The sequence below is a fragment of the Mesorhizobium sp. B2-4-18 genome (genome assembly GCF_006441385.1).
Lineage (GTDB): Bacteria > Pseudomonadota > Alphaproteobacteria > Rhizobiales > Rhizobiaceae > Mesorhizobium > Mesorhizobium australicum.
Window position 1 is genome coordinate 1 of the sequence record NZ_VFUW01000005.1, and the last position, 55492, is coordinate 55492.

Genomic DNA, 55492 nt, shown 5'->3' on the forward strand with positions numbered 1-55492 from the left:
GCGACGGATGGCGACCTGGACAAGGCCTCGGCGACGTCGGCGAGCGGTCTGACCTTGAACTTCTACGACGACGGGCCGTCGGTGACGGCGGTTGCGAACGCGACTGCGATCCTTTCCGTCGACGAGACGGCAGGCTCGCAGGTGGGCGACCACGACTTTGCCGGTGCTGTGTCGCAGAGCGGTTCGGTGAGCATCGCGGGTCTGTTCAACCCGGCGGTGTATGGCGCGGACGGGAACGGCGGGACGACGTATGCGCTGACGCATGCGGACGGGACGGCGTTCGGAACGACCGCGGGAACGGGAACAGCAACGGGGCTTCATGCGACGTCGGCGCCGGGGACGGAGATTTATCTGTTCCTGAACGGGACGACGATCGAGGGCCATGTCGGCAACGACCCGGCGGGAGCGCTGGCGTTCACGGTGGCGCTCAGCGGCACGAACGCGACGCTGACGCAGGTGCTGGCGCTGGATCATCCGAACGCGGCGAACCCGAACGACCTGCTGGCGCTGTCGGACAAGGTGTATGTGACGGCGACGGCGACGGATGGCGACCTGGACAAGGCCTCGGCGACGTCGGCGAGCGGTCTGACCTTGAACTTCTACGACGACGGGCCCCAGTTTGGAATTGTGACCAACGCCCACATGTCAAACGAAGTCGGGCATTTGCAGGGAGTTTTGCAGTACGCTACGGGAGCAGATGGCCTCGGATCGCTGACGATTTCGAGCATCGCGGGCTTGCCGACAGGCTGGACAACTAGTGCTGCTGGGGGCTCCTCGGTCAACATCCTCGCGCCGGACGGAACGCAGATCTTTACCGTTCAACTCCATCTCGATGGCACCTACGATATTATCCAATCGGCTGTACGACCTGGAACAACGTCGACGATCGACCTGGCTTCTAGCATCGCAAACTCGCCGATCGGAAACTATGACTTCGGTGCCGTGAAGCTGACTGCCTTGGCGGACGATACAGGATCATCGGCTACGGCCAACTTCAATGCATATACGGATAGTTCGGAGCCCGGTGGCCACGCGTTCGGACTTGGAAATCCCACCTTCGGCATTAACGACAGTTTCAAGTTGGAGTTTCTCAGTCCTCTGTCCAATTTCAGCCTGAAGATTGCCGACGTGGACAATAAAGGCATTATAAACGTCACACTATCGGATGGCATAACAACCGTTACGATACCGAAGACTATCGATTCAACGACAACTTATCTTACTATCACGCAAAGCGACCTGACGGCCAACGGTTTGACAGGTATTACATCTGCGATACTGACGGGAGTTGATCAGCCGACTAATGCCAACGATATCAAAGTGTCGTTCTCGACGTTTTCCTACTCGGAATCCCACCCCGCTGGCGACATGCATTTCACAGTCAACGTTAGCGGCAAAGATGGCGACAATGATTCCGTCACTACTAGCTTTGACGTCAACTCGGTTGGCGGAGCTACATCCACCGATCACTTCGTTGGCACAGCAGCGAACGATGTTTTCCACGGTGGGAGCGGTACCGACCAATTTGATGGTGCTGGCGGGATACTGAACATCGTAGACTACACCGGCAGCGTCGGAGCAGTCTCGATCCATCTCACTGACAACGGGTCTGCATCGGGTGCACCGGTAGACCTAAGCAACCCGCTCGCAGGCAATATCGGCGGCGGCGACGCGATTGGAGACACCCTTACCAACATCCAAGGGTTGATCGGGGGCAGTGGCGACGACCATCTGTTCGGCAACTCCGGAAACAATTATCTCGCTGGCGGGGCGGGCAACGACACCCTCAATGGTGGCGGTGGCGATGACACGCTTGTCGGCGGCGCAGGCAATGACATCCTCATCGGCGGAACGGGCCTGGACACGATGACCGGCGGCACAGGAGCCGACACGTTCAAACTCGACAGCCTGGACATCAAGGATCTGATCACCGACTACCACGGTGCCGGTTCTGGTGGCGAGGGCGACAAGATCGATCTCACCGCGCTGTTCGACACGCCTGTGAACGGCGATATCAGTAACTACGTGCGTTATGATAGCGCGACGAGTACACTGAGCGTCAACACCAGTGGCTCGGGCAACAACTTCGTCGACGTTGCCGTGCTACAGAACGCACCTGCCGCAGGCACGATCAACATCCTTTACGACGACACGACACACACGCAGCACAATGTCACGATTTAACGCTTCTGCGCGCTCGTGCTCCCATGCTATGCATTAGCGGGACATGAAATGGCAATTTGGAGAGGGGCTTACATGAGAATTCGTTCAAGGTTGCTGATTTCGGCCACGGCGCTGCTGTTGGCGGGATCGACCGGCTTTGCCGCCGACATCATCGAGGGACCTGTGGCCGACTATTGCCGCACCGTTGGAACCTCCAACCTCGTGCTGACCGACAACACGGTCGACCTCACGAAACAGGTCGTCAAGCTGATGGACGAGTCGGTCGCCGTCGCCAACAGCCCGGAATGGATCCATTCATCCCGGCCGGTCTTCGTCTGGGCATCGGAAGCCAAGGTCGCCTGCGGCATGGCTTACGGCTACCTGAAGACGAATTACAAGGACGAAGACACGCTCAATAAATGCGAGTGTTTTCACGACCGCATGGTCGAGTACATGAACTGACCGCAAGAGCGAAAGCGCGCAGGCAGAACATGGAATCTGACCGGCCGGTCCACGGCCCGCGGACATGGGCGGTCGCTTGCGCGCTGGCGCTATCGCTGCTCGGCTGCCAATCCAAAGGCTCGGTGTCGGACGCGCTCGACCCCGCTGCCATCCAGGTCGCCGACCAGCCGGCTGCTGTTGTTGCCGTGGCAAACGCAAGCAAGGCGACGCAGTCCCTCGGCACGGGACCCACGAAAGTCGCCATGCTGCTGCCGCTGTCCGCTTCCGGATCCGCGGGCGAAAACGGCAAAAAGATGCTCGACGCCGCCAAGCTCGCCATGACGGACCTCGGTAATCCCCTGCTGACGCTTACCGTCGAGGACACAAGGGGAGACGCGGCTTACTCCCAGCAACTGGCGGTAAAGGCCATAACTTCGGGAGCGAAAGTGGTCATCGGTCCGACCGAACTGCCGGCGGCGCAGCATGTCGCGAAACTGTCGGGCTCGAACCGGCCGGTGGTTCTGGCTCTCGCGGACAATTTTGCCGGCGGCCCGGGCGTCTATGCGGTATGCCTTGGCGAGGCGGACAGCGCCGCGGCGGGCGCCGGCGCAATCGCGGCCAAGGGCGGCAAGAAATTCGTCCTGCTGGTGCCAGCGGGCGCGGGTGCCGATATTGCCGAAAAACACGTCGCCAACAGCCTCAGCGTGTACGGCGCCGCACTTGCGATCACCATCCCCTACACGAGCGCCGACAGCGCGGCAAAGGCGGTCGCGGACATGGGCTCGCTGGTTGACGCCCCCGACGCCGTGATCGTCGCCAGCGGCGACAGCAATCCATCGCCAATCCTGATCGCCCTCAAGGCAAAAGGCATCCCTGGAAAATCAACCTCCGTGGTTGGCACGAACCGCTGGCTGGAGCACGCGACCAGTCCGCTTTTCGAAGGCGCCTATATCGCCACGCTCGACCAACATGAAACAGGCCCCATTTCGGATCGTTTCAAGGCAAGCTTCAATTACCAGGCCGACGTCAATGTCGCTTATGCCTATGATATGGTCGCGCTGACCGCGGGCATCGCAAGCGCTGCCGGACCCAACGGTTTCAGTAGGCAGGTTTTCGAGAACCCGAATGGCTTTCGCGGATCGACCGGCTTGTTCAGGTTCCGCGCGGATGGATCCAGCGAACGCTCGATGCCGTTTTACCGGATAGAAAAAGGTGCGCTCAAACTGGTTGCCAAATCGACGTCCAGCTTCTAGCGAATTGGGCGCGGGCGGCCCGATGGGAGATCGGGGGCGCGTTCGCATCATGATCGCGCTCGCAGGCATCGAGCTTCTCATCGGCATCCTGCTGCTGGTCAAGGCAGCGACCCTGTTCCCCGTCGAACGAAGCCTCACCGACCCAGCACCTGACGTCGGCGATGACGTCGCGCGACATCCGGCTCGATCGATCGTCAACTCAGCCCGCAAGATTGCCGAGGATCTCATCGCACCGCCGCAGATCGAGGGATCGGAGATGGAGCGGGTGGAACCTCGTTTGCCGCTTGGCGACCTCGGCCTCGCATCACGCCCCAAGTCATGGATGCCCAGGGATTGGCGGGAAACATTGCTTTACGATCCAGTGGCCACGTCGTCGGCTGGTTTCGGCTCCATGGGGCGGAAACTGTTCATCAGTGGAACCCAGGGCGTCCAGACCGACAGGGTCTGCCTGTTTCACGAGAGCGCGTGGCCATGCGGACAGCGGGCCTACGCGGCTTTCAACAACTGGATGCGCGGGCGAGCGCTGAACTGCTTCGTGCCTCCGGTGGTCGACCGCTTCCCTGTCGCGGCGACATGCAGGCTGGGCAAACAGGATGTCGGCGCCTGGCTGGTATCGAATGGCTGGGCGCTGGCCTTGCCGAGCGGCATCTATGGCAAGGCCGAAGCAACAGCCAGGGCGGCGGAGATGGGAATCTTCGGCCCGCCATAGGCGACAGCACCGGATTCGCCACAAAGGGCAGCATCCTCCGTTCAGAAGCTTGGCGATCTAACCCGACGTGTCAAATTGTATTGTTCTTCGAAACCGAAATCGTAACTTGCCGGTCTTATGCTTGGCGATCGAACGGAGATCGACGATGAGCAATGCAGCAGCTGATGTCCCGGTCCATCATGAATGGAAGACCATTGCCTGGCTGGCATTTCTTGGAACCGTCGGCAGCCTGTGCGTGTCCCTCGTCCTGAATTATCTGCTGTTGTTCAGCGAGGCGCTGACGCCTTTCGGGCGCGGCATGATCACGGCAACACTTTTGCCTGTGGTGATCTGCCTGCCGCTGTTTGTGTTCATAGGCCTGAAACTGGCCGAGATCCGTCGCTATCGGCGGGAACTCAACCGGGCCGCGACCTTCGATACGCTGACCGGTTGCCTGAACGGGAGGGTCTTCACGTCGCTGATCGAGAGACGGGCGATCAGGTCTTCCCCACAAGGCGAGCGATCGGGCGCGTTCCTGGTCATTCATCCTGAACACCTGAACGCCATCAACTTGCGCTTCGGCCTGAACTGGGGCGACGAGGCCTTGCGCCTGATCGCTTCAACCATCCGGTCTTGCGTGCGCTCGCAAGACGTCGTCGGCCGCATAGGTGCCTCCATGTTCGGTGTGTTCCTTCCCGGAACGAGCGAGGCCGAAGCCAGGACGGTTGGCGAGCGTATCCGTGCCACTGTCTCGCAGGTCTATTTCGCCCCTCAGGGAGCCGAGGAGATCCTGGCCGTGTCCGTCGGGGGCGTGGTTTTCGAGCAGGACCTGGACTTCGAGGACATGTTCCGGCCTGCCGAAGAGAGCTTGTCGGGCAAAAGCGGTTTTGGACTGTCGCGTATTCAACGCGCTTCAATCTGACGAGCCGTCACCATTCTATCGCCAATAGGCGGAAGGCGTGCCGGCAAATGGGCGGGCACGCCTTGGGATCCCCTCGTGATCGCGAGACGGGCTCGTTGCTTTTCGAAGCCGGCTTATGCAATCGTGGCCATGGACGCCAGCCTGCCGCTTACACCCGGCATGCCACCTGACCAAGATCTCCGGACCCGACCTCGATGGCTGGTGTATCGACGGAACAGAATGAAATTTTACTCAGCCGCCGAGCGGATTGCCTTTATCGCCACGCTCATTGCGGTCCTGGTGCTCGCGTTGCTGCCGATATCTCGCCTCGACGAATTCGGCATCGATATCGGCTTCCACTACGACAAGGCCAACCATGCGAGCGCCTTCGCGATCCTAGCGTTTCTGGGAAGTCTGGGCTGGCCCGGCCGCAAGACGAGGCTGATCATCTTCCTCGCCCTGGTTGGAGCCGCGATCGAAATCCTCCAGGGCACGTCGCTGATAGAGCGTGATCTCGACGTGTTCGACTGGATCGCCGATTGCGTCGGCATGGCTTGCGGACTTCTGGCGGCAATCTGCGCGAACTGGATTTCGCGACGCGTGCATTGAGATAGCCAAATCAGCAAGTTGGCGCTGAAGGTGAAGGTCTACCGCGAACTGCGCCATCGCGAGCGGGATCGTCGTGTGCCTGTGCTGAACATGGGCCCGCTCTATTTCCTCTGGGCCTCGGCCAAACACCAGTCCCACGGACACGATCAGAAAACCTAAGCGGTCCGCCGATGGCTGCCGGACGCTTCAACTCGCGATGGCGGTCGGACGCGTCAACTCGCCTCGCGCATCGCCTCTGCCGCCTGCAAATCGACAGAGACAAGCTGGCTGACGCCCTGCTCGGCCATGGTCACGCCGAACAGCCGGTCCATGCGGGCCATGGTGATGGGATTGTGGGTGATGATGACGAAACGCGTCTCGGTGGTCTTGGCCATCTCGTCCATGAGATTGCAGAAGCGCTCGACATTGTGATCGTCGAGCGGCGCATCGACTTCGTCGAGCACGCAGATCGGTGCCGGGTTGGTCAGGAAGACAGCGAAGATCAGCGACATCGCAGTCAGCGCCTGCTCGCCGCCCGACAGCAGCGTCATGGTCTGCGGCTTCTTGCCGGGCGGTCGGGCAAGAATCTCCAGGCCCGCCTCCAGCGGATCCTCGGATTCGATCAGCTGCAATTCCGCCGTGCCGCCACCGAACAGATGCGAGAACAGTCGCTGAAAGTGGCTGTTGACGACATCGAAGGCGGCCAGCAGCCGTTCGCGGCCTTCACGATTGAGGCTCTGGATCGCTTGCCTGAGTTTGCGGATCGCTTCGATAATGTCCTCTCGCTCGGAAACGATCGCCTCCAGGCGCTCGGAAAGCTCCCTCTGCTCTTCCTCGGCGCGCAGATTGACGGCGCCGAGCCGCTCGCGCTCGACCTTCAGCCGATCCAACTGGCGTTCGATCTCGGGCATTTCGGGCATCGGGTCGTCGGCTTCCAGGCCGGTGTGGCGAATGACCAGATGCGGCGGCGTGTTCAACGTTTCCTGGATGCGCGCCTCGACCTCCAGCCGGCGTTCGTCGGCCGCCGTCAGCCGTTCCTCGGCACGGGCGCGGGTTTCGCGCGCTTCGGCCAGCGACTGGATGGCTGATGTGGCCGCCTTGTCCAGTTCGGCCTGCCTGTTCTCCGCCTCCTGCAACCGGTCGGCTGCCGCCTTGCGCAAGGTTTCGGCCTCGGTGAGCTGCGACAGCAGCGCACGCCGCTTGGCGTCGATCTCGTCGGGCGCATCGGCCAGCCGTTCGCGCTCGGCTTCGGCCTCTGCCTTGCGTTCGGCAAGCGACGCGATCTGCGTCGAGGCGTTTTCGGCGCGTACCAGCCAATTGCTGCGTTCGGCACCGATGGCATCAAGCCGGCGTGTGCGTGCCTCGGCTTCTCGCCGCAAGCCCTCGTGGACGGCGCGCGCGTCTGCAAGCGCGGCGCGGTCGCGCGAGACATTGGCCGAGGACTGTTCGAGCTGCAATTGCAGGTCGCCGAGGTCGGGCGCATCCTGCAGCAGCATCTCGGCCTCGACGAAAGCCGCTGACGTCTCCTCATGGCTGTCGACGATGCGGGCGCGCGCCTCGTCCAGCGCGGCACGCCGGCTCGATAGTTCACCGCCGGCCTTTTCCGCCTCGGCCAGCGCATTGCGGGCGGCGTCCAGCCGGTGCTGGGCCTCACGTCCCGCCTGGCGCGTGTTGCGTTCGGCTTCGCTTGCCTGGCGGAGCGCCTGCTCGGCCTGCGCTAGCGCTTCCTCGGCCTGGCGCAGCACAAGCGTGGCCTGCACCGCTTCGGCATCGAGTTCCGCAAGCCGGTTCTTCTGTGCCAGCCTTTGTGCCGCGGCGGTCGGCGCATCGGCGCTGGCGGTCAGGCCGTCCCAGCGCCACAGCGCACCCTGGCGGCTGACCAGGCGCTGGCCTGGAGCCAGAAGCCCCTGCAACCGGCGGCCGTCAGCGGCCTCGACGATACCGATCTGCGCAAGACGTCGGGCTAGTTGCGCCGGCGCGCGAACCACGCTGGCAAGGCTCTTGATCCCTTCCGGAAGCGCGGCATCGCCGGGCTGGATTTCGCTTTCGCCCCAATGCGCCGGTGCACTGCGGTCGAGCGGCACGTCGAGGTCTTCGCCAAGGGCGGCCCCCAGTGCCGTCTCGAAGCCGCGCTCGACGCTGATCTGCTCCAGCACCGAAGGGAAGAGATCGCCGCTGGCCGCGTTCAGGATCTTGGCCAGCGTGCGCGCTTCGGTCTCGATCCGCGCCAGCTCCGCCTTGGCGTCCTGAAGCGGCGGGCGGGCAGCGCTTTCAGCGCCACGGCCGTCGATGACCGACTGTTCAGCCTGCTCCACCGCTGCCTCGGACTCCTCCAGCAACGCCATCGCCTGCTCGACCAGTACCTGCTTCTCGGCCGGATCCGGCAAGCCGGCGACCTTGGAGAGGATGTCCGACAATTCGCGGTCGACGTCGGCGAGTTGGCGGGCGAAGCGGTCGCGACGCTCCGCGGTTTCGCGCAAAGTCCGTTCGATCTGATGGCGCGAGGCGGCGGCCTCGGCACGCTCGGCGGTCAGCGCGGCAAGTTTGGCTTCGCTTTGCGCAAGCGTCGAAGCGGCCTGTTCGAATACAGCGCGGGTGGTGGCCTCGCGCTCGGCGGCACCGGCGTTTTCGGAGTTCAGCGTGGCCTCTTCCGCACGCAGGCGCTCGAGAACGTCGGCATTGTCGCGCACCATCCGCTCTTCGCGGGCAATGTCGCCGTCGAGCTGCTGCAGCCGACGTTCGAGTTCGGCCTGCCGGTTGCGGATACGGCCAGCTTCTTCCTCGATCTGCGACCTGGCGATCGACAGGCGCTGGAAAGCCGCGGCAGCCGCGGCTTCCGCGTCGCGCAGGTCAGGCAGGCGATGGGCGGAGATGCCTTGCTCCTTGGCCGCGTTCATCTGCGTGGCGGCGCGGTCGCCGACGAGCGCCGTTGCCGTGGCCAGCGCCGAACGCGCCTCGCCTTCCTGTGTCTTGGCCAGCGTCCAGCGCAGGTGCAAGAGCGTTGCTTCGGCCTTGCGGATGTCGGCCGACAGGTTCTTGAAGCGGGAAGCCTGGCGCGCCTGGCGCTTGAGGCTTTCGATCTGGCTTTCCAGTTCGCCCACGACATCGTCCAGGCGTTCGAGGTTCTGCTCGGCCGCCTTAAGCCGCAATTCCGCCTCGTGGCGACGGGTGTGCAGGCCGGAAATGCCGGCCGCTTCTTCGAGCAGGGCGCGACGGGCCTGCGGCTTGGCCTGGATCAGTTCGCCGATACGGCCTTGCCCGACCATCGAGGGCGAGCGCGCGCCGGTCGACTGGTCGGCGAACAGAAGCTGCACGTCCTTGGCGCGCGCTTCCTTGCCGTTGATGCGGTAGAGCGAGCCGGCCTCGCGCTCGATGCGGCGCGACACCTGTAGTTCGTCGGCATCGTTGAAGGCGGATGGAGCCGAGCGGTCGCTGTTGTCCAGGAAAAGCGTGACTTCGGCGGTGTTGCGGGCGGGGCGGGTTCCCGAGCCGGAAAAGATGACGTCGTCCATGCCGGACGCGCGCATGTTCTTGTAGGAGCTTTCGCCCATCACCCAGCGCAGCGCCTCGACCAGGTTCGACTTGCCGCAGCCGTTCGGCCCGACAATGCCGGTCAGGCCGCGTTCGATGACGAACTCGCCGGGTTCGACGAAGGACTTGAAACCAAGAAGGCGGAGGCGCGAAAACTTCATTCGCGCGCCTCATACACCGGTTCGGCAAGAGTGTACCGAGGTTTTGCGATAGGACGCAGAGCGCGCGAACGGATAGAGAGGCAAGCAGCGCCGGAGCGCTGCCGCTTCAGCACTGAGCCGATGTCAGAGCAGAGGGTCGATGATGGCCGACATTTCCTCAATCGACATCGCCCCTTTGTAGGTCTTACCGTTGATGAAGAAGGTCGGCGTCGAGTCGACCTTGAATTCATTGGCGCCACGCTTCTGAACCGATCTCACATCGTCCAGAAGTTTCTGGTCCGTCAAGCAGGCCTCGAAGGACTCCTGTGTAAAACCGGCAAGCTTGGAAATTTGCAGCAGCGCTTCCTTGGTGTTCGACACGCCGACCCAGTTCGCCTGCTGCCTGAACAGCACGTCGACCATCGGGAAATAGTTATCCTTGGCGCAACGCGCCAGCATGAAACCGGCTTCGGCGCTCGGATCGAATGGGAATTCGCGCAGGATGTAGCGCGCCTTGCCGGTATCGATGTACTTGGTCTTCAAATCCGGAAAGGTGGTCTCGGCGAAATGCGCGCAGTGCGGGCAGGTCATCGAGGCGTATTCGACGATGGTGACCTTGGCGTCATCCTTGCCGAGCTGCTTGTCGGGCAGCGCGCCCGGCTTCATCAGTTCGGTCATGTCGACGGTGCCCTGCGCTTCCGGTACCTGGACCGCGGCGGGCGTGGCCGGCTTTGCGGGCGTTGCCGGATTCGCGGGTTTGACATCCGCGGCCTTCGCCTCTTCGCCGGAATCACTGCAGGCGGCGAGCAGGGCCACCGCCGGGATGGCGGCCAGCGATGTCAGGACGTTTCTGCGAGAGAAGCTTTGGCCAAACGGGGGACGGCTCATACGAATCACCTGATAAGGGTTGGATTTTGCAATGCAAAGGCACAAAAAGGCGAGAGTTGGCGCGAATTAAGGCATCCCTGTCCCCAATCCAATCGTGAAACCTGACAAGGGCGATCACGAATGCGCGAGATTAACGACAAACCTATGACCGTTTCCAATCAGAACCAAGGGGATCGTCTCCGTTTGGGCCGACCGGGGCAACTGTAACCGTTCCACTTCGCCCTTGGCCAGACGGCCTCGGAATAGTCCCCGGGGTCATTGCAGCCGTCTAGGCTTTCCTTGCGCCCAGAATGGTCGTCCCCAGCCGTTCCAGCGAGGCGCGCAGCCCGTCATCCTCTATAAGCCCGACAGTATCGGACAATTTCGCCTTTTCGGCCGCGCTCAACGCCCTGAGGGTGGGTTTGGGCCGGGCTCTTCCCGAGCTTATCGGCTTCTGCACGATCCTGATGCGGCCTATCGCCCTGAAACCCAGGAAGGCGTTCACCCGGTTGATGATCTCGCCGGTCTCGTGCTGCAGATGAAGCGCGGCCATGCCTTCGCAGGCGATGACCAGTACGGCCGGCTCGAACGGATCATCCTCGTGCAGGCGGCGCGGCCACTGGATCTTTTCGGGCCGCGAGTGGATGGCCAAGCGCGGTCCGGCAATCTCTTCCCACGACTGGACGAGACCGATCGAGATGCCTGCCCGCTTGCGCAGCACCGGGTCGAGGATGTCGGTGGCGAGATCGCTCACCGGAACGGGATTGCCGAAGCGCCTTTTCCCTGCCATGTGCGTTCTCCAGCCACGACCCAGCAGATATCGGCCAGGCCAACGCAAGATCAATGGCACCAGCAGACCAGACCCGCAAGGCCCAGACCAGCAAGGTCATCTCGGATGATACGGCGTCGCGCCTGCTCGCCTGGTATGACGCGCATCATCGCGAATTGCCGTGGCGCGTGACGCCGCGCGAGCACGCACGCGGTGTGCGGCCCGATCCCTACCGTATCTGGCTGTCGGAGGTGATGCTGCAGCAGACCACCGTGGAAGCGGTGAAATCGTACTTCCTCGCCTTTGTCGAGAAATGGCCCGATGTCGAAGCGCTGGCCGCGGCGCCGACGGAGGATGTGATGAAAGCCTGGGCGGGGCTCGGTTATTACTCCCGCGCCCGCAACCTCAAGGCCTGCGCCGATCTGGTGGCGGCACGCGGCGGGCGGTTTCCGGACACCGAGATCGGACTTCGAGAATTGCCGGGGATCGGCGCCTATACATCGGCGGCAATAACGGCCATCGCCTTCGACCGCCACGCCGCCGTCGTCGACGGCAATGTCGAACGCGTCATCTCACGGCTGTTTTCGATCACGACGCCGCTCAGCGAAGCCAAGGCCGAGATACGGGTCCATGTCGAGTGCATGGTGCCGGCGACAAGGCCCGGCGACTTCGCCCAGGCGATGATGGATCTCGGCGCCACGATATGCACGCCGCGCCGGCCGCGCTGCATGCTGTGCCCGCTGCGCGAGGACTGCAGCGCCGTTGTTTCAGGAGATCCCGAAAATTTCCCGGTGCGGCTGCCAAAGGCCGACAAGCCGCTGCGGCGGGGGGCTGCTTTCGTTGCCATGCGTGACGACGGTGCCATTCTTTTGCGCAAGCGGCCAGAGAAAGGGCTGCTCGGCGGCATGACGGAAGTGCCGACCACCGCCTGGACGGCGCGGATGGACGGAGCCACCACAGAGGCGGCAGCGCCCTTTGCCGGCGACTGGCGGCGCGCCGGAACAATCACGCATGTGTTCACCCATTTCGCGCTCGAGCTCGAAGTCTTTCGTGCCCACATCAAAGGTGATGCCCTGGCAGGGTATTTCTGGTCGCCCGCCCATGAGATTTCAGGCGAGGCGCTGCCCACCGTCATGAAAAAGGCAATCGAGGCTGCGATACCCGGCGCGACGAAAAAACCTCGCCATTGAGTGCAAAGAGGCCCCATGACTGAAATCCGCCACATCGTTTTCGACATCGGCAAGGTGCTGATCCATTACGATCCGAACATTCCCTTCAGCCGCCTCATTCCCGACGACGAAGAGAGAAAGTGGTTCTTCGACAATATCTGCACGCATGACTGGAACATAGAGCAGGATCGCGGCCGGACGTGGGAAGAGGCCGAAGCGCTGCTGATCGCGGAGCACCCCGAGCACGCCGAAAACATCCGCAATTTCCGTCGCCACTGGCACGAGATGGTGCCGCATGCCTATGACGACAGTGTCACCATCATGCTCGGCCTGATCGACAGCGGCCACGATGTGACGATGCTGACCAACTTTGCTTCCGACACGCTGGCCGAAGCGCGCGAACGCTTCGATTTCCTCGATCGTCCGCGCGGCGTCACCATCTCGGGCGAGATCGGCAAGATCAAACCGGATCGTGGCATCTACGACCATCACGTGGCCGCGTTCGGCCTCGAGCCATCGGCGACGCTGTTCATCGACGACAGCCAGAAAAATGTCGACGGCGCCAAGGCCGCCGGCTGGCAAGCGGTGCTGTTCACCGATGCCAGCACGCTTAAAGCAGACCTTGAGCGATTGGGGATCAGGACGTGATCTCCATCGCTTACGACGATCCGTTGAGCATTTGAATCAATAAATATGAGGCAGGCGGCAGAGCTCAGCCCCCTGCCCGTTCCATGCCAAGCCGGGCGATGCGGCGCAGTTCGTCGATGGGGGTAAGCCCGCCGCTGCGCTCATAATGCCAGAAGGTCCAGCCGTTGCAGGCGTCCAATCCCTGCACCTCGGCGCCGATCTTGTGGATCGAGCCGGCGCTGTCGCCGATCGCGACGGTCCCATCGGCGCGAACCTTGGCGGCCCAGCGCTTCTTGGCGTCATAGAGCGTGGCGCCGGGCGTCATCAGCCCGGTGTCGATCAGGCTGACGAAGGCGACGCGCGGCTCCGCGCGCTTGCCGGTGAGCACGGTGAGATCCGCTTCGTCGAGTGGCCGCACCGCGTCGATGCGCTCATTGGCGGCGTCGATATAGGCCTGCTCGCGCTCGATGCCGACGAAGTGACGGCCGAGGCGCTTGGCAACCGCGCCTGTCGTACCGGAGCCGAAGAACGGGTCGAGCACGACGTCACCCGGCTTGGTCGAAGCCATCATGATACGGGCAAGCAGCGCCTCGGGCTTTTGGGTCGGATGCAGCTTGTCGCCATTCTCATTCTTCAGGCGCTCGCCGCCGGTGCAGATCGGGAACAGCCAGTCGGAGCGCATCTGGATATCGTCGTTCGACGCCTTCAGCGCTTCGTAGTTGAAGGTATAGCCCTTGCCCTTCTGGTCACGCGAAGCCCAGATCATCGTCTCATGCGCGTTCTGGAAGCGGCGGCCGCGAAAATTCGGCATCGGATTGGTCTTGCGCCAGACCACGTCGTTGAGAATCCAGAAGCCGAGATCCTGCATCTTGGCCCCGACGCGGAAGATGTTGTGGTAGGAGCCAATGACCCAGATGGTGCCGTTGGGCTTCAGCACGCGGCGTGCCGCCAGCAGCCAGGCGCGGGTGAAAGCGTCATAGGCTTCGAAGCTCTCGAACTGGTCCCAGTCGTCGTCGACCGCATCGACCTTGGACTGGTCGGGACGGTGCAGGTCGCCGTCGAGCTGCAGATTGTAGGGCGGATCGGCAAAGATGACGTCGATCGACTTTTCCGGCAGGCGGTCGAGCGCCGCGACGCAGTCGCCTTTCAGGATCGTGTCCAGCCATTCGGATTGCTGGGGAGCGTGGGAGAGCTCGTCGAGAAGACGCACGGCTGACATTTTTACACCCAAGGCACGCGTTACTGTTTACTGCCCGTTATGGTTACCGATCAGCGTAAATATTCGGTGAAGCTTTATCGATGCCGTGGAGGAGTTTGCGAAGCCGTGTCCATTGGTGTATGCCGCGCCGCTTGAGCCCTGAGCGGCCATTCCTCCACCCTCCATCGTCCGGATCACCATGCCCCAGCCAGACCTTGTCATCTTCGATTGCGACGGCGTGCTCGTCGATTCCGAAATCATCGCCGCGCGGGTCGAAGCTGAACTGATAACCCTGGCCGGATACGAAATCTCGGCGGAGGAGATTGCCGAGACCTATGCCGGCCTGACCTTCAAGGACATACTGATACGAATCGAGGAGAAGTCCAAAATCCCGTTCCAGGTGTCGCTGATCGACCGCGCCGAGGAACTGGTCGACCGCAAACTGCGCAGCGACGTGCGCGCCATCGAAGGCGTGCGCGAAGCGGTCGCCTCGGTCACGTCGCAACGCTGCGTCTGCTCCAACTCACGTTCGGAGCGGATCGAGTTCATGCTGGAGAAGGTGCATCTGTTGCCGTTCTTCGCCGGGCGCATCTTCTCGGCGATGGAAACGCCGACCGGAAAGACCAAGCCGGCTCCAGACGTGTTCCTGCATGCCGCCGAAAAGCTCGGCGTCAACCCGGCGAACACCTTCGTCATCGAGGATTCCGTGCACGGCGTCACCGGCGCCAAGGCCGCCGGCATGCGCGTGATCGGCTTTACGGGCGCCAGCCACAGCTATCCCGGCCATGCCGACGCCTTGACAGAGGCCGGTGCCGAGACGGTGATCCGCCGCTGGGCGGAACTGAAGAGTGTCATTGCCGCTCTGTCGGAGTGGTCGGCGGATGCCTGAGATGCGTGCGTCCGGCTGGAGGCACGCCAGGCCGACAGCCGCCTAGTTCGTCGCGGCCGTCTTCTTCCTGTGGGTCTTCTTCCTCGGCTTGTCGGTCGTCGCCTTCGGCGCGGTTTCGTCGTAACCGGCATAGGCTTGATAGTCCTGCGCCGTCGGCGCCGGTACGACGACATTGGAATCGGTGAAGACAAACTGGGTGGCGACCGAGGGATCGGTCACCTGAACCTGATACTGGTGGATCTGCGAATAAAGCACGTCGGTGCCGTGCATGACCGCGGTGCGGATCGGCATGGTGATGGTGCCTGGCGTGAATTTCGGCCCTGGCACGATCTTGCCGGCAACCGCGATCTTCATCGTCAGTTGTCCGTCGGCACGGCTGCAATCGCGGGTCACGTCGCTGATCGACGCCTGATAAATGATCCTCGCCGAATCGTCGGGCGGCGTAGCAGCAGCGGCGTCAGCGGCGGCCTGGGCCGCGGCATCCGCAGCGGCATCGCCGGTCTTTTTGAGCTTCGGCTTGGGCTTCTGCACCTCGTTGACATAGGTATTGAAGAAGGCCGTGCCGTCGCGCACCGTCACCCTTGGGCAATAGGCGTTCAGCTGGCTGGCCAGCACCTTGGGGTCCTGCGGCGGGGGTGGCGCCGTCGGATCCTTCTTGCCGAAACCGAGGTTCAGGATGCCATTGTCGCCTGATTGGCAGCCCGCGGCGGCAAGCATAAAGCCGGTGAGCGCAAGACCCGCCAAAAAGCGACCACTTGATATACGAAACGCCATGAAACTGCACTTCCCTCTCGCAAAGCTGGTGACGTATATCAACCGCGCGGCAAAAATGCGACTAGAGCCGGTGCAGAAATTAACCACCTTGTGGTGAACGGAAAAACAGGCGGCAAACGGATCTGTGACATGCATTATGTGAGCACCCGCGGTGAAGCGCCCGCGCTTGGATTTTCCGACGCCATCCTGGCGGGCCTGGCGCGCGATGGCGGCCTCTACGTGCCGCGCGAATGGCCGCATTTCTCGCCATCCGAGATCCGAGCCATGCGCGGCCTCGCCTATCCCGACCTGGCCATACGCGTGCTGATGCCGTTCCTGGGCGGCGAGATCGCCGCGCCGGTCTTCGAGCGCCTGGTCCGCGAAGCCTATGCCACCTTCCGCCATGAGGCCGTCTGCCCGCTGGTGCAGACCGGCGCCAACACTTTTGTCCTCGAACTCTTTCATGGGCCGACACTGGCGTTCAAGGACGTGGCGATGCAGTTGCTTGCCCGGCTGATGGACCATGTGCTTGCCGAACGCGACCAGCACGCCACCATCGTCGGCGCCACGTCGGGCGATACCGGTGGCGCGGCCATAGACGCCTTTGCCGGGCGCAGCCGCACCGACATCTTCATCCTTTTTCCGCATGGTCGCGTCTCGCCGGTGCAGCAGCGGCAGATGACGACGTCGAAGGCTGAAAATGTCCATGCGCTGGCGATCGAGGGCAATTTCGACGACTGTCAGGGCCTGCTGAAGGACATGTTCAACGATCACGGCTTCCGCGACCAGGTGTCGCTGTCGGGGGTCAATTCGATCAACTGGGCACGCATCATGGCCCAGATCGTCTATTATTTCTCCTCGGCATTGTCGCTCGGCGCGCCGGACAGGCCGGTCTCCTTCACCGTGCCGACCGGGAATTTCGGCGATATCTTCGCCGGCTACGCCGCCAAGAAGATGGGCCTGCCGATCGACCGGCTGGTCATCGCCACCAACGACAACGACATATTGGCACGCACCTTCGCGACCGGCGAATACCGGACCAAAGGGGTCTTTGCGACCACCTCGCCGTCGATGGATATCCAGGTTTCGTCGAACTTCGAACGCCTGCTTTTCGAGGCGTCAAACCGCGACGCCGCAACGGTGCGGCGCTACATGGCCGGCCTCAAACAATCGGGCGCCTTCACCATCGAAGCCGCGGAAATCGCCGGTATGCGAACCGAATTCGACGCCGGCCGCGCAGATATGGACGAGGTTGCCGCCACCATCCGCTCGACGCTGGCAAACAGCAACTACCTGCTCGATCCACATACGGCGGCAGCCATGCATGTGGCGGCGGCCAGGGCTGCGGGCGCCGTGCCGATGGTGGTGCTCGGCACCGCCCATCCGGCGAAATTCCCGGCCGCCGTCGAAGCCGCCAGCGGTGTCTCGCCCGCCCTGCCCGCATGGCTAGGGGGATTGATGACATTCGAGGAAAAATACACGGTACTTCCATCCGACCTCAAAATGGTGGAAGATTACGTCAGTCGCCGCGCGCGGGCGGCGCGTTAGGGAGTACGAGCCATATGGGTGTTGAGGTAAGCCGTCTGTCGAACGGCCTGACAGTCGCCACCGAAACCCTTCCAAGTATCGAATCGGTTGCCTTGGGTGCCTGGGTCAAGTCGGGTGCCCGCAATGAACGCGAAGACGAGCACGGCATGGCCCATCTGCTCGAGCACATGGCGTTCAAGGGGACGAAGCGGCGAAGCGCCTTCGAGATCGCCTCGGAAATCGAGGACGTCGGCGGCGAGATCAATGCGGCCACCAGCGTCGAGACCACGTCCTACTACGCCAGGGTGCTCTCCGACGATGTGCCGCTGGCTGTCGACATCCTGTCCGACATTCTGCAGGAGTCCGAATTCGACCCGCAGGAACTTGAGCGCGAGCAGCACGTCATCCTGCAGGAGATCGGCGCCGCGCACGACACGCCCGACGACATCGTCTTCGACCGTTTCACCGAGACGGCCTTTCGCCACCAGACCATCGGCCGCTCGATCCTGGGTACGCCCGAAACGGTAAAATCCTTCACCTCCAAGCAGTTGCACGATTTCATAGAACGCCAGTATGGCGCGGAGCGGATGGTGATCGTGGCCGCAGGCGACATCAAGCACGACAAGTTCGTGCGCGAGGTCGAAAACCGGCTCGGCGGTTTCCGCAGCAAGGCCGACAGCACCATCCCGCAATACGCGCAATATGTCGGCGGCGACTTCCGCGAAGACCGCGACCTGATGGACGCGCAGATCGTGCTGGGCTTCGAGGGCCGCGCCTACCATGTGCGGGATTTCTACGCCTCGCAGGTGCTGTCGATGATCCTCGGCGGCGGCATGTCATCGCGCCTGTTCCAGGAGGTCCGCGAAAAACGCGGCCTCTGTTACTCGGTCTACGCCTTCCACTGGGGCTTTTCCGATACGGGCATATTCGGCGTTCACGCCGCGACGGGCCAAAGCGACATCGCCAAGCTGGTGCCTGTCATCATCGACGAGTTGCAGAAGGCCGGCGAGAGCATCCTGCAGGAAGAGCTCGACCGTGCGCGCGCCCAATATCGGGCCGGCCTGATCATGTCGGCCGAAAGCCCGGCCAGCCGCGCCTCGCAGATCGCGCGGCAACTACTCCTTTTCGGCAGGCCGATCGCGAAGGAAGAGCTGATGGAGCGCCTGGCGGCGCTGACGATCGAGCGCCTTACCGACCTGTCGTCGCGGATGTTCTCGACCAAGCCGACGCTTACCGCTGTCGGGCCCGTGGGTACGCTGGCACCATACGAGGCGATCCTCGATTCGCTTCCGGGCACGCAGACCACGGCCCGCAGGCTCGCCGTCTAAGTCCCAAGCGCCGTGTTCGCGCTCCCTTTCTTTCGCCGTGACCTGCCGGCACTGAAGGGCAACCTCGTCACGCTGCGCGTGCCGTTCACCAACGACTACCGCGAGTGGTCGGCGGTGCGCGGCGAAAGCCGGGCGTTCCTGGAGCCATGGGAGCCGCGCTGGACCCCGGACGAACTCGACCGCACGGCATGGCGCCTGCGCATCAGCCGCTATCGCGAGGACTACGCACAGGGAACCGCGATCGCCTTCTTCATCTTCGAGAAGTCGAGCGGCAAGCTCGCGGGCGGCATTACGCTCGGCAACATACGCCACGGCGTCTCGCAAAGCGGCCATGTCGGCTACTGGATCGGCGAGCGCTTCGGCGGCCGCGGGCTGATGACAGACGCGGTCAAGGTGGTGGCCCGCTTCGCCTTCGATACGCTGAGGTTGCACCGGATCGAAGCCGCCTGTATTCCCGACAATATCAGGTCGATCCGCGTGCTTGAAAAAGCCGGATTCCGGCGCGAAGGACTTCTGCGATCCTATCTCAGGATCAACGGCATCTGGCAGGATCACTACCTCTACGCCCGGATCGCCGACGATTCGCCGGGCGCTGGAACGAAGGACTGATTTTTGACGAATTCCCTGCGAAACGGGCCGCTGTTCGCCTTTCTGCTGGCGACGATGCTGACGCTGTGCGCGGCTTCGTCGGCCTTTGCCGTAGAACCGATCAAGATCGCCCGCGACGATGTCGCGCTCGATCTTTCGCGCGCCGTCGAAATCTACCGCAACCAGGGTGAGAACTTCCAGGTGTCGACCGCGCCCGGGCCGGACGGCATCGTGCGGCGGATCGAGGTTGAAGCCAACGATGCCCGCTCGACCGGCGACTGGGCTGTCTTCGCGCTCGCCAACACCACCGACCAGCAACTCGATCGGCTGATCGTGGCGCCGCACTTCCGGCTGGTCAATTCCGGCATCTTCTGGCCGGATCTGGGTTCTACGCGCATCGCCGCCATCACGCCCAGCGAAGGCTTCGCGCTCGACCGCCAGACCAGCCCCGACGCCGACGTGTTCCGGGTGACGCTGAACCCCGGCACGGTGATCACCTTCATCGCCGAACTCGCCTCGCCGAAGCTGCCGCAGGTCTACCTCTGGGATCCGGAATCCTACAAGGATTCGGTCAATTCCTACACGCTGTTTCGCGGCATCGTCATCGGTATCGCCGGCCTTCTGGCGCTGTTCCTGACCATCCTGTTCGTGGTCAAGGGGACGTCGATGTTCCCGGCGACGGCGGCCCTCGCCTGGGCGGTGCTTGCCTATATCTGTGTCGATTTCGGCTTCCTCAACAAGGTCATCGAGATCTCGCCAGGCAACGAGCAGATGTGGCGGGCTGGCACCGAGGTGGCGCTGGCGGCGACTTTCGTGGTGTTCCTGTTTGCCTATCTCAACCTCAACCGATGGCACGGCCATTTCAGCTATGGCGCGCTGGTCTGGATTCTGGGGCTGCTCTTGATCGCCGGTGTCGCAATCGTCGATCCGGCGGTCGCCGCCGGCATCGCCCGCATCTCGTTTGCCGCGACCGCACTGACCGGGCTCGGCTTGATCATCTTCCTCGGTATTCGTGGTTATGACCGAGCGATCATGCTGGTGCCCAGCTGGGTCATGGTGCTGTTGTGGTTATGCGGATCGTGGATGGCGATCACCGGCATGCTCGACAACGACATCGCCCAGCCGGCACTTGGCGGCGGCTTGATCCTGATCATCCTGCTGATCGGCTTCACCGTCATGCAGCACGCCTTTGCTGGCGGTGCGCTGCATCAGGGGCTGTTCTCCGACCTCGAGCGGCAGGCGCTGGCGGTCGCGGGATCGGGCGATACGGTGTGGGATTGGGACGTGCTGCGCGACCGCGTGGTGACCAAGCCCGACGTCAGCATCCAGCTCGGCCTTGCGCCCAACAGCCTGGGTGGTGCCGCCCGCAACTGGCTGCCGGTGTTGCATGCCGACGACCGCGACACATTCCGCACCACGCTCGACGTGGTGCTGGAACATCGCCGCGGCCGGGTGTCGCAGAATTTCCGCCTGCGTGGCGCCGATGGGCACTATCACTGGTTTGCCCTGCGCGCGCGACCCGTCATCGGATCGGACGGCGAGGTGATCCGCTGCGTCGGTACCATGGTCGACGTCACCGAACAGAAGAAATCCGAGGAACGGCTGCTGCACGACGCCGTGCACGACAATCTGACCGGCCTGCCAAACCGCGAATTGTTCATGAACCGGCTGGAGGCGATCATTTCGATCGCCCGCACCGAAGAGAAGGTGCGGCCGACCGTCTTCGTCATCGATATCGACCGCTTCAAGCAGGTCAATGACGGGCTCGGCATTTCGGCCGGCGACACCATCCTGCTCACCATAGCGCGCCGCCTGCACCGGCTGCTCAAGCCGAAGGATTCGCTGTCGCGCTTCGCCGGCGACCAGTTCGCCCTGCTGCTTTTGTCCGAGCAGGACCCTGCCCGCATCGCCGGCGTGGCCGATGCGATCAAGCATGCGATCAACAATCCGATCACCTTTGCCAAGCGCGAGATCGTGCTGACCGCCTCGATCGGCCTGATCACCTGGACCTCGGCGCAAACCTCGGCCGAGGACATGGTCAAGGACGCCGAGCTCGCCATGCACCAGGCCAAGCGCTTCGGCGGCGACAGGATCGAGCCGTTCCGCCCGGCGTTCCGCACCGTCGGCACCGATCGCCTGCAGTTCGAATCCGATCTGCGGCGCGCCATCGAGCGGCGCGAATTCACGCTGGCCTACCAGCCGATCGTGCGGCTCGAGGATGGCAGCGTCGCCGGCTTCGAGGCCCTGCTGCGCTGGGACCATCCGCGCCGCGGCATGATCCCGCCGGCCGATTTCATCCCGGTCGCGGAAAGCTGCGGGCTGATCGTGCAACTTGGGCTGTTTGCCATGCAGCAGGCGGCCGAGGATCTGGCAGGATGGCAAAAGCAGATCGGCGACGCGCCGCTGTCGGTGTCGGTCAACTTGTCAAGCCGCCAGCTCATCCGCCGCGACCTGGTCAGCGACGTGCGTTCCGTGATCGCGCGCGCCAATCTGAAGCCGCGCTGCTTCCGGCTCGAACTGACCGAGTCGCTGGTCATGGACAACCCCGAGCAGACGGCCCATGTGCTGACCAAGCTCAAGCAGCTCGGCATCGGCCTGTCGCTGGACGATTTCGGCACCGGCTATTCATCGCTCGCCTATCTGACGCGGTTCCCGTTCGACACCATCAAGATCGACAAGAGCTTCGTCGACGACAGCACGCCAAAACGCGCGGTGTTGCTCAAATCCATGGTCAACATGGCGCATGAGCTCGGCCTTTCGGTAGTCGCTGAGGGCATATCGGACGAGCGCGATGCGCTGGAGCTGCGCCAGATGGGCTGCGAATATGTCCAGAGCTTCATGTTCGGCGCGCCGATGCCGGGCGACCAGGTGCTGAAGACGCTGAAGGAGCAGTATCCGCTCACGCAGGCCTAATGCCTGTCACCCGGAAGTGTCCTCGGTTCCGGAACAACGACATGCATCACTATTGTTGCGAGAGTCGCAGCGCATTGACCAATGCTGACAGCGCCGCTGGCTGAAGCTGACGACTGGGATAATACAGGAAAAAGCCTGCGATTGGCGGCGTCCATTCCTCCAGGACGCGGACAAGCCGTCGCTCCGCGATATACTCCGCGACTTGCTCTTCATAGGCGAGACCGAGACCAACGCCGGCGAGCGCCGCCTGAATCACCAGGTGAGTATCGTCGATTATGAGCGAGCCGCTGGCGTTGATCGTGACCGACTTTCTCGCCCGCTCGAACTCCCACCGAGATGGACCGCCTGGAAGACGCAGGGCTATGCATTGATGATCCTTGAGATCCCTCGGCTTTTGCGGGATTCTTCGTGATGAGAAATAACCAGGCGATCCCACCACAGCCAGCCGCAACTCCGGCGTGACGCGTACCGCGATCATGTCTTTCTGAATATACTCGCCGAGCTGGATACCGGCATCGAACTCGCCGGCAACGAGGTCTACAGGGCCTGTCGTGGTGACAACGTCGAGAACGATATCGGGGTAGGCCTGGGCGAATGCCGCGAGCCGTGGCAGCAGCACCATTACGGCGGCCGAGCGTGACATCACAATTCGAAGGCGCCCCGCAGGGCGCCGCCTGAGGCTTCGCGCTCCGTCAAGGGCAGCAGCGATTTGCTCAAGCGCCGGAGACAGGTCTTTCAAGAGAGCGGCCCCTGCGGCTGTTGGCGCGACGCTCTTCGTCGTTCGAGCCAAAAGCCGCAGCTCGAGCCGCTGCTCGAGCCCACGGATAGTGTGACTCAGCGCAGATTGAGACACGCCTAGTTTTGCCGCGGCTCGTGTAAAGCTTCGTTCCCGGGCGACCATCGCGAACGCGGCGAGTTCGTTCAGTTCGCTTCTCATCATTCATGAGTATCACTCATGAGGCCTTGCTGTGCAACAGGCCTATCCTCATAGGTGACTCTGTCCTAGCTTTGATCGGCAACGGCAGATTGAGGTACTCTATGATCGTAACATTCCGCAGCGGTAACGTCCTCGGCTGTACCGCCGGCGCCTGGCGGGTCTGGTCGCTCTCGGACGGCTATATTGAGATGCCGGCGGACCTTCTGCGCGATCCGCGCGACAAACCGGTGCCGCAAGTCGCGCAGGCAGGGGCGCTCCGCCTGTCCGTCAATTGCTTTGCCCTCGCAGGTCCAGGCGTTGACGGCATTCTGATCGACAGTGGAGGAGGAGGCTGGGCCTCAACAACAGGACGCCTCGAGCAGACACTAGCCGAAGCCAGCATCGATCCTGCCTTGATCACGGTCTTGGCGCTCACCCATGCCCACCAGGATCATGTGTACGGGCTTTTGACGCCGGACGACCGGGTGCTCTTTCCGAATTTGAAGGCGATCGTAATCGCCGAGGAGGCTGTCGAGAGCTTTCTCGCCGAAACAGACCTTGCGCGGTTCAGATCCATTTTGAAGCCCGTGCGGAATGGCGACCAGGTGGCCAAGCGACTGCGAGCAGTTGCCCTGCCGGGTCATGCTCCCGGTCACATCGGCTACGCTTTCGACACGAACGAGGCCCGCTTCCTGTTCTTCGGGGACATCGTTCATGTGCCGGCCTTGCAGTTTGGCAATCCCGCGTTGAGTTGGGGCTATGACGACGACCAAGCGATCGCACGCGCAACGCGCCAGAAGGTTTTCCGCGACGCGGCCGAGGCTGGAACATGGATCGCCGGAGCGCACCTTGGCTGGCCGGGCATCGGCCGCGTGATGCGTGAGGACGGAGCGTACGGCTATGAGCCGGCATAGCGGATAACAAGCCGGACACGCGGTTTCGCCTGTTTACGCAATTCCAAGCCTGAACAGCTCTCGCGCACCGCCATGGGATGAGATTGCGCTAACGGCGCAGCGTTCCGGCTGCGCCTTACCTGGCGAAGGGGCCCTGGCCGGCAAAGACGAGGCTCAAGCGTGCCCGGCGGCCAGGCTGAGATGGGCGAGATCGATGCCGATGGAGGCGAGAATCCGGTCGTATTTGCGTTCGATGTCGGCGTCGAACAGCAATTCCGGCGTCGCCGGGCAGGTCAACCAGCCGTTCTCAGCGATCTCGGTTTCCAACTGGCCGGCGCCCCAGCCGGAATAACCGAGCGCCATGAGCGCGCGGCGCGGCCCGCGCCCTGACGATATCGCCCGCAGTATGTCGACGGTCGCGGTCAGGCAGATGTCGTCGGAAACGGTGAGCGAGGAATCCACACGGTAGTCGCCCGAATGCAGGACGAAGCCCCGGCTGCGGTCGACAGGCCCGCCATTGCGCACGACGAAATCGCGCGCCTGTGCCGGCAGGCGGATCGCCTCCTGCTCGTTCATGATGCCAAGCTGTACCAGAAGGTCCGGGAACAGCATCTGCTGCGTCTGGTTGATGATCAGGCCCATCGCGCCTTCATCGCTATGGGCGCAGATGTAGATGACCGAGCGCGTGAAACGGTCGTCCTTCATACCAGGCATGGCAATCAGGAACTGATCGTCGAGAAAGCCGCGGCCGGCGGCTGTCTTTTTGTGGCGCAACAAATCCATGCCAGGGAAGGTAACGCGTTTCCCCGGCGCCGAAAAGATGCGCTGTAGCGGATTCGACCAAAGCTCATATTGCGAGTCCGGCCTTGGCTTGCCCGCAAAGGTCACGCAAATATGATATCAGCACGGCCATGAAATCATTGCGCGGCCACGAAGGGACGATCAAATCACCGCCATGCAAAGCTTGAAAATCCTGTTGCTCGGCGCCGCCATTGGATTGGCGGCCGCCCTCCCCGCCAGCGCCTCCTCATCCGCCTGGTACAACAGCGAAGGCGGCAAGGTGCGGCTGGTGACATCAGGCAAGCCGGACGACGCCGGCCGCATATACGGTGTTCTCGATATCGCGCTCAAACCCGGCTGGAAGACTTATTGGCGCGACCCGGGCGATGCAGGTGTGCCGCCGCAGCTCGACGTTTCGGCCAGCACCAATATAGCCGATGCGACACTGTCTTTTCCCGCGCCGCAGCGCCACGATGATGGCTATGGCAAATGGGCCGGTTACAATTATCCGGTTTCCTTGCCCGTGACGTTCACGCTGGCGGCGCCAAACCAGCCGGCGGTCATCGATGCCGACGTCTTTCTCGGCATTTGCGAATCTATCTGCATCCCCGTGCAGACACGGCTGAACGTCGACCCCGCTTCCGATCCCGATAATGCCGACGACGCGGCGCTGGTGAAGGCGAGTTTCACCGCACTGCCGGCTGCGGCAAAGCCTGACTTCGGCATCAAAGTGCTGCCCGGCGATCACGAGACGCTGGTTGTCGAGGCAAGTTTTCCTGGCGATCCGCAAGCAGCGGATTTCTTCGTTGCCGGCGAGCGCGACTATATGTTCGGCACACCTTCCCGCTCGGAAAAGGACGGCAAGCTGATCTTCACCGTGCCGATCCTCGATCGCCCCTCGACGACGCCGACCGACGGCGGGCTTCACTACACGTTGACGAGTTCGGCGGGCGCGGTCGAAGGGTTGCTGCCTTTCCCTTGAAGACGCCGCGATGGTTGCAGGAAGCCGCTGAGTTCGCTACGCAAGCACGCGTCCTTCCCATCCCAAGCGAGGAATTCATGACCATCTCCGTTGGCGACAAGCTGCCCGAGGCGACCTTCAAGACCATGACCGCGGACGGCGCCAAGCCGATCACGTCGGCCGAGATTTTTCCGGGCAAGAAAGTGGTGCTGTTCGGCGTTCCCGGCGCCTTCACGCCGACCTGCAGCAACAACCACCTGCCCGGCTATCTCGAGAACCATGACGCGATCCTGGCGCGCGGCGTCGACACCATCGCCGTCGTTTCGGTCAATGACGTCCACGTCATGGGCGCCTGGGCGCGCTTCACCGGCGGCGAAGGCAAGATCCTGTTCCTCGCCGACGGCAATGGCGATTTCGCCAAGGCGGTCGGTCTTGACGCGGACTACTCCGGTGGCGGCATGGGCCTGCGTTCGAAGCGGTTTTCGATGATCATCGACGACGGCAAGGTTACCGCGCTCAATGTCGAGACCAAACCCGGTGTGGACGAGTCCGGCGCGGCTCATATTCTCGGCCAGCTCTGAACTTCGACGGCCAATCACGCGAGGCCGCCATGGCCGGCCTCGCCTGACAAGCAGCCGCGCTCCAAATTGCCGGTTTTCGGGGGATCCTACGATGTTTGACATCTTCTGGCGCGCTGTCGCGATCGGCGTCGGCGCGACCGTCCTGATGGATCTCTGGGCCTTCTTCCTGCACAAGGCGTTCGGCCAGCCACGCCCGAACTGGGGGCCGGTCGGGCGCTGGGTCTGGCACCTCCGCGACAAGGTGTTTCACGACGATATCGGCGATGCGGCGCCCTACGCGTATGAACAGGCGCTGGGCTGGGCCTTCCATTACTTCGTCGGCATCGCCTACGGCATAATCCTGGTGATGCTGGCGGGCGCGGGCTGGCTGGCCGCGCCGACCTTCCTGCCGGCCTTCATCCTCGGCATCGTTACCGTCGGCGCCGGCTGGTTCCTGCTGGCGCCAGGCATGGGCGCCGGCTGGGCGGCCTCGAAGCGGCCGAATCCGATGCGGGTCCGCGCCCTCAATCTGGTCTCGCACACGGTGTTCGCGCTCGGGCTCTACGGTACGGCGCTGCTGATCCGGTAGACAGCTAGAACAGACTGTTCAGATCCCGCCGCCCGTCGACCACACGGACGATTTCAACCCACTCCACTGGGCCATCGTCCGTGTTTGGAATCGTTTCGTAGAGCAGTACAAAAGGCGCCTCCACCAGCATTCGTGCGGAAGGCCTGATATCCGGTCGCCTGACACCCATGCGCGGCTGGTCTGCCAGCTGCATGGCCCGCGCTTCTAACTGATCGTAGTAACAATCGGCCGCCCGTATGTTTTCGCTGCCTATCGTCACGTAGATGTCGATGAGGTCAGCCTTGGCCGCGGGTGACCAGACTAGCCTAACGGCCATTCCGCGAGGCTTCCGTCAGCTCTCGCCGAGCTTCCTTTCGCAACACGTCGAAATCCACAGGCTCCGGTCTCCCGCTTGCCTTGCCTTCATCCCACAACCGTCTCAGCCGGCGAACATCGTCATGCCGCAGTTCGCGCTTGGCCAGCCAATCCCGCATCGCTTCACGCACGATCTCGCTTGCAGTGGCATACTCGCCCGCCTCCACGGCCTCGCGCATCAGGGCTGCCTGTTGTGGGGTCACAGCCACGCTCATTTTTTCAACGTTCGCCACGCTGCGTCCTCTCTTGCATTGCTCGATAGTAGGAAATATTACTCCCATCCACATCCTCGAGCAACTGCGATGTCGCGAGAAGAGCCTGTCCTTGCGCTACGAGTACGGCTGCGGTACGCCGATCAGGACAGCCTGTCGATCGGTCCCCATCCATGAATAATTTGGCGCGTGTGGGTATCGAAGGCGAAATAGTTGCCGCCGCCCGCCAGCTGATCGGCTTCGCGGCTGATTTGTCTGCCGCTGAGCGACAGCAGCAGGAGCGTGCCGACACCGCCATGTCCGACAAGGGCGATGTTGCCGGCGCCGCCGGCACCGAGGACGGCCTCGACCTCGCTCACGATGCGCTGCTGTGCGTCGATGGCCCGCTCCCAGCCACGAATGCTTTCGTGCGGATTGGCGAAGAACCGGTCGGCGACCGCCTCGAACTCCGGAGGCGGCAGGAAACCCGTCGCCGACCGGTCGTTCTCATGCATCCGTTCCCTCACCTGCACCGCAAGGTCGAGGTGCCGCCCGAGCACCTCGGCGGTTTCAACGGCCTTGCGTTCGCCCGACGACACCACACGCCCGATCGATGCGATCCACGGCTGGTTCAGCATTGCATGCGCCCTGGCACGACCGATGTCGGACAGACCCCAATCCGGCACGGGCACGCTGGCGTCGATCTGAACCTGAGGATGGGTGATGTAATAGGCGATCGGCATAACAGAAATTCTCCTGTCGGCCGGGCGCAGCGAATGCCAGAAGCTCAATAGCTCTGGGTCGAACGACGCGCCTTCGGGGCCAGCGGCTGCTTTGCCTGGACATCCGGCTTTGGCGCCGACACTACCGGCCTGAAAGGCCCTTTCTTGAACGGCGCCATGCCTTCCCTTGCCAGTTCGTCGGCGCGCTCGTTCTCGATGTGGCCGGCATGGCCCTTCACCCAGTTCCAGGTGACCTTGTGGCGCCGGTTGGCCTCGTCCAGCGCCTGCCAGAGTTCGCCGTTCTTGACCGGCTTCTTGTCGGCGGTCTTCCAGCCATTCTTCTTCCAGCCATGGATCCATTTGGAAATTCCGTCCATGACGTATTTGCTGTCGGTATGAAGCTCGACCGTGCAAGGCTCCTTCAACGCATTCAGCGCCGAAATGGCCGCCAGCAATTCCATGCGGTTGTTGGTGGTTTCGGCCTCGCCGCCGAAGAGTTCCTTGGTGGTGCCGTTGAAGCGCAGGATGGCGCCCCAGCCGCCGGGGCCGGGATTGCCCGAACAGGCGCCATCGGTAAAGATTTCAACCTGCTTGCTCATGACACCCCGTTTTCGGCCAATCCATATTCCGAAGGAAATCTGATCGCCCGGTGGAACCGCATCCTTCGGATATATTCGGACGGGTCGCGTTTCATCACCAGTCCGCCATCGGGGACGGTCAGCCAGTCGTAAAGCCGGGTCAGCATGAAGCGTAGCGCCGAACCGCGCGCCAGCATCGGCAGCGCCGCTTTCTCGTCATCGCTCAGGGGGCGCACGCTTTGATAACCGGCAAGCAGTGCCTTGCCCTTGGTAAGGTTGAAGGAAAAATCCTTTTCGAAACACCAGGCGTTGAGGCAGGTGGCGACATCATAGGCATAGAGATCGTCACAGGCGAAATAGAAATCGATCAGCCCCGAAAGCTTCTCGCCCAGGAAAAAGACATTGTCCGGGAACAGATCGGCATGAATGATGCCCTCGGGGAGGCCCTTGGGCCAGTTCCGCTCGAAATCGGCAAAGTCGGCATCGACCTCGGCCGCAAGGCCCGGCTCGACCTCGTCGGCGCGGCCGCGAGACGCATCCCAAAGCTTGCGCCAGCCGTCGAGGGCGAGCGCGTTCGGACGCGTCATCGGAAAGTCGGCGCCGGCCAGGTGCAGCGCCGCCAGCGCCTTGCCGACCTCGGCGCAATGCGTTGCGGCCGGTCGGCGCAGCGAAAGTCCTTCGAGAAAGGTGATGATGACGGCCGGCCGGCCGGCCAGCGTGCCGATGACGCTGCCGTCATGCGCGGTCACCGGCAGCGGGCAGGACACCCCCTTGCTGGCGAGATGGCCCATCAGCCCGAGGAAAAACGGCAAATCCGCCTTCTCGACCCGCTTTTCATAGAGCGTCAGGATGTAGGAGCCGCTCGAGGTGTGCAGCAGGAAGTTCGAATTCTCGGTGCCTTCGGCGATGCCCTTGTAGGATAGGAGATCGCCGACCGGGTAGTGCTTCAGGAAAGCGCCGAGTTCGCCCTCCGCAACGTCGGTATAGACCGCCATGGCCGTTCACGCGGTCCCATTGACGAAGGCCATGTCGGCCGGCGTCAGTTCGACATCGCGCAGTACCCGCATGACCGGAAAATCCTCTGTTTCGGTGGCCGTGACAGCCAGGTCGATGGTGACGTCGAAACGCTGGCGGAACGCGTCGATGATCTCGTCGACGATGATCTCCGGCGCCGATGCTCCCGCCGACAGGCCGAGCGTCGAAATGGTGCCGATGTCATTCCACGGAATTTCAGCGGCGCGCTGCACGAGAAGCGACATCGAGGCACCTGCCCGTTCCGCAACTTCGACAAGGCGGCGCGAATTCGAGGAATTGGGGGCGCCGACGATCAGATAGAGGTCAGCACCCGGGGCGGTGTCCTTGACCGCTTCCTGGCGGTTGGTGGTGGCGTAGCAGATCGATTCCGCCGCCGGCGCCTGCAGGTCCGGAAAGCGCTCCTGCAACGCGCGGATGATGCCGGCGGTATCCTCGACCGAGAGCGTGGTCTGGGTGACGAAACCAAGTGCTTTTGGATCGGCCGGTACAAGCCGGGCTGCGTCGGCTTCGGTCTCGATCAGCGTTACCGCGCCTTCCGGCAACTGCCCCATTGTGCCGATCACCTCGGGGTGCCCGGCATGACCGATCAACAGCACATGGCGGCCAAGCCGCTGGTGACGCATCGCCTGCTTGTGGACCTTGGAGACCAGCGGACAGGTTGCGTCGAGATAGAACAGGTTGCGCGCCTGCGCATCCGCCGGCACGGACTTGGGCACACCGTGCGCGGAGAAGACGACCGGCGACTGCCGATGTTCGGCCGGGATTTCGGAAAGTTCCTCTATGAAGACGGCCCCAAGGCTCTGCAGCCCCTCGACGACATAGCGGTTGTGGACGATTTCGTGGCGGACATAGACCGGGGCGCCATATTTTTTCAGCGCCAGCACGACGATCTGGATGGCACGGTCGACGCCCGCGCAAAAACCGCGCGGCTGGCAGAGCCGGATCGTCAGAGGAGGCTTGGCGATTGTGTGAAGCATCAAATCCTGCCGGTTGGTCAGCGCCGAAATGAGGTGCCTACCCCTGCCCTGTCAAGGGTATCGGTGGAAAGAGAGGCCTCGCTTGCGTTCATTCCTCTTTCGCGGGCCGGCGAAGCCGGAGGACAAGCACCGCGGCGAGTGCCGCGGCAAGCCCGTACCAGGTGACGGCATATTGCAGATGGCTGTTCGGAAGGTCGATGATGGTGACACCCCCGACCGGAAGGCCGCCGGGATTTGGCGTCTTGTCGGCATCGATGAAGATCGGCACCAAGGTGAACCCAGCCGGCAGGCCGGCGCTCGCGGCCATGACGTCGCGGTCCTTCCAGTAGAAGATGTTCTTCCCCACATCATTGTCGGGAAGCATCATGGAGGGCTTTGCCGGCAGCGGGTTGCGGGCAAGCCCGGTGACCGTGACCCTGCCCGTTACCTGTCCCTTGGCGCGCTTCGCCGCATTCTTGAGGTCGTAGGGAACAAAGCCGCGGTTGATCAGGACGAAACGACCATCGTCGAGGGCCAGCGGCGTATAGACATTGAAGCCGGCATCCCCTTCCCAGGTCGCGTAGAAATGCCGCTCGCCGGAATGCAGGAAAGTGCCGGTGACAGTGACCGGCGTGTAGTCGACGTCGCCGGTCGAGGCGAATTCCTTCTCGACCTCGGAAAGCGGTCGTGGCGCCGAATGGGTGCGCTGGTCGATGGTCTGCAGCAGGCCTTCCTTCCAGTGCAGGCGCTGGACCTGCCAGGTGCCCAGCGCCAGCAGAATCAAGAACAACACAAGGCCAAGGACGAACAACAGTGCCGATCGTGGCCGCGAATGGCCGCGGTCTTTCAGGGACGCTTCGCTCATTCGCCGCGATACAGCCGACCCTCGGCTGCTTTGTTGCTGTATTGCAGGGTGAGCAGCACGCCCTTGATCAACCGAAGCGCCGTGAGACACAGCACCAGGGCCAGTGGGATCCATATCAGCAGATGTAGCCAGAGCGGCGGGCTCAGCGTCACCTCGACCCAGAGCGCCAGACCGACGATGATGAAGCCGATGATCAGGATGACGAACACCGCCGGTCCATCGCCGGCATCGGCGTAGGAATAGTCGAGGCCGCAATTGACGCAGCGCTTGCCGACGGTGAGAAAGCCGGAAAACAGCCGCCCCTCGCCGCAACGCGGGCAGCGGCCGTGCAGGCCGGCCGAAATCGGATCGATCGGAGGCCAGATCGCCTTGTCTTCACTCATGCGTAGTGCCGTAATTCATGGCTATTGCTCGATCTCGATCGGCGTCCCATCGGCCACCATCGCCCAGATTTGTCCATATCGGACTCCGTAACCCCAATGCAGTCATCGGTCCAGTCGACCAATTGAAGCAGCCAGCCCCACTAGCTGAAGCCGCTTCGCCTCCTCGACGCGCAAGACCTTCTCGGGCAAGAGCCGGAATGCCAAGACGATAAAATGCGCAAATTGAAGTCAGCCGCATCTTTCATCGATTGGCGATCCTTGCGCCGAAAAGAAGAAAGGCGGCCACGTCGCCGCGGCCGCCTTCCCGAAATTGAAACTCAAAAGGCTGGATCAGTGGCCTTCGATCACCGCGCCGACCGATCCCCAGACGTAGATCGAGGCGAACAGGAACAGCCAGACCACGTCAACGAAGTGCCAATACCAGGCGGCCGCCTCGAAGCCGAAATGCTGCTTGGGGGTGAAGTCGCCCTTCATCGCCCGGATCAGGCAGACCAGCAGGAAGATGGTGCCGATGATGACATGGAAGCCATGGAAGCCGGTCGCCATGAAGAAGGTGGCGCCGTAGATGGAATCCTTGAAGCCGAACGGCGCGTGCATGTACTCGTAAGCCTGCACCATGGTGAACAGCATGCCAAGCCCGACGGTCAGCACCAGGCCGTTGATCAGGCCCTTGCGGTCGCCATGGATGAGCGAGTGGTGCGCCCAGGTGACCGTGGTGCCCGACAGCAGCAGGATGATGGTGTTGTAGAGCGGCAAATGGAAGGGATCGAGAACCTCCATGCCCTTCGGCGGCCAGACACCACCGGTAAACGTGTGGCGCGCATAGTTCTGCACCTCACCGGCAAAAAGGCTGGCATCGAAATAGGCCCAGAACCAGGCAACGAAGAACATCACCTCCGAGGCGATGAACATGATCATGCCGTAGCGCAGGTGCAGCGACACGACGCGCGTATGGTGGCCTTCATGCGCTTCCTTGATCGTGTCCGACCACCAGGCGAACATGGTGTACAGCACGATCACAATGCCGATGAAGAACAGCCACGGATTGGCGATGTTGACGCCGAAGATCGGGAAGGAGCCGCCTTTCAGGTATTCCATGAGGCAGACACCGCCAAAAGCGGTGACAAGCGCCCCTACCGATCCCAGAAAAGGCCACGGGCTCGGGTCGACGAGATGGTAGTCATGGTGTGGTTTTGCGTGCGCGTCTGCCATATCAACCCCCGAGATTTCCTTCGGTATCTGAAACTGTCTTGCTATTGCCCTGGGCCGGCCCGGACGACGCCACCGGCTTGGTCTTCTCGACCGGGAACATCGTATAGGACAGGGTGATCGTCTTCACGTCCTTCAGTTCCGGCACATTCACGATGTCGGGGTCCACATAGAACAGGACCGGCATGTCCAGCGTCTCGCCCGGCTTCAGCGTCGTATCGGTGAAGCAGAAGCATTCGACCTTGTTGAAGTACGGACCCGCCAGTTCCGGCTGCACGTTGAAGGTTGCGCGGCCGGTGACGGGGCGATCGAACTTGTTGGTCGCCTGATAATGCGCCTGGACGGTCTGCCCGATCTTCATGGTCATCGAGCGCTGGACCGGCTGGAACTCCCATGGCACGCCGGCGATGTTGGCGTCGAAACGAACGGTGATCTCGCGATCGAGCACGCGGCCGGCATATTGCTTCTCGGCACGTTGCGTCGTGCCGCCATAGCCGGTCGCCTGGCAAAACATCTTGTAGAGCGGCACGGCTGCATAGGCCATGCCGATCATGCCGGTGAAGAAAGCAAGGCAGACAACCGCGACAACGCGGTTGCCGGTCTTGCCTACCGTCTTCTTGGACGTCTCGGCGCTCATCACATCGAGCCCGACAAATTGTGGCCGAACTTCACGATTGTCGCGATGTAGAAGATCACGACCAGCACCGCCAGCGCCACGCCGATGGCGATGGAACGGCTGCGCTGGGCCTTCTTCTGGCGATCGGTCAAGGTGACCGTTTCGAGTTCTTTCTCGGCCATGGTCATGCCCCACCCATGGCAAGCGCGCGTTCGACGACACTGTCAGCCAGATAGGCGGCGAAGATTGCGAAGAGATAGAGCAGCGAATAGGCGAACAGGGCCTTGGCCGGCTTCATGACGCGGTCATCGTCGGCCATGCCAAGCACTTTCCACGCATACCAGACGAAACCAGCCCCCAACAGCAAGGCGGCCACGCCGTAGAACGGCGTCGTATAGCCGAGCAGCCAGGGCAGCACGCCGACCGGGGCCAGCACCAGCGCGTAGGCGAAAATCTGACGGCGGGTCGATGCATGGCCGGCGACGTTGGGCATCATCGGGATGCCGGCGCGGCCATAGTCCTCGGACTTGAACAGCGCGAGCGCCCAGAAATGCGGCGGCGTCCACAGGAAAATGATCAGGAACAGGATGATGCTTTCGAGGCTGACCGACCCGGTCACCGCGGCCCAGCCGATAACCGGCGGGATGGCGCCCGCTGCACCGCCAATGACAATGTTCTGCGGTGTCGAGCGTTTCAGCCACATCGTGTAGACCACGGCATAGAAGAAGATGGTGAAGGCCAGCAGCGTCGCCGACAACCAGTTGACCAACACGCCCAGCGTCATCACCGACAGCACCGACAACACCAGGCCGAAGCTCAGCGCCTCGTGCGGCTGGATCCGGCCGGAAGGCACCGGGCGGCTAGCGGTCCTGGTCATCACCGCGTCGATGTCGGCGTCGTACCACATGTTGAGCGCGCCAGAGGCGCCGGCCCCAATCGCAATGGCAAGGATGGCGATCACCGCCAGCAGCGGATTGATGGTCATCGGTGCCGCGACCAGTCCGACAAAGGCGGTGAACACCACCAGCGACATGACGCGCGGCTTCAGCAGGGCGAAGAAATCGCCCGCCGTAGCTTCCGACATACGGAAGCCCGCTTCGTCAATGCTGGTTTTGTCGACTAGGGCCATGCGTACTCAAGTCCATCATTCCGTTGGCCAAAACCGCCGGCGGGCCGGCGGTTTTGTATTCGAGCGGGAGCCGCCTTACTTGATCTTCGGCAGCTGCTCCCACTGGTGGAACGGCGGCGGCGAAGGCAGCTGCCATTCGAGCGTGGTAGCACCCTCACCCCACGGGTTGGCGCCGGCGATCCGCTTCTTCTGGAAGGCTTCGAACACGCCATAGAGGAAGATCACCACACCGACGGCCGAAATATACGAACCGTAGGACGAAACCATGTTCCAGCCCGCAAACGCGTCAGGATAGTCGATGGTGCGGCGCGGCATACCGGCGAGGCCGAGGAAGTGCTGCGGGAAAAAGATCAGGTTCACGCCGACGAACATGACCCAAAAATGGGTGTTGGCGATGACGGGCGAGTACATGTAGCCGGTCATCTTCGGGAACCAGTAGTACCAGCCGGCGAAGATGGCGAACACCGCGCCCAGCGACAGTACGTAGTGGAAGTGGGCAATGACGAAATACGTGTCATGCAGCGACCGGTCGAGGCCGGCATTGGCCAGCTGGACACCGGTGACGCCACCGATCGTGAACAGGAAGATGAAGCCCAGCGCCCACAGCATCGGCGGCTTGAACGAGATCGATCCGCCCCACATGGTTGCGATCCAGGAAAAGATCTTCACGCCTGTCGGCACCGCGATGACCATGGTGGCGAAGACGAAGTAGCGCTGCGTATCGAGCGACAGGCCCGTCGTATACATATGGTGCGCCCAGACGATGAAGCCGACCGCGCCGATCGCGACCATGGCATAAGCCATGCCGAGATAACCGAATACCGGCTTCCTCGAGAAGGTCGAGACGATATGGCTGATGATGCCGAAACCCGGCAAGATCAGGATGTATACTTCCGGATGGCCAAAGAACCAGAACAGGTGCTGGAACAGGATCGGGTCACCACCACCGTCAGGCGCGAAGAAGGTCGTGCCGAAGTTGCGGTCGGTGAGCAGCATGGTGATGCCGCCGGCCAGGACCGGCAGCGACAGCAAGAGCAGGAAGGCGGTGACCAGCACCGACCAGGCAAACAGCGGCATCTTGTGCAGCGTCATGCCGGGGGCACGCATGTTGAAGATGGTGGTGATGAAGTTGATGGCGCCGAGGATCGAGGAGGCGCCGGCGATGTGGATCGACAGGATCGCCAGATCCATCGCCGGTCCGGGCTGGCCCGAAGTTGACAGCGGCGGATAGAGCGTCCAGCCGCCGCCCACGCCAAAGGCGCCGGGCGCACTCGGCACGAACATCGAGGTGAGCAACAGGATGAAGGCCGGCGGCAGCAGCCAGAAAGAGATGTTGTTCATGCGCGGGAACGCCATGTCGGGAGCACCGATCATGATCGGCACCATCCAGTTGGCGAAACCGCCGATCAGGGCCGGCATGACCATGAAGAAAATCATGATCAGCGCGTGCGCGGTGGCAAACGCATTGTACATGCTCTTGCCGCCGTCGATCGCGGCGTCGCCGTTCATGCCATAGACCATCTGCGCAAGACCGCTGAAGATCTGGATGCCAGGCTCCTGCAGCTCCATGCGGATGGCGACCGAAAGCGCGCCGCCGATTATGCCGGCCATGATCGCGAAGATCAGGTAGAGCGTACCAATATCCTTGTGGTTGGTCGAATAAACCCAGCGCACCCAGCCATGATACGGCTTGTGGTCGTGCCCGTCGTGAGCTGCAGCGTCTGCCATGTTCCGCTCCGTTCCCTAAATCTTGCTAACCCGCGACATCAGTTGCCGGCGGCCGCTACCTTGTTCTGGCCATCGACCTCGGCCATGAGCGTCTTGTTGGCACCTGGCAGATCGGTCTTGGCCGCGGCCAGCCAGGTCTTGAACTGCGTGTCCGACACCACACGAACGGCGATCGGCATGAAGGCATGGTCCTTGCCGCAGAGCTGCGAGCATTGACCGTAATAGAGGCCTTCTTTCTCCGCCTTGAACCAGGTCTCGTTGGTGCGGCCGGGAACGGCGTCGATCTTGATGCCGAAAGACGGCACGGCAAAGGAATGGATCACGTCGGTCGCGGTGACAAGCACGCGGGTCATCGTGTTGACCGGCACGACCAGCTCGTTGTCGACGGCGAGCAGGCGCGGATAGACCGCGCGATCCTCCTTGCCGGCCTTGGCACGATCGCCATCCTGAAGGATGGCCGAATTGAAGGCGAGCGTGTTGTCGGTCTGGTATTCGTAATCCCAGTTCCACTGGTTGCCGGTTGCCTTGACGGTCAGCTTGGCCTCTTCCGGCGGCGTATATTGGGCGGTCAGGAGTTGGAACGAGGGGATGGCGAGGCAAAGCAGGATGACGACAGGGCCGATGGTCCAGATCACCTCGATCAGCGTGTTGTGGCTGGTCTTGGACGGGGTCGGATTGGCGCTCGCGCGGAATTTGACGATGCAGTAGATCAGCAGAAACAGCACAAGGACCGTGACCGGGATGATAAACCACATCGTGTAGTTTCCGAACCACTCGATCTGCCGCATCATGTCGGTCGCAGGCGCCTGGAAGCCGGTCTCCCACGGCCTGGGCTGGTCCGCATAAGCGGATCCGCAGGCGAGGAACGTGGCAGCAGCACCGGTGCTCGCTAGGAATTTTCTCATCGCCCTCTTCGTCTCCCAGTCCCTCGCCGGCTGTGCCCGCGAGAATAACGAACAATGCCGGGACGGGAATCCCGGACAGTCTCAAGCTGGTTCAAACCATACTCTTTTTCCCTCCGCAAGAAAGGAGCGGTCGAAACCGTGCGGCATTTTTGCGCGCAAGCTGACGTGGCTCTTCCGGGGCAATGGCCGTAGTGGCGAATCGCGTATGTTCGGCGGGCCGCACGCCTTGTGCCGGCGACACCCGCAAAGCGTCGTAATTCAGGCGAATTTGGCAGGGAAAAGCGCCGCATTGCCTTTTTAGGGACAGTCCGGCCACGGTCTCGTCCTTTACTTGGCATTGGCGCGGCTTAAAGTGCCGTGATTCGCAATGGAGCCGTCATGAACTCTTGGCTTTCGAGACTGAGGCATACGCGACTGGGCCTTTCGAGAACCCTGGCAAACGCCGTGTTTCTCGCGGTCCTGTGCGCGGCCGGTCTGTCCGTCCCTGGCAAGGCCAATGCTGCTCAGCCAAGCGGCACGGTGCGCTCGACCCATGGCGCATGGTCGATCATCTGCGACACGCCGGCCGGCGCCACCTCGGAACAATGCGTGATGATGCAGAACGTCGTCGCCGAGGATCGTCCGGAGATGGGGCTTTCGGTCGTCGTGCTGCGCACCGCCGACAACAAGGCCGAGATCCTGCGCGTGCTGGCGCCGCTCGGCGTGCTGTTGCCGAACGGCCTCGGGCTCAACGTCGACGGCAAGGACATTGGCCGCGCCTATTTCGTGCGCTGCTTCCAGGACGGCTGTTATGCCGAGGTCATTCTCGAAAAGCCGCTGCTCGACACGCTGAAGACCGGGACGTCGGCAACATTCATCGTTTTCCAGACCCCGGAAGAGGGTATCGGCATTCCCGTCGACCTCAAGGGTTTCGCCGAAGGCTTCGCCGCTCTGCCCTGATCGCGGCTTCACGCTGTACCAGCCTGGACGCGGCTTTTGCCGACCCCAGACGCATGCCTTGTGTTTAGCGAACGAAATCATTCGTCGGCGCCGATTCGTCATTGCCGATTGTGTGGGCGCGGCTTCACGCCTACATCGGGGGAAAGCAAACATCCCACGGACGGACGCGCCATGAACAGCCTGATCGGCCAATTCGACATTTCAGACGACCGCATCAAGCAGATCGTCGCTGACACCATCAAGGGCGCGGACGACGGCGAGCTTTTCCTCGAATACAGCGAGAGCGAAGCGCTGATGTTCGACAATGGCAAGCTGAAGACCGCCAATTTCAACACCGACCAGGGCTTTGGCCTGCGGGCCGTCGCCGGCGAGGCCAGCGGCTACGCTCATTCCAGCGACCTGTCCGAGGCGTCGCTGCTGCGCGCGGCCGAAGCCGTCTCGACCGTCAAGGGTGGCTATTCCGGCACGCTTGCGGCAGCCCCCGCCCGTACCAACCGCCATCTCTACGGCGACGAGAACCCGATCCCCTCGCCTTCCTTCGAGGCCAAGGCGAAGCTGCTGCAAGAAATCGACGCCTGGCTGCGCGCCGAGGATCCACGCGTGCGCCAGGTAACGGCCTCGATCGCCGCATCCTGGCAGCATGTCGAGATCGTTCGTGCCGACGGCCAGATAGTGCGCGATATCAGGCCGATGGTCCGCGTCAACGTCTCGGTCGTCGTCGGCGAAGGCGACCGCCAGGAAAGCGGCTCCTATGGCATGGGCGGGCGCAAGGCATTCGGCGAATTCCTGATCGAGGATAGTTGGAAGCACGCCGCCAGCGAGGCACTCCGGCAAGCGGTGGTCAACCTGGAGGCAATCCCGGCCCCGGCAGGCACTTTCGACATCGTGCTATCCAATGGCTGGCCGGGCGTGATGCTGCACGAAGCCGTCGGTCATGGTCTTGAAGGCGATTTCAACCGCAAGAAGACGTCGGCGTTCGCCGGCCTGATGGGGCAGCAGGTGGCCGCCAAGGGGGTGACGGTCGTCGACGACGGCACCATCCCAGAGCGGCGCGGCTCACTCACCGTCGACGACGAAGGCACGCCTTCGGCCCGCAACGTCTTGATCGAGGACGGCAAACTGGTCGGCTACATGCAGGACCGGCAGAATGCCCGGCTGATGGGCATGAAAGCCACCGGCAATGGCCGGCGAGAAGGCTATGCGCACCAGCCGATGCCGCGCATGACCAACACTTACATGACCTCAGGCGACATGGAACCGGACGAAATCATCGCCTCCGTCAAGAACGGCATCTACGCCGTGTCCTTCGGCGGTGGCCAGGTCGACATCACGTCGGGCAAATTCGTGTTCGGCTGCACCGAGGCCTACATGATCGAGAACGGCAAGGTGACGCAGCCAATCAAAGGCGCGATGCTGATCGGCAACGGGCCTGATGCCATGCACCGCGTCTCGATGGTCGGCAACGACATGAAGCTCGACAACGGCATCGGCATGTGCGGCAAGGCCGGCCAGGGCGTACCCGTCGGCGTTGGCCAGCCGCATCTCAGGATGAACCAGATGACGGTCGGCGGCACGCGGGTTTGAAACTCGGTGCCGTTCCGGTGTCATCACCCGCCGTGACGTTTCCGGATGCAGGCGCCCTCCACCATGCCCATTGTCATCCTGACAGGGGCCGGCCTGACAGGGACCGGCTTTTCGGCGGCTGGGACCTTGAAGTGGACACAATCCACATTAACAAATTATTAGGTCTTTGACTGCCTGGGCTGCCTCTCGCGCACGAACGCAGCACCAGTTCCTCGTTGCGGTGGTGGTTTTGGCAATGCGGCACTCCCCCGTCCTGGCTCTCCTGCTTGGCTTTGTTTCGTTGATTGGTGCGGCATCGCTGCTGGCCAGTCCGGCGTCGGCCCAGTCGACTTTGTTCAAGTCGCGATCGACCCAATCTTCCATGGATGGGTCGCGCTCTGCCTCCGTGGGTGGAAGCACCAGCGTCCCCTACGGTTGGATCGATTTCTGTCATCGCCGCCCAAAAGAGTGCAAGGTGCCGGCTCTGCCGGCCGCGAATGTCAAGCTGACAGCGCGGACCTTCCGCATCCTCAAGCGGATAAATCAGAAGGCGAACAGCGCCATCAAACCCGTCAGCAATTTCGATCACTGGGGCACGATGGCGGACCATTGGGATTATCCGGTTGACGGCAAAGGCGATTGCAAGATCTACGCACTCTACAAACGCAAGCTCCTTCAAGAGGCTGGATTTCCCCGACAAGCGCTGTTGATGACGGTCGTGCGCGATCTCAACAATGAGGGCCACACCATCCTGACGGTGAAAACCGATAAAGGCGATCTTGTCCTCGACAATATGGTCGACCAAATCAGGCCCTGGAATGCAACCGGCTACTACTTCCTGAAACGTCAATCGCAGCAGAATCCGAATGTCTGGCAGTCGGTCAACCAGCGAGGCGGCACGCCGAAAACCTTCGCGAATACTGCAAAGCTCGTAGATTGAGCCTGGACCGTACGGTTCAGGCATTACAGGCGTTCGGCGGCTTTTTTAGAGCGGTTCGGTGTTTGATAGAATCGCTGAACCGCTCTCTCTTCATTTCGACGCAATTCCGGACGGAAAACCGCTACCCATTCTTCCTGGAGTCGCTTTAACCGGAGGATCCCGCAGCAGCGCTTGGGAAGCGCGGTTTTCTGTGGCCTCAGCAGTCTCAACGAACCGTGCTCAGCCGCGCCTCCTCCTCGGTTTCTCCAGCAAGGCGACCGCCTCGACATGTGGCGACCACAGGAACTGATCGATTGGCGTCACGCTGTTCAGCATATAGCCGCCGTCGATGAGAATGCGCAGGTCGCGGGCCAGCGTCACCGGGTTGCAGGACACCGCGGCAACGTATGGAACATCCGAGCGGGCGATCTGCTTCGACTGATCTTCGGCGCCGGCGCGCGGCGGATCGAAGACAAGGCCGTCGAAGGCGTTCAACTCCTTGAAGGTCAGTGGCCGGCGAAACAGGTCGCGTCGTTCGCCCGTCACCCGCTTGAGGCCGGTCGCGAAACGTGATCCCCGGTCGAGCGCCGAAAGCGCGGCCGCGTCGCCTTCGACCGCATGGACTTCCGATTTCGTCGCCAGCCGCAAGGCAAAGCTGCCGCAACCGGCAAAGAGATCGGCAATTTTTTTTGCACGCTTCAGATGTCCGCCGACGATCTCGGCCATGGTCCGTTCGGCGGCCTCCGTCGCCTGCAGAAAGGTGCCGGGCGGCACGGCGACCGCAACACTGCCGAACATGACCACGGGCTTCCTTGGCTCGATGACGATCTCGTCATCGATGGACAGCCTGGCAAAGCCTTGCGCAATGACAAAGTTGGAGGCGATACGGCGCTGGTGTTCGCCGAGCTTGCCTGACTCGTGCACCGCGATGTCGAGACCGGAACCCGTAACGGTGACCGCCATCCGGAACGATTTGGTGGTGGCGCATATCAATTCGGCCAGCGCCCTCAGCTGGCCGAGTGCCGCGACGATCTCGGGCAGTGAGATCGGGCATTCGGATATGGAGATGATCTCGGGCGACAGATGGCGATTGAAGCCGAGCAGCATGCCTGCGTCCGTGCGCCGGGCGGCAAGCACGACGCGGCGGCGCGACTGCGGCGCGCAGGCGACCAGTTCGCCAATCTCGCACTCGATGCCCTTGCCCTTCAATGCGTGCACCACCTTTTCGCGTTTCCATCGACGATAGGCTTCGGTCTCGAAATGCTGGAGGGCACAGCCGCCGCATTCGGTGAAATGGCGGCAGGCTGGTTCGACGCGCAGCGGAGAGGCTTCCAGCACCGCCATCAGCGTGGCGCGATCCCGCTCGCGCGCGGCGGTGACGATCTCGCCTGGCAGCGTGAAGGGAATGAACAGATCGCCGCTCTCGGTTTCGGCGATGCCGTCGCCCTGCGATCCGAGCTTTCGTATTGTGAAGCGTACGCTCATCGGTCCTTGATCCCACCGAGCAGGAATTCGCGATTGCCGTCGCCACCTTCGATCGGCGACAGATGCAGGCCAAGCGAGCGCCAGCCAGGGATGGCATCCAGCCAATCCTGCAGCAGGCCCGCGACACGGGCGGCATCGAAGGGATCCTTCAACAAACCGCCCTTGCCGATCGCCTCGCGACCGGCCTCGAATTGCGGCTTGACCAGAAAGATCGCACCGGCGCCGGGCTTGGCAATGGCGAGTGCCGGCGGCAGCGCCAGTTTCAGCGAGATGAAACTGACGTCGGAAACGATGAAATCCGGATTGCGGCCGGCAAGATCGGCAACGGTGAGATCGCGCGCGTTCAGGCCCTCGATCACCGTCACGCGCGGATCACCACCGACATCAGGATGCATCTGGCCATGCCCGACATCGATTGCCGTGACATGGGACGCGCCGCGTTCGAGCAGCACCTGGGTGAAACCGCCGGTCGAGGCGCCGATGTCGAGGGCCTCGCGACCGGCCGGGTCGAGGCTGAAATGGTCGAGCCCGGCGATCAGCTTGAGCGCGGCGCGCGAGACATAGGCTTGCGCCGGATCGTCGATGGCGACAACGCATTGCGGCGAAACGTTCTGGCCGGGCTTGCGGGCTATGGCGCCGTCGACCGTCACCGTGCCGCGCTCCACCGCGTCGCGGGCGCGCGAGCGGCTGGCAAACAGCCCGCGCTGGACGAGCAGGTCGTCGAGCCGCTGGCGTGTGCTGGCTGGCAGAGGCGAGTTCATCGGCCTTCTCTGACGAAAGCCCGCAGTGAAGGCAAGGACATTAGATGGACCAAAGTGATCCTACGAGAGCGGCTGGTGCATCGAACCAGGCCGCGGCTTGCGCCCATCATGCCGGGTCCGGCAGAATATTGGCCACGAAGAGCCCTCTGTTTGTCGCAACTCGAAGGAGAACGAATGCTGACGGGAACCTGCCACTGTGGCGCCGCCCACTGGACGCTGGAGGGCGACCCCGGCCCGGTGACGGCCTGCAACTGCACGCTTTGCCGCCGCTATGGCACGCTCTGGGCCTATGATTATGTCGACGAACGCATTCGCGTTTCGGGGCCAATGGGCAGCTATACGCGCGCCGGACAGGAAGACCCGTCGCTCGAGATCCTGTTCTGCCCGCGTTGCGCCTGCGTGCTCGGCTGGCGCGGACTGCGCGCCAGCGCCTCGGGTCGAAGACGCATGGCCGTCAATGTCCGGCTGGCGCCCCCCGAGGCCGTCGCCGATCTGCCGATCGACCATTTCGATGGCCTCGACACTTACGACGATCTGCCGCGCGACGGCCGCTGCGTACGCGACATGTGGTTTTAGAAGATGGTTCGCGGAGCCTGGCGCTCGATGGCTGGAGACAAACCGTCGTCTCGACCGCCTGAAGCCTGCTCACGCGCATGCCCGGTCGCAACAGGTGATACAGGCGAAGGATCCGACGGCACCACAAGCTGCGGAATTTGCTTGTAGGAAAAGCCGCCGCGGATATCGCCCATCTTGCCGGCGACAATGCCTATCGCCGCCTTTTCGAGATTGCGGTCGTAGGGCGTTTCGGCGGCAGCCGGTACGACCATCACCGCCAAGAAGGCCGCGCCGCACAGAAGCGTCTTCATTCTCGTTGTCTCCCTGCCTGGCTGTGATCTAGCAGGGCGGCGTTGAAAAACGGCCAAGGGACAGGGTAAGCAAAACGCCAAACGGCAACGTTAACAATGCCTTATAAAATCGAGCCGGCAAACTGATTCAAGCTGTTGAGGTTTTGATTCAGGCGCGCTGGGCGCGGACCGTATGACCGAGCGCGGTGAATACGGTGCGCACGATTCCGGCGACGTCGAGGCCAGCATCGGCATACATCTTCTCTGGCTTGGCGTGGTCGGTGAAGTCATCCGGCAGCACCAGCGGGCGTACCTTCAGGCCGCTTTCGAGCAGTCCTTCATGGGCGAGGAATTGCAGCACATGGCTGGCGAAGCCGCCAATTGCGCCCTCCTCCACCGTCACCAGAACCTCATGCGAGCGGGCCAGCCGCCGGATCAGATCCTGGTCGAGCGGCTTGGCGAAACGGGCATCGGCGACCGTGGTGGAAAGCCCGGCCGCGCCGAGTTCCTCGGCCGCGATGAGGCAATCCTGCAGCCTTGTGCCGAAGGACAGGAGGGCAACCTTGCTGCCTTCCCGGACGACGCGGCCTTTGCCGATCTCCAGAACAGAGCCGCGCTCGGGCATGTCGACGCCGACGCCGTTGCCGCGCGGATAGCGGAAGGCGATCGGCCCGTCGTCATAGCTGGCGGCGGTGCGCACCATGTGACGCAATTCCGCCTCGTCGGCCGCGGCCATTACGACAAAGCCCGGCAGGCTTGCCAGGAAGGTGGTGTCGAACGCGCCGCAATGGGTGGCACCGTCGGCGCCGACAAAGCCGGCGCGATCGATGGGGAAACGCACCGGCAGTTTCTGGATCGCGACGTCATGGACGACCTGATCGTAGGCACGCTGCAGGAAGGTCGAATAGATCGCGGCGAAGGGCTTGTAGCCTTCCGTCGCCAGGCCGGCGGCGAAGGTCACCGCATGCTGCTCGGCAATGCCGACGTCGAAAGTCCTTGACGGAAACACCTCGCCGAACAGGTCGAGGCCGGTGCCGCCCGGCATGGCGGCGGTGACGGCGACGATGCGGTCGTCCTCGCGGCCCTCCTGGATCAGGCTTTCGGCAAACACCTTGGTGTAGGCCGGTGCATTGGCCGGCGCCTTGGCCTGTGCGCCGGTGATGACGTCGAATTTGTTGACGCCATGATACTTGTCGGCGGCCGCTTCCGCCGGCGCGTAGCCCTTGCCCTTCTGGGTGACGACATGGATCAGCACCGGACCCTTGCCGTTGTCACGGACATTTTTCAGGACCGGGATGAGATGCTCCAGATTGTGACCGTCAATCGGGCCGATGTGATAGAAGCCGAGTTCCTCGAACAAGGTGCCGCCGGTGACGTAACCGCGCGCATGCTCGACCGCGCGGGTGATGGCTCGATCGGCTCGCTTGCCGAGATAGGAGGTCAGCTTCTTGCCGAAGTCGCGCAGGCCGACATAGGCCTTGCCGGAAGCCAGACGCGCCAGATAGGCGCTCATGGCGCCGGTTGGCGGGGCGATCGACATGTCATTGTCGTTGAGGATGACGATGAGGCGCGCATCGAGCGCGCCGGCATTGTTCATCGCCTCATAAGCCATGCCGGCCGACATGGCGCCGTCGCCGATGACGGAAATGACATTGTTGCGGCCACCTGAGAGGTCGCGGGCGGCGGCCATGCCGAGGCCGGCCGATATCGATGTCGAGGAATGGGCGGCGCCGAACGGGTCATATTCGCTCTCGGCTCGGCGGGTGAAGCCCGACAACCCGCCTTCCTGGCGCAAGGTGCGGATGCGGTCGCGACGGCCGGTCAGTATCTTGTGTGGATAGGCCTGGTGGCCGACATCCCAGATCAGCCGGTCATCGGGTGTGTTGAAGACATAGTGCAGCGCCACGGTCAGTTCGACCACGCCCAGCCCGGCTCCGAGATGGCCGCCGGTGCGCGACACCGCGTCGATCAGTTCGAGGCGAAGCTCTGATGCCAGTTGCGGCAAGTCGCTCTCGGCCAGCGTGCGCAGGTCGGCCGGGACGCGAACCCTATCGAGAAGCGGCGTATGCGGCGTTGCGTTCACGTTGGGCCCAGACTTTCTGTTCATCGGCGGGATAGGCCGCCGGCCGGCGAAAGTAAATGCGTGTCGCTGACGCGGACGGTCAGCCCCTCACCGATCTTCTCAGCCTTCCGGCAGCGGGATGAATTCTTTCTCATCGCCAGGAACGATATCGAAGCGGCCGGTCTTCCATTCCTGCTTGGCCTGCTCGATGCGCTCCTTGGACGAGGAAACGAAATTCCACCAGATGTAGCGCTTCGAACCGAGAGACGCGCCGCCGAACAGCATGAAATGCGCACCCGTCGATGACGATATGACGATCTCGTCGCCGGGCCGGAACACCAGCAGCCGTTCCGCTGGAAAGACATCACCCGAAATCGAGACCTCGCCCTCCAGCGTGTAGATGGCGCGCTCCTCGGCATCGGGCGGGATTTTGACGCTGGCGCCGGGCGCCAGCCGCAAATCTGCATAGAGTGTCTCGGAATCGGCCCGCACCGGAGACCGCAAACCCTGGAAATCACCGATGACGACGCGGCCGCTGACGCCTTCGGCGTCGATTTCGGGAAGCCGCAGCGCCGCTGTGTTCTCGAACACCGGCGCCACCTCTTCCTTGCCGTCCGGCAGAGCCAACCAGGTCTGCAGGCCGGAGATCGACATCGGCGCGCCGCGCAATTCCTGCGGCGTGCGTTCGGAGTGGACGATGCCGCGACCGGCCGTCATCAGGTTCACGTCGCCGGGTTGAATGACCATTTCGGTGCCGAGCGAATCGCGGTGCCTGATCTTGCCGTCGAACAGATAGGTCACGGTCGACAGGCCGATATGCGGGTGGGGACGGACATCGAGCGCCTGGCCCGCGCGCATGATCGCGGGACCCATTCGATCGAAGAAGATGAACGGCCCGACCAGGCGCCGCTTGGCGGTCGGCAAGGCGCGACGCACCTCGAAACCGCCAATGTCCTTGGCGTTAGGGATAACCATCAGCTCGATCTGGTCGCTGGCGAAGGCATCGCCGGCCTCAGGGTCCTTGCCGGGGAAGAAGCTCATGAACTCTCCTCGTCAGCGGTCAGTGGGCGCTTGGGCATATCAGGCGAACCGGATCGCCGCTTTTGCTTTTAATTTGGCTGCCACCTCTTCGCGATTGCGCGGATGCTGGTGGGTTTCGAGGGAATCGAGCAATTCGCGTGCGGATGCCGCGATGGCTTCGACGGCATGATCGAACGCATGCTGGTTCTTGGCAGAAGGCCGCGTCGTGCCGCTCAGCTTGCGGACAAACTGCAGTGCCGCGTCGCGGACTTCGTCGTTGGTTGCCGGCGGATCAAAATTGAACAGGGTCTTGATGTTTCTGCACATCGCTTCCGTATCTCCTCTTGTCCGTTTCAATCGGGACGAACTGTATCCTCAATGATGATCGTGTCCAAAAACCGGTAAGGCTGCTCCGGACCTCAGTCCGCGTCGAGCGGCTCGGTTCCAACCGGCTTGCCGTCGCGCGACAGCCTGATCTTCTCGACCTTGTCCTCGGCGGCCTTCAGCAGCCGGTCGCAATGAACCTTCAGCGCCTCGCCGCGCTCGTAAATCCGGATCGACTGGTCGAGCGGTACGTCGCCACGCTCCAGATCATCGACGATCTTCTCCAGTGCGTCGAGTGCCTGTTCAAAGCTCATCGCCTTGACGTCTTCGTTGATCTCACCGGTCATCATTCATCCTTTCATCAGTCGCCCGACATGGGCGGCGACCGAAAATGCCAATCCCTGCAGATCGTAGCCGCCCTCGAGCAGGCTGACGAGCCGGTTACCGCCGTGGATTGCGGCGCGCTGCATCAGCTGGCCGGTCGCCCAGTCGAAATCGTCCTCGGTCAGATTGATTTCCGCCAGCGGGTCGCGATGGTGCGCGTCGAAGCCGGCCGAAACGATAATCAGATCCGGCGCGAAATTGTCGAGTGCCGGCAGCACGCGCGACAGGAACGCATCGCGAAACACCTCGCTGCCCGTCCGAGGCGCCAGCGGCGCATTGACGATGTTGCCGGCGCCGGTCTCACTCTTCGCGCCCGTGCCGGGATAAAGCGGCATCTGGTGCGTCGAGCAATAGAGCACCGAGGGATCGTCCCAAAAAATATCCTGCGTGCCGTTGCCGTGGTGCACGTCCCAGTCGACGACCGCGACACGCTCGGCGCCGTGCTTCTTCTGCGCATGGCGCGCTGCGATTGCCGCCGTGTTAAAGAAGCAGAAACCCATGGCCGTGGTCTTTTCGGCATGGTGGCCGGGCGGACGGGCGGCGACGAAAACGTTGTCGGCGCGGCCCGCAAAGACGTCGTCGACGGCAGCATTGGCGGCACCGATCGCCGTAATCACCGCTTGCCAGCTTTTCGGGCTGGCGGTGGTGTCGGCGTCGATGCGGGCAATGCCTTCGTCGGGGATGGCGGCGCGGACACGCGCGACGAAATCGGCGGGATGCGCGTAGAGGATGGTCGCCTCGTCGCCGTGCGGTGCCTCGACGCGGTCAAGCGTGGCAAAAGCTTCGTCGTCGAGCACGCGCTCGATGGCGCGCAGGCGGTCGGGCCGCTCGGGGTGACCGGGCGGCGTGATGTGTTCGAGAAAGATCGGGTGCGTGTAGAGACGGGTGGCCATGCCCCCTATCTAGTGCCCCGGCGTCGTGATGGCCATGCGTTGCGGCTTGATCGCTGGGGAAAATCGAACCTGCGTCCATTCATGTCGCTGCGGGCATTGGCGGCGCCGGCCCTTCGGCGTAAGGTCGCAACCACTGCCTGGTGCCCGCCGGGCTGTTTGTTTTAGCCGCATTTTGCGACGCCAAGTGATTCCACTTGGCTGCAAATGCCCTGGCGGGAGAATCGGGAACACGGTTGAACTCCGTGGCGTGCCCAACGCTGTGAGGGGGACCGCGCCGGTAAATGCCACTGTCGATGACGGGAAGGCACCGGACGCGGGTTGATCCCGAGCCAGAAGACCGGCCTGGCAGGCATCGTCATCCGCATGGTCAGGCGGATGACATCGATTGCAATCGCAAGGGGACAAGCGATGCCGGAAGCTATGACCACTCCAATGGGCGATGGATTTGACCAGATTGCGCGCGACGCTGTTTACCGCGCCATCTTCACGCGGCGCGACGTCCGCAGCCATTTTACATCGGAGGCCATCGACGACGAGGTGCTGGCGCGGCTGCTGCTTGCCGCCCACCACGCGCCATCGGTCGGCTTCATGCAACCTTGGAATTTCATCGTCATTCGCGATGCCGCGCGGCGGGCGGAAGTGCGCGACCTGTTCCTGGCCGCGCGAGAACGGGAACTGCCTGAAATCGAGGCAGAACGGCAGGCGCTCTACCGCAAGCTTAAGCTGGAAGGCATTTGCGAAAGCGCGCTCAACATCTGCATCACCTGCGACCGCGAGCGCTCGAAAGGCTCGCCGCTGGGGCGCTGGCACAATCCGGAGATGGATCTCTACAGCACGGTCTGCGCCGTGCAGAATTTCTGGCTGGCGGCACGCGCCGAGGGCGTCGGCGTCGGCTGGGTCAGCATCATCGAGGCGCAAGCGCTGAAAAGCTTGCTGGCCATTCCCGATCAAGTGACGCCGATCGCCTATCTCTGCGTCGGCCGCGTTTCCGAATTCGCACCGAAGCCGGATCTCGAAACACACGGCTGGGGCCGGCGGCTGCCGTTGCCCGAGCTTATCATGAGCGAGACTTTTCGCGGACAAGGCGAAGCGCCGCTCAAATCAGCAGTGGCGCGCCTCGGTACCGCCGCCGGTGCGCCCGCGAGCCTAGCCGATCAGCGCGTCGCGCCGGCCGTGCCCCAGCGCGAACCGCCGAAAGTGGAGAGCGCCTTGTCCTTGAGTTCCCTGAACTTCGACGAGGCTTCGGCCAGCCTGGCGTCCCAGGCGGCATCGGGCACCTGACCCTCGATGGTCTTGAAATAGACCTGCATCAGGCAGGCAATGGCGAACGGCTCAATGAAGGCCGCCTTGAAAGCCCAGGCAAAGACGATTGCCAGCACGAAAGCCCAGCCGGCGAGCTGCCCGGGCATGACGTAAAGAATAGCGGCTGCCGGAGCCAGCATCAGCAGGAAAATCACGAACGACACGCCCCACATGATGACCCCTAGCCAGACGGCATTCTTGACCATGGTCTTGCCGTTCTGGGCGTAGAGCACAACGCCTTGGCGCGCGGTTTCGAACGGCGAGGACGAACTGATGCGGATGTTGTAGCCGAGAATGATCTCGTCGACATAGGTCAGCGACAGGCGAATCACCGTGTTGAGGAACGAAACCAGGCCGCTCAGGCCAGGAATGGGCAGGAAGGCCGCGATGCCGCCGAGCAGGCCGGTGATGGCGCGTATGGCGCCCTTGACCAATTGGTCGACGACGAAAAGGATATTGGCCTCGGCAAAACGCTCGGTCACGACTTCTTTCGCGTAGGCGATCTGGTTCTGGCCGTGGGGAATATCATTGCCGTCGATCAGATGCACCATGACGGCGATATGGCCCGCCTTGACGACGTAGAGGATGTATTCGCGGATCCAGTAGACGGCGATCGAGACGATGCCGAAACCGACCACGCCACCCCACATCGCAAAAGACAATGGTCCGTCGGGATCGGTAGAAATATGGCCGACGCCATAGCCGACGGAGGCGCCGGTGCCGGTGGCCACGATGTAGGCCAGCGTGATGCCGAAATAGACGATCATGCGAAAGACAATGAAAGGCCAGGTCCGCATCATGATGGACACCGACCTGCCGATATCGAAATCCCACATGCCCCGAATCTCCCCTCAGAGATGGCTGCGGAGGATGCGCTCAAACCGGCTATTGTCAATTGCAGGCAGTGGCGGGACTGCCATGGTGGTTCATCTTGAAAGCGCTTCCGGCTTTTTCAGCAGGCCTTCGAGCAATTGCTTGAACGCGGCCACCACCATCTTCGATGTCGTTTCGGGATCTTGCGAATTGGCGATGCGCTGCGCGGCCTGGCTGCTCGCCCCATTGATCAGCCGCGCTGCCGACTCCGGGTCGACGCCGGGGACGACCACCCCTTCCCGCTGCAGCGCTGTCAGATGATCGGTCATTGAACCGACGCAGGCATTGGCATTCGACCACAGTGCCGGATCGCCCAGCACAGCCGGACCATCCCGGAACATGATGCGCTGGATTTCCGGCTCCAGCGCCATTTCGATATAGGTGGTGCATTCGTCGACGAAATGCTGCCAGCGGGTCGGCGCCCGCGACGCGACCTCATTCACCCGGGCCGCCATTTCCGCGTCGATTTCGGCGATAACCGCCTCAAGCAGTCCCTTCTTGTCGCCGAAGTGATGGTAAAGGGCGCCGCGCGTCAGCCCGGCCGACGCGGTGAAATCATCCATCGACGCTTCGGCATAGCCGATGGTGCCGAAAGCCTGGCGCGCCGCGGCGATCAGCTTGGCGCGTGTCTCGGCGATCATCTCCTTGCGCGGTCGATGCATGCTTCTGGCCTTACTTACATACGCTCCGTATGCCAATTGACATACGCGACGTATGCTCTATTTAACACTTATACGTCTCGTATGTAATTGTCGAATCGCCCCTTGTCGAGGAACAGGATCATGCAAAACCCCTATTCGGAAATCTTTCGCGCTCCCGGAGCCACGGGCTTTGCCGCCGCCGGCTTCATGGCGCGCCTGCCGATCGCCATGGCGCCGATCGGCATCGTGGCGATGCTGTCGCAGACGCGTGGCGAATACTGGCTGGCGGGTGCGGTTTCGGCGACATTCGCCTTGGCCAATGCCTTCCTGGCGCCGCAAATATCGAGGTTGGTCGACCGCCTCGGCCAGACGCGGGTTGTCGTACCCACCACCATCATCTCCGTGCTCGCATTCGCGGCCCTGATCGCATCGGCCAATCAAGACTGGCCGGTATGGACGCTGTTCGCGTCGGCGCTGCTGGCCGCGGCAATGCCAAGCATGCCGGCCATGGTGCGGGCGCGCTGGACCGAGATTTTCCGGGGCCGGTCCGAGATGAACACCGCCTTCGCCTTCGAGTCGGCGGCGGACGAACTGGTCTATATCGCCGGCGCATCGCTATCTGTGGGCCTCAGCGCCGCGCTGTTCCCGGAAGCGGGCGTGCTCGTCAGCACGCTGTTCCTCGCCTTGGGCTCGACAGCCTTCATTCTGCAGCGTTCGACCGAGCCGCAAGTGCGGCCGGTGGACCATGGCTCCAGCGGCTCGGCAATCCGCCTGGGGCCGGTCCAAATCATCACCTTCGCCATGATCTTCATCGGCGCGACCTTCGCGACGACGGAGGTGAGCACGGTGGCGATCACCAAGGAACTCGGCCAGCCGGGCACTGCCAGTCTCGTCATCGGCGTCTATGCGCTGGGCTCCTTCGTGCTCGGCATCATCATCGGCGCGCTCAACCTGAAAGCACCGCTGCAGCGCCTGCTCGCCATCGCGGTTGCCTTGGTCGCGCTCGGCACACTGCTGCCGCTTACCGCCAGCACCGTGCCAGCGCTCGCGCTGACCGTCTTCATCAGTGGCGTGGCGATCTCGCCGACCTTCATCACCGCCTTCGGCCTGATCGAGCGGCATGTCCCGGAAGCGATGCTGACCGAAGGCATCACCTGGGTAACCACCGGGATCGGCATCGGCATGGCGCTGGGCTCCTTCGCCGCCGGCGCCGTGGTGGATGCATTCGGCGCCCAGAACGGATTCTGGGTCTCGGTGACGTCAGGCGCTATCGCGCTGATCACGGTGCTGCTCGGCCAGCGCAGCCTCGCCACCCACGAATGCGAGTTGGAAGGATGTGAGGCGGCAATCCCGGCCGAGTGACAGACAGGGTTTGTCGAGCTCAGATGATCTCGGTCTTGGCGATGTGAATGCCAAAACCCTCGAGGCCGACATAGTGGCGTTCGCGCGAGGCGATCAGGTTGATCGAGGAAATGCCGAGGTCCTTCAGGATCTGGGCGCCGAGACCGATCTCGCGCCATTCGCTCTCGCGCCGGCGCGCCTCTTCATGGTCCTCGCGGTCGCCTGGCGCCGGCCGGTTGCGCTCCTGGTGGGCAACGCCGACCGAGCCTTCCCTGAGATAGACGATGACGCCGCGCTTGCGCTCGCCCATCGCCTTCATGATGCCGTCGAGCCGGTGGCTGGTGCCAAAGACATCGGTCACCACATCTTCCGAATGCAGCCGCACCGGCACCTCCTCGCCGTCGCGGATGTCGCCGAAGACGATGGCGACGTGATGCATCGTGTCCCAGGGCAGCGTGTAGGTGAAGACCTGCGCCTTGCCACCCAGCGTCTCGATGTCGGAGCAAGCGACGCGCTCGACCAGGGTCTCCTTGCGCTGCCGGTAAGCGATGAGGTCGGCGACCGATACCTGCTTGAGGCCATGCTCCTCCGCGAAAGCCGCCACCTGCGGGCCGCGCTTGACGGTGCCGTCATCGTTGACCAGTTCCGAGATCACGCCGATCGGCGGCAGGCCGGCAAGCTTGCACAAATCGACCGCCGCCTCGGTATGACCCGAGCGCATCAAGACGCCGCCCTCGCGCGCGATGAGCGGGAAGATGTGGCCAGGGCGGACGAAATCGGAGGCACCGACATTGCCGTTGGCGAGGTTACGCACGGTCAGCGTGCGGTCGTCGGCCGAAATGCCTGTCGTCGTGCCATGCTTGAAGTCGACGCTGACGGTGAAGGCGGTGGTGTGGGCCGAATCATTGTCGGCCACCATCGGCGCGAGATTCAGCCGCTTAGCCTCCTCGCGCGGCATCGGCGTGCAGACGATGCCCGACGTGTTGCGAACGATGAAGGCCATCTTCTCCGGCGTGCAATGGACGGCCGCGACGATCAGGTCGCCCTCGTTCTCGCGCCCGTCATCGTCCATGACGACGACGATCTCGCCGCGTTCGAAGGCGCGGATGGCTTCGACAATCTTCTTCTGGTCGTACGGCATGGAACGCTCGCTTTGCTCGCAGGGCAGTAGGGGAATAGGGCAGTAAGGCAGTAGGGGAAAGGAAAATCCTGGCTGTTTCGGCAGGCTGCGTACCTACTGCCTTACTGCCCTATTCCCCTCCCTTCCCTGTCTGTCCTCGATGCCGCAGATAGTGGTCGGCAATGGCGCAGGCAACCATGGCCTCGCCGATCGGCACGGCTCGGATGCCGACGCAAGGATCGTGGCGACCCTTGGTCATCACTTCGACATCCCTGCCGTCCTTGTCGATCGATTTGCGCGGCGTCAGGATCGACGAAGTCGGCTTCACCGCAAAACGGGCGACGATCGCCTGGCCCGTCGAGATGCCGCCCAGGATGCCGCCGGCGTTGTTGGACAGGAACACCGGCTTGCCGTCATTGCCCATGCGCATCTCGTCGGCATTCTGTTCGCCGGTGATGCGGGCGGCCTCGAAACCATTGCCGATCTCGACGCCCTTGACGGCGTTGATCGACATCAGGCCGGATGCGATGTCCTGGTCGAGCTTGGCGTAGATCGGCGCGCCGAGGCCGGCAGGCACACCGTCGGCGACGATCTCGATCATCGCGCCGACCGAGGAACCGGCCTTGCGGATGCCGTCGAGGTACCGCGTGAAAACAGGAATCGAAGCCGGATCCGGCGTGAAGAACGGGTTCTCGGCATCGCCGATGAAATTCCAGTTCCAGTTGGCGCGGTCGATGGACTTTTCGCCCATCGACACGAGCGCGCCGCGCACCACCATGCCCGGCACCACCTTGCGGGCGAGCGCGCCGGCAGCGACCCTGGCAGCGGTCTCGCGCGCCGAGGAGCGGCCGCCGCCGCGATAATCGCGTATGCCGTATTTGACGTCGTAGGTGTAGTCGGCATGGCCCGGCCGGAACTGGCGGGCGATCTCGCCATAGTCCTTCGAGCGTTGATCGACATTCTCGATCAACATCGACACCGGCGTGCCGGTGGTGATCATCGTCGCGCCGTCCTCGTCGAGGACGAAGCCTGAGAGGATCTTCACCTCGTCCGGCTCGCGGCGCTGCGTGACGAAGCGCGACTGGCCCGGGCGGCGCTTGTCGAGTTCGACCTGGATTTCATCGCGCGTGAAACGGATGCCCGGCGGACAACCATCGACCACGCAGCCGAGCGCCGCGCCATGGCTCTCGCCCCAGGTGGTGACGCGGAAAAGATGGCCGAACGTGTTGTGAGACATGGAAAGTGCCCTGCCCGGCATCGAAACCGGCTGAAGCCAGCCTTCTATTGGCGTTTTCCACAGTGGTCAAACTGTGATCC

55 protein-coding genes, 1 pseudogene and 1 riboswitch are annotated in these 55492 nt (G+C 62.8%); of the genes and pseudogenes, 23 read left to right on the forward strand and 33 right to left on the reverse strand.

The genetic code is table 11. From position 1 onward, the window contains the following. From FJ527_RS13295 to FJ527_RS13320, 6 genes are all read left to right on the forward strand, one after another. The coding region (locus FJ527_RS13295; protein WP_140823313.1) for a DUF5801 repeats-in-toxin domain-containing protein at positions 1-2184 on the forward strand (2184 nt) is incomplete at its 5' end. 72 nt (positions 2185-2256) lie between these two features. After that, positions 2257-2625: a hypothetical protein gene (locus FJ527_RS13300; protein ID WP_140714969.1), complete on the forward strand. Its 369-nt coding sequence runs from the start codon at positions 2257-2259 to the stop codon at positions 2623-2625. A 29-nt stretch (positions 2626-2654) separates the two neighbouring features. Further along, the gene (locus FJ527_RS13305; RefSeq protein ID WP_140823314.1) at positions 2655-3857 is read left to right on the forward strand and encodes an ABC transporter substrate-binding protein; all 1203 of its coding nucleotides are present in this window, start codon (positions 2655-2657) and stop codon (positions 3855-3857) included. A 49-nt stretch (positions 3858-3906) separates the two neighbouring features. Continuing rightward, positions 3907-4566, forward strand: a complete 660-nt coding sequence (locus FJ527_RS13310; RefSeq protein ID WP_246677715.1) for a thermonuclease family protein — start codon at positions 3907-3909, stop codon at positions 4564-4566. Positions 4567-4711: 145 nt separating this feature from the next. Beyond that, a complete protein-coding gene (locus FJ527_RS13315) occupies positions 4712-5467 on the forward strand; it encodes a GGDEF domain-containing protein (RefSeq protein WP_140724913.1) in 756 nt (251 codons plus the stop codon). Positions 5468-5686: 219 nt separating this feature from the next. Then, positions 5687-6055 carry a VanZ family protein gene (locus FJ527_RS13320; RefSeq protein ID WP_140617270.1) on the forward strand — a complete coding sequence of 123 codons (369 nt, stop codon included), beginning with the start codon at positions 5687-5689 and terminating at the stop codon, positions 6053-6055. A gap of 212 nt (positions 6056-6267) precedes the next feature. Here FJ527_RS13320 and smc read toward each other — a convergent pair whose 3' ends face one another. The 3 genes from smc to FJ527_RS13335 all read right to left on the reverse strand — a co-directional run bounded on the left by smc (position 6268) and on the right by FJ527_RS13335 (position 11362). Then, on the reverse strand, positions 6268-9726 hold the full coding sequence (smc, locus tag FJ527_RS13325; protein ID WP_140823315.1) for a chromosome segregation protein SMC: 3459 nt from the start codon (positions 9724-9726) through the stop codon (positions 6268-6270). A 123-nt stretch (positions 9727-9849) separates the two neighbouring features. Continuing rightward, positions 9850-10593: a DsbA family protein gene (locus FJ527_RS13330; RefSeq protein ID WP_140617272.1), complete on the reverse strand. Its 744-nt coding sequence runs from the start codon at positions 10591-10593 to the stop codon at positions 9850-9852. A 268-nt stretch (positions 10594-10861) separates the two neighbouring features. Beyond that, entirely contained in the window at positions 10862-11362 is a 501-nt protein-coding gene (locus FJ527_RS13335; RefSeq protein WP_140714975.1) for a DUF721 domain-containing protein, read from the reverse strand. A gap of 53 nt (positions 11363-11415) precedes the next feature. Here FJ527_RS13335 and mutY point away from each other — a divergent pair, with 53 nt between their 5' ends. After that, a complete protein-coding gene (gene mutY / locus FJ527_RS13340; RefSeq protein WP_140823316.1) occupies positions 11416-12531 on the forward strand; it encodes an A/G-specific adenine glycosylase in 1116 nt (371 codons plus the stop codon). A 15-nt stretch (positions 12532-12546) separates the two neighbouring features. Continuing rightward, positions 12547-13158, forward strand: coding sequence for an HAD family phosphatase (locus FJ527_RS13345; RefSeq protein WP_140617275.1), 612 nt, complete (start codon positions 12547-12549; stop codon positions 13156-13158). 64 nt (positions 13159-13222) lie between these two features. On the opposite strand, the gene FJ527_RS13350 is transcribed toward FJ527_RS13345, so the two are convergent. Beyond that, positions 13223-14356 (reverse strand): site-specific DNA-methyltransferase, encoded by a 1134-nt coding sequence (locus tag FJ527_RS13350; protein WP_140617276.1) that lies wholly within the window; start codon positions 14354-14356, stop codon positions 13223-13225. Between the two features lie 178 nt (positions 14357-14534). Here FJ527_RS13350 and FJ527_RS13355 point away from each other — a divergent pair, with 178 nt between their 5' ends. Beyond that, the gene (locus FJ527_RS13355; protein WP_140617277.1) at positions 14535-15224 is read left to right on the forward strand and encodes an HAD family phosphatase; all 690 of its coding nucleotides are present in this window, start codon (positions 14535-14537) and stop codon (positions 15222-15224) included. A gap of 42 nt (positions 15225-15266) precedes the next feature. Here FJ527_RS13355 and FJ527_RS13360 read toward each other — a convergent pair whose 3' ends face one another. Beyond that, the gene (locus tag FJ527_RS13360) at positions 15267-15998 is read right to left on the reverse strand and encodes a hypothetical protein (RefSeq protein WP_140661407.1); all 732 of its coding nucleotides are present in this window, start codon (positions 15996-15998) and stop codon (positions 15267-15269) included. A gap of 129 nt (positions 15999-16127) precedes the next feature. Between FJ527_RS13360 and thrC the strand changes: the two genes are divergently transcribed. The 4 genes from thrC to FJ527_RS13380 are packed head-to-tail and all read left to right on the forward strand — an operon-like array spanning position 16128 to position 22333. Further along, a complete protein-coding gene (gene thrC, locus FJ527_RS13365; RefSeq protein ID WP_140823317.1) occupies positions 16128-17525 on the forward strand; it encodes a threonine synthase in 1398 nt (465 codons plus the stop codon). A 14-nt stretch (positions 17526-17539) separates the two neighbouring features. Beyond that, positions 17540-18832 (forward strand): pitrilysin family protein, encoded by a 1293-nt coding sequence (locus tag FJ527_RS13370; protein ID WP_140617280.1) that lies wholly within the window; start codon positions 17540-17542, stop codon positions 18830-18832. Positions 18833-18844: 12 nt separating this feature from the next. After that, a complete protein-coding gene (locus FJ527_RS13375) occupies positions 18845-19441 on the forward strand; it encodes a GNAT family protein (RefSeq protein ID WP_140791899.1) in 597 nt (198 codons plus the stop codon). A 3-nt stretch (positions 19442-19444) separates the two neighbouring features. After that, a complete protein-coding gene (locus tag FJ527_RS13380; RefSeq protein WP_140823318.1) occupies positions 19445-22333 on the forward strand; it encodes an EAL domain-containing protein in 2889 nt (962 codons plus the stop codon). A gap of 49 nt (positions 22334-22382) precedes the next feature. On the opposite strand, the gene FJ527_RS13385 is transcribed toward FJ527_RS13380, so the two are convergent. Further along, positions 22383-23273, reverse strand: a complete 891-nt coding sequence (locus tag FJ527_RS13385; protein WP_140724839.1) for a LysR family transcriptional regulator — start codon at positions 23271-23273, stop codon at positions 22383-22385. A gap of 68 nt (positions 23274-23341) precedes the next feature. Between FJ527_RS13385 and FJ527_RS13390 the strand changes: the two genes are divergently transcribed. Then, positions 23342-24163, forward strand: a complete 822-nt coding sequence (locus FJ527_RS13390) for an MBL fold metallo-hydrolase (RefSeq protein ID WP_181166349.1) — start codon at positions 23342-23344, stop codon at positions 24161-24163. A gap of 153 nt (positions 24164-24316) precedes the next feature. On the opposite strand, the gene FJ527_RS13395 is transcribed toward FJ527_RS13390, so the two are convergent. After that, positions 24317-24925: a YqgE/AlgH family protein gene (locus FJ527_RS13395; RefSeq protein ID WP_015318780.1), complete on the reverse strand. Its 609-nt coding sequence runs from the start codon at positions 24923-24925 to the stop codon at positions 24317-24319. Between the two features lie 172 nt (positions 24926-25097). Here FJ527_RS13395 and FJ527_RS13400 point away from each other — a divergent pair, with 172 nt between their 5' ends. The 3 genes from FJ527_RS13400 to FJ527_RS13410 all read left to right on the forward strand — a co-directional run bounded on the left by FJ527_RS13400 (position 25098) and on the right by FJ527_RS13410 (position 27032). After that, on the forward strand, positions 25098-25904 hold the full coding sequence (locus FJ527_RS13400; protein WP_140823320.1) for a protein-disulfide reductase DsbD domain-containing protein: 807 nt from the start codon (positions 25098-25100) through the stop codon (positions 25902-25904). A gap of 77 nt (positions 25905-25981) precedes the next feature. Beyond that, entirely contained in the window at positions 25982-26464 is a 483-nt protein-coding gene (locus FJ527_RS13405) for a peroxiredoxin (RefSeq protein WP_015318782.1), read from the forward strand. A gap of 91 nt (positions 26465-26555) precedes the next feature. Then, on the forward strand, positions 26556-27032 hold the full coding sequence (locus FJ527_RS13410; protein WP_140617286.1) for a DUF2938 domain-containing protein: 477 nt from the start codon (positions 26556-26558) through the stop codon (positions 27030-27032). Positions 27033-27036: 4 nt separating this feature from the next. On the opposite strand, the gene FJ527_RS13415 is transcribed toward FJ527_RS13410, so the two are convergent. The 14 genes from FJ527_RS13415 to coxB all read right to left on the reverse strand — a co-directional run bounded on the left by FJ527_RS13415 (position 27037) and on the right by coxB (position 37703). Beyond that, the gene (locus FJ527_RS13415; protein WP_140823321.1) at positions 27037-27348 is read right to left on the reverse strand and encodes a type II toxin-antitoxin system RelE/ParE family toxin; all 312 of its coding nucleotides are present in this window, start codon (positions 27346-27348) and stop codon (positions 27037-27039) included. Next, positions 27338-27619 (reverse strand): type II toxin-antitoxin system ParD family antitoxin, encoded by a 282-nt coding sequence (locus FJ527_RS13420; protein ID WP_041163894.1) that lies wholly within the window; start codon positions 27617-27619, stop codon positions 27338-27340. The genes FJ527_RS13415 and FJ527_RS13420 overlap by 11 nt, the downstream gene beginning before the upstream one ends. A gap of 122 nt (positions 27620-27741) precedes the next feature. Beyond that, a complete protein-coding gene (locus FJ527_RS13425) occupies positions 27742-28320 on the reverse strand; it encodes a histidine phosphatase family protein (RefSeq protein WP_140823322.1) in 579 nt (192 codons plus the stop codon). A gap of 44 nt (positions 28321-28364) precedes the next feature. Further along, complete coding sequence (rnhA, locus tag FJ527_RS13430; RefSeq protein WP_015318787.1) at positions 28365-28898, reverse strand: ribonuclease HI; 534 nt, start codon at positions 28896-28898, stop codon at positions 28365-28367. Further along, a complete protein-coding gene (locus tag FJ527_RS13435) occupies positions 28895-29872 on the reverse strand; it encodes a homoserine kinase (RefSeq protein WP_140714996.1) in 978 nt (325 codons plus the stop codon). The genes rnhA and FJ527_RS13435 overlap by 4 nt, the downstream gene beginning before the upstream one ends. A 6-nt stretch (positions 29873-29878) precedes the next feature. Then, positions 29879-30889: a 4-hydroxy-3-methylbut-2-enyl diphosphate reductase gene (gene ispH / locus FJ527_RS13440; RefSeq protein WP_015318789.1), complete on the reverse strand. Its 1011-nt coding sequence runs from the start codon at positions 30887-30889 to the stop codon at positions 29879-29881. An 88-nt stretch (positions 30890-30977) separates the two neighbouring features. Then, the gene (locus FJ527_RS13445) at positions 30978-31733 is read right to left on the reverse strand and encodes an SURF1 family protein (protein ID WP_181166350.1); all 756 of its coding nucleotides are present in this window, start codon (positions 31731-31733) and stop codon (positions 30978-30980) included. Continuing rightward, the gene (locus FJ527_RS13450; RefSeq protein ID WP_140823323.1) at positions 31730-32116 is read right to left on the reverse strand and encodes a DUF983 domain-containing protein; all 387 of its coding nucleotides are present in this window, start codon (positions 32114-32116) and stop codon (positions 31730-31732) included. Before FJ527_RS13450 ends, FJ527_RS13445 begins: the two co-directional genes overlap by 4 nt. 330 nt (positions 32117-32446) lie before the next feature. Continuing rightward, positions 32447-33328, reverse strand: coding sequence for a cytochrome c oxidase subunit 3 (locus FJ527_RS13455; protein WP_015318792.1), 882 nt, complete (start codon positions 33326-33328; stop codon positions 32447-32449). Position 33329: 1 nt separating this feature from the next. Then, positions 33330-33962: a cytochrome c oxidase assembly protein gene (locus FJ527_RS13460; protein WP_015318793.1), complete on the reverse strand. Its 633-nt coding sequence runs from the start codon at positions 33960-33962 to the stop codon at positions 33330-33332. Beyond that, positions 33962-34123 carry a hypothetical protein gene (locus FJ527_RS13465; RefSeq protein WP_015318794.1) on the reverse strand — a complete coding sequence of 54 codons (162 nt, stop codon included), beginning with the start codon at positions 34121-34123 and terminating at the stop codon, positions 33962-33964. Before FJ527_RS13465 ends, FJ527_RS13460 begins: the two co-directional genes overlap by 1 nt. A 2-nt stretch (positions 34124-34125) precedes the next feature. Further along, positions 34126-35070: a heme o synthase gene (locus tag FJ527_RS13470; protein WP_140714998.1), complete on the reverse strand. Its 945-nt coding sequence runs from the start codon at positions 35068-35070 to the stop codon at positions 34126-34128. Between the two features lie 75 nt (positions 35071-35145). Continuing rightward, positions 35146-36798, reverse strand: a complete 1653-nt coding sequence (gene ctaD, locus FJ527_RS13475; protein ID WP_015318796.1) for a cytochrome c oxidase subunit I — start codon at positions 36796-36798, stop codon at positions 35146-35148. Between the two features lie 38 nt (positions 36799-36836). Beyond that, complete coding sequence (gene coxB, locus FJ527_RS13480; protein WP_015318797.1) at positions 36837-37703, reverse strand: cytochrome c oxidase subunit II; 867 nt, start codon at positions 37701-37703, stop codon at positions 36837-36839. Positions 37704-38081: 378 nt separating this feature from the next. Here coxB and FJ527_RS13485 point away from each other — a divergent pair, with 378 nt between their 5' ends. From FJ527_RS13485 to FJ527_RS13495, 3 genes are all read left to right on the forward strand, one after another. After that, entirely contained in the window at positions 38082-38642 is a 561-nt protein-coding gene (locus tag FJ527_RS13485; RefSeq protein ID WP_140661414.1) for an invasion associated locus B family protein, read from the forward strand. A 171-nt stretch (positions 38643-38813) separates the two neighbouring features. After that, on the forward strand, positions 38814-40226 hold the full coding sequence (gene tldD, locus FJ527_RS13490) for a metalloprotease TldD (protein ID WP_140823324.1): 1413 nt from the start codon (positions 38814-38816) through the stop codon (positions 40224-40226). Positions 40227-40461: 235 nt separating this feature from the next. Then, positions 40462-41145, forward strand: a complete 684-nt coding sequence (locus FJ527_RS13495) for a transglutaminase-like cysteine peptidase (RefSeq protein ID WP_181166351.1) — start codon at positions 40462-40464, stop codon at positions 41143-41145. A gap of 219 nt (positions 41146-41364) precedes the next feature. On the opposite strand, the gene FJ527_RS13500 is transcribed toward FJ527_RS13495, so the two are convergent. Both FJ527_RS13500 and FJ527_RS13505 read right to left on the reverse strand, forming a co-directional pair. Next, entirely contained in the window at positions 41365-42609 is a 1245-nt protein-coding gene (locus FJ527_RS13500; protein ID WP_140823325.1) for a class I SAM-dependent RNA methyltransferase, read from the reverse strand. After that, a complete protein-coding gene (locus FJ527_RS13505; protein ID WP_015318802.1) occupies positions 42606-43370 on the reverse strand; it encodes a TlyA family RNA methyltransferase in 765 nt (254 codons plus the stop codon). The genes FJ527_RS13500 and FJ527_RS13505 overlap by 4 nt, the downstream gene beginning before the upstream one ends. 174 nt (positions 43371-43544) lie before the next feature. On the opposite strand from FJ527_RS13505, the gene FJ527_RS13510 reads away from it, so the two are divergent. Then, a complete protein-coding gene (locus FJ527_RS13510) occupies positions 43545-43946 on the forward strand; it encodes a GFA family protein (RefSeq protein WP_140617295.1) in 402 nt (133 codons plus the stop codon). Here the strand turns inward: FJ527_RS13510 and FJ527_RS13515 are convergent. From FJ527_RS13515 to FJ527_RS13540, 6 genes are all read right to left on the reverse strand, one after another. Continuing rightward, positions 43943-44236, reverse strand: a complete 294-nt coding sequence (locus FJ527_RS13515; protein ID WP_140823326.1) for a hypothetical protein — start codon at positions 44234-44236, stop codon at positions 43943-43945. The genes FJ527_RS13510 and FJ527_RS13515 overlap by 4 nt on opposite strands. Positions 44237-44384: 148 nt before the next feature. Next, positions 44385-46322, reverse strand: a complete 1938-nt coding sequence (gene dxs, locus FJ527_RS13520; RefSeq protein WP_015318805.1) for a 1-deoxy-D-xylulose-5-phosphate synthase — start codon at positions 46320-46322, stop codon at positions 44385-44387. Between the two features lie 75 nt (positions 46323-46397). Beyond that, on the reverse strand, positions 46398-47318 hold the full coding sequence (locus tag FJ527_RS13525; protein WP_140823327.1) for a pirin family protein: 921 nt from the start codon (positions 47316-47318) through the stop codon (positions 46398-46400). Between the two features lie 39 nt (positions 47319-47357). After that, positions 47358-47624, reverse strand: coding sequence for a DUF2277 domain-containing protein (locus FJ527_RS13530; RefSeq protein WP_015318807.1), 267 nt, complete (start codon positions 47622-47624; stop codon positions 47358-47360). 92 nt (positions 47625-47716) lie between these two features. Further along, positions 47717-47968, reverse strand: coding sequence for an exodeoxyribonuclease VII small subunit (locus FJ527_RS13535; RefSeq protein WP_015318808.1), 252 nt, complete (start codon positions 47966-47968; stop codon positions 47717-47719). A gap of 3 nt (positions 47969-47971) precedes the next feature. After that, a complete protein-coding gene (locus FJ527_RS13540) occupies positions 47972-48898 on the reverse strand; it encodes a histone deacetylase family protein (RefSeq protein WP_140661419.1) in 927 nt (308 codons plus the stop codon). 178 nt (positions 48899-49076) lie between these two features. Further along, positions 49077-49259, forward strand: a riboswitch (cobalamin riboswitch). Between the two features lie 71 nt (positions 49260-49330). Here FJ527_RS13540 and bluB point away from each other — a divergent pair. Then, positions 49331-49936, forward strand: a pseudogene (bluB, locus tag FJ527_RS29600) (5,6-dimethylbenzimidazole synthase); the annotation flags it as partial. 116 nt (positions 49937-50052) lie between these two features. Here the strand turns inward: bluB and FJ527_RS13550 are convergent. Beyond that, the gene (locus tag FJ527_RS13550; protein ID WP_015318811.1) at positions 50053-51036 is read right to left on the reverse strand and encodes a hypothetical protein; all 984 of its coding nucleotides are present in this window, start codon (positions 51034-51036) and stop codon (positions 50053-50055) included. 90 nt (positions 51037-51126) lie between these two features. Then, positions 51127-51735, reverse strand: a complete 609-nt coding sequence (locus tag FJ527_RS13555; RefSeq protein WP_140823329.1) for a TetR/AcrR family transcriptional regulator — start codon at positions 51733-51735, stop codon at positions 51127-51129. A 120-nt stretch (positions 51736-51855) separates the two neighbouring features. Between FJ527_RS13555 and FJ527_RS13560 the strand changes: the two genes are divergently transcribed. Beyond that, entirely contained in the window at positions 51856-53076 is a 1221-nt protein-coding gene (locus FJ527_RS13560; RefSeq protein ID WP_140823330.1) for an MFS transporter, read from the forward strand. 19 nt (positions 53077-53095) lie between these two features. Here the strand turns inward: FJ527_RS13560 and ribB are convergent, their stop codons facing one another. Together ribB and aroC are read right to left on the reverse strand one after the other, a co-directional pair. Further along, positions 53096-54196, reverse strand: a complete 1101-nt coding sequence (ribB, locus tag FJ527_RS13565) for a 3,4-dihydroxy-2-butanone-4-phosphate synthase (protein WP_140661422.1) — start codon at positions 54194-54196, stop codon at positions 53096-53098. Positions 54197-54305: 109 nt separating this feature from the next. Beyond that, positions 54306-55412, reverse strand: a complete 1107-nt coding sequence (aroC, locus tag FJ527_RS13570; RefSeq protein ID WP_140823331.1) for a chorismate synthase — start codon at positions 55410-55412, stop codon at positions 54306-54308. Positions 55413-55492: the final 80 nt, after the last annotated feature.

What these genes read in the sequence shown, in the direction of transcription:
- ribB (WP_140661422.1), bottom strand. Translation starts at nt 54,196, where the DNA reads ATGCCGTACGACCAGAAGAAGATTGTCGAAGCCATCCGCGCCTTCGAA.
- FJ527_RS13395 (WP_015318780.1), bottom strand. Translation starts at nt 24,925, where the DNA reads ATGGATTTGTTGCGCCACAAAAAGACAGCCGCCGGCCGCGGCTTTCTC.
- dxs (WP_015318805.1), bottom strand. Translation starts at nt 46,322, where the DNA reads ATGAACAGAAAGTCTGGGCCCAACGTGAACGCAACGCCGCATACGCCG.
- FJ527_RS13405 (WP_015318782.1), top strand. Translation starts at nt 25,982, where the DNA reads ATGACCATCTCCGTTGGCGACAAGCTGCCCGAGGCGACCTTCAAGACC.
- FJ527_RS13355 (WP_140617277.1), top strand. Translation starts at nt 14,535, where the DNA reads ATGCCCCAGCCAGACCTTGTCATCTTCGATTGCGACGGCGTGCTCGTC.
- FJ527_RS13485 (WP_140661414.1), top strand. Translation starts at nt 38,082, where the DNA reads ATGAACTCTTGGCTTTCGAGACTGAGGCATACGCGACTGGGCCTTTCG.
- FJ527_RS13505 (WP_015318802.1), bottom strand. Translation starts at nt 43,370, where the DNA reads ATGAACTCGCCTCTGCCAGCCAGCACACGCCAGCGGCTCGACGACCTG.
- FJ527_RS13425 (WP_140823322.1), bottom strand. Translation starts at nt 28,320, where the DNA reads ATGCCGATCGCCTATTACATCACCCATCCTCAGGTTCAGATCGACGCC.
- mutY (WP_140823316.1), top strand. Translation starts at nt 11,416, where the DNA reads ATGGCACCAGCAGACCAGACCCGCAAGGCCCAGACCAGCAAGGTCATC.
- FJ527_RS13550 (WP_015318811.1), bottom strand. Translation starts at nt 51,036, where the DNA reads ATGTGGGATTTCGATATCGGCAGGTCGGTGTCCATCATGATGCGGACC.
- FJ527_RS13315 (WP_140724913.1), top strand. Translation starts at nt 4,712, where the DNA reads ATGAGCAATGCAGCAGCTGATGTCCCGGTCCATCATGAATGGAAGACC.
- FJ527_RS13465 (WP_015318794.1), bottom strand. Translation starts at nt 34,123, where the DNA reads ATGGCCGAGAAAGAACTCGAAACGGTCACCTTGACCGATCGCCAGAAG.
- FJ527_RS13435 (WP_140714996.1), bottom strand. Translation starts at nt 29,872, where the DNA reads ATGGCGGTCTATACCGACGTTGCGGAGGGCGAACTCGGCGCTTTCCTG.
- FJ527_RS13510 (WP_140617295.1), top strand. Translation starts at nt 43,545, where the DNA reads ATGCTGACGGGAACCTGCCACTGTGGCGCCGCCCACTGGACGCTGGAG.
- FJ527_RS13370 (WP_140617280.1), top strand. Translation starts at nt 17,540, where the DNA reads ATGGGTGTTGAGGTAAGCCGTCTGTCGAACGGCCTGACAGTCGCCACC.
- FJ527_RS13450 (WP_140823323.1), bottom strand. Translation starts at nt 32,116, where the DNA reads ATGAGTGAAGACAAGGCGATCTGGCCTCCGATCGATCCGATTTCGGCC.
- tldD (WP_140823324.1), top strand. Translation starts at nt 38,814, where the DNA reads ATGAACAGCCTGATCGGCCAATTCGACATTTCAGACGACCGCATCAAG.
- FJ527_RS13455 (WP_015318792.1), bottom strand. Translation starts at nt 33,328, where the DNA reads ATGGCAGACGCGCACGCAAAACCACACCATGACTACCATCTCGTCGAC.
- FJ527_RS13460 (WP_015318793.1), bottom strand. Translation starts at nt 33,962, where the DNA reads ATGAGCGCCGAGACGTCCAAGAAGACGGTAGGCAAGACCGGCAACCGC.
- FJ527_RS13540 (WP_140661419.1), bottom strand. Translation starts at nt 48,898, where the DNA reads ATGGCCACCCGTCTCTACACGCACCCGATCTTTCTCGAACACATCACG.
- ispH (WP_015318789.1), bottom strand. Translation starts at nt 30,889, where the DNA reads ATGCTTCACACAATCGCCAAGCCTCCTCTGACGATCCGGCTCTGCCAG.
- FJ527_RS13525 (WP_140823327.1), bottom strand. Translation starts at nt 47,318, where the DNA reads ATGAGCTTCTTCCCCGGCAAGGACCCTGAGGCCGGCGATGCCTTCGCC.
- FJ527_RS13495 (WP_181166351.1), top strand. Translation starts at nt 40,462, where the DNA reads ATGCGGCACTCCCCCGTCCTGGCTCTCCTGCTTGGCTTTGTTTCGTTG.
- FJ527_RS13330 (WP_140617272.1), bottom strand. Translation starts at nt 10,593, where the DNA reads ATGAGCCGTCCCCCGTTTGGCCAAAGCTTCTCTCGCAGAAACGTCCTG.
- FJ527_RS13530 (WP_015318807.1), bottom strand. Translation starts at nt 47,624, where the DNA reads ATGTGCAGAAACATCAAGACCCTGTTCAATTTTGATCCGCCGGCAACC.
- FJ527_RS13305 (WP_140823314.1), top strand. Translation starts at nt 2,655, where the DNA reads ATGGAATCTGACCGGCCGGTCCACGGCCCGCGGACATGGGCGGTCGCT.
- ctaD (WP_015318796.1), bottom strand. Translation starts at nt 36,798, where the DNA reads ATGGCAGACGCTGCAGCTCACGACGGGCACGACCACAAGCCGTATCAT.
- FJ527_RS13560 (WP_140823330.1), top strand. Translation starts at nt 51,856, where the DNA reads ATGCAAAACCCCTATTCGGAAATCTTTCGCGCTCCCGGAGCCACGGGC.
- smc (WP_140823315.1), bottom strand. Translation starts at nt 9,726, where the DNA reads ATGAAGTTTTCGCGCCTCCGCCTTCTTGGTTTCAAGTCCTTCGTCGAA.
- FJ527_RS13415 (WP_140823321.1), bottom strand. Translation starts at nt 27,348, where the DNA reads ATGGCCGTTAGGCTAGTCTGGTCACCCGCGGCCAAGGCTGACCTCATC.
- thrC (WP_140823317.1), top strand. Translation starts at nt 16,128, where the DNA reads ATGCATTATGTGAGCACCCGCGGTGAAGCGCCCGCGCTTGGATTTTCC.
- FJ527_RS13320 (WP_140617270.1), top strand. Translation starts at nt 5,687, where the DNA reads ATGAAATTTTACTCAGCCGCCGAGCGGATTGCCTTTATCGCCACGCTC.
- coxB (WP_015318797.1), bottom strand. Translation starts at nt 37,703, where the DNA reads ATGAGAAAATTCCTAGCGAGCACCGGTGCTGCTGCCACGTTCCTCGCC.
- FJ527_RS13535 (WP_015318808.1), bottom strand. Translation starts at nt 47,968, where the DNA reads ATGACCGGTGAGATCAACGAAGACGTCAAGGCGATGAGCTTTGAACAG.
- FJ527_RS13350 (WP_140617276.1), bottom strand. Translation starts at nt 14,356, where the DNA reads ATGTCAGCCGTGCGTCTTCTCGACGAGCTCTCCCACGCTCCCCAGCAA.
- FJ527_RS13410 (WP_140617286.1), top strand. Translation starts at nt 26,556, where the DNA reads ATGTTTGACATCTTCTGGCGCGCTGTCGCGATCGGCGTCGGCGCGACC.
- FJ527_RS13335 (WP_140714975.1), bottom strand. Translation starts at nt 11,362, where the DNA reads ATGGCAGGGAAAAGGCGCTTCGGCAATCCCGTTCCGGTGAGCGATCTC.
- FJ527_RS13500 (WP_140823325.1), bottom strand. Translation starts at nt 42,609, where the DNA reads ATGAGCGTACGCTTCACAATACGAAAGCTCGGATCGCAGGGCGACGGC.
- FJ527_RS13515 (WP_140823326.1), bottom strand. Translation starts at nt 44,236, where the DNA reads ATGAAGACGCTTCTGTGCGGCGCGGCCTTCTTGGCGGTGATGGTCGTA.
- rnhA (WP_015318787.1), bottom strand. Translation starts at nt 28,898, where the DNA reads ATGAGCAAGCAGGTTGAAATCTTTACCGATGGCGCCTGTTCGGGCAAT.
- FJ527_RS13345 (WP_140617275.1), top strand. Translation starts at nt 12,547, where the DNA reads ATGACTGAAATCCGCCACATCGTTTTCGACATCGGCAAGGTGCTGATC.
- FJ527_RS13385 (WP_140724839.1), bottom strand. Translation starts at nt 23,273, where the DNA reads ATGATGAGAAGCGAACTGAACGAACTCGCCGCGTTCGCGATGGTCGCC.
- FJ527_RS13555 (WP_140823329.1), bottom strand. Translation starts at nt 51,735, where the DNA reads ATGCATCGACCGCGCAAGGAGATGATCGCCGAGACACGCGCCAAGCTG.
- aroC (WP_140823331.1), bottom strand. Translation starts at nt 55,412, where the DNA reads ATGTCTCACAACACGTTCGGCCATCTTTTCCGCGTCACCACCTGGGGC.
- FJ527_RS13300 (WP_140714969.1), top strand. Translation starts at nt 2,257, where the DNA reads ATGAGAATTCGTTCAAGGTTGCTGATTTCGGCCACGGCGCTGCTGTTG.
- FJ527_RS13445 (WP_181166350.1), bottom strand. Translation starts at nt 31,733, where the DNA reads ATGAGCGAAGCGTCCCTGAAAGACCGCGGCCATTCGCGGCCACGATCG.
- FJ527_RS13360 (WP_140661407.1), bottom strand. Translation starts at nt 15,998, where the DNA reads ATGGCGTTTCGTATATCAAGTGGTCGCTTTTTGGCGGGTCTTGCGCTC.
- FJ527_RS13400 (WP_140823320.1), top strand. Translation starts at nt 25,098, where the DNA reads ATGCAAAGCTTGAAAATCCTGTTGCTCGGCGCCGCCATTGGATTGGCG.
- FJ527_RS13470 (WP_140714998.1), bottom strand. Translation starts at nt 35,070, where the DNA reads ATGGCCCTAGTCGACAAAACCAGCATTGACGAAGCGGGCTTCCGTATG.
- FJ527_RS13310 (WP_246677715.1), top strand. Translation starts at nt 3,907, where the DNA reads ATGATCGCGCTCGCAGGCATCGAGCTTCTCATCGGCATCCTGCTGCTG.